Source organism: Metabacillus hrfriensis (genome assembly GCF_030127205.1).
In the GTDB taxonomy this organism is placed as follows: domain Bacteria; phylum Bacillota; class Bacilli; order Bacillales; family Bacillaceae; genus Bacillus_P; species Bacillus_P dongyingensis.
In genome coordinates, this window is the sequence record NZ_CP126116.1 from 3,038,090 (window position 1) to 3,095,760 (window position 57,671).

Consider the following 57,671-nt stretch of genomic DNA (forward strand, 5'->3'; position numbering starts at 1 on the left):
GCCAATGCCCTGGTTAACATAATCGCTGCTCCTTTAGATGCACAATATGCATTTAATCCTGGCCTGGCCCTTATTCCTGCTATCGATGCGATATTTATAATCGATCCTTTTTCCTTTCTTTTCATAATAGGAACAAGATGACGGGTTGTTAGAAAAATCGATTTCAAATTAACAGACATAATTTTATCCCATTCACTTAAGCTCATTTCTTCTATCGGGGTAAAGAATTGCGGAACGCCGGCACAATTAATCAGAATATCTATATCTTCAAATTCATTAAATGCCTCTTTGACAAGATTTTGGACACTTTCGTCATCTCCTACATCTGTGTAAACCGCCTTAACGTGCCCTGTTCGATCTATTTCTTTCGCCGTCAGGTCTGCTGCATCTTTATTTATGTCAGATAGAACCACGTTTGCCCCTTGTGCTGCAAACAATTTAGCTGCAGCTTTTCCCATACCTGAGCCCGCACCTGTAATAATGGCTGTTTTTCCTTCTAACAATCTTGCTGTCACAGGTTCATCACCACCATTCGCTCATCTGTCATTTCTTGAATCGCATAGTGCGGCCCTTCCTTCCCAAGGCCACTGTTTTTCACTCCCCCATAAGGCATAACGTCATTTCGATAAGTGGATACATCATTAATAATGACTCCACCGTATTCCAGAACTTTTGCCGCCCTCATAGCCAGCTGCAAATCACGTGTGAAAATTCCTGCCTGTAAACCATATTCTGATTGATTAGCAGAATGAAAGGCCTCTTCAATATCTTGATAAGGGATGATACAAACGATTGGGGCAAAGACTTCTTTACATACAACCTTCATGGCAGGATTCGTGTCAACGAGTACCACTGGATATAAGACCGCTCCTTCCCTCTTTAATGGAAGCAAAGATTTGGCACCTTGTTCTATGGCTTCTTTCACCCATTCCTCTGATCGAATAGCATCTTTCTCACTGATCATCGGGCCCACATCTGTTTCTGTTTTTTCAGGATCGCCGACTATCAGCTGCTGAACATGCGATAAGTAGTTTTCCGTAAACTCTTTTAATACCGATTGATGGACATATAAGCGCTGTACAGCTATACAGGCTTGTCCTGCATTATGAAAACTTCGGCTTGCTGTCAGTTTTGCAGCAAGTTCGAGATCTGCATCATTATGAACAATATTTGGAGAATTGTTTCCCAGTTCAAGCGCCACAGGCCTCAGTCCGCTTCGTTCTTTAATATGCTTGCCTACTTCACCAGAACCCGTGAACGTATACATGGCAATTCGTTCATCTTCCAATAGCCACTCTCCCACTTCACTTCCTGTTCCGGTAATGATGTTCACATATCCCTTGGGAAGACCTGCCTCTTCTAAGAGTTCTACTAGCTGAAAGGTCGCAAGAGGAGTTGAAGTTGCTGGTTTAATTACAATGGTGTTTCCAGCCGCAAGAGCTGGCGCTATTTTATGGATGCCCAATAATAAAGGATAATTGAATGGAGTAATCACTCCTATGACCCCTTTAGGAACACGTATGGTAAATCCCAGCCGGTTATCTGATCCTTCTGTCGCCTGAAGAGGAATCATTTCTCCTGCTATTCGTTTAGCTTCTTCAGCAGACAATCGAATCGTGTTAATCGTGCGATCCAGTTCCCCTGATGCATCTTTGCGTGTTTTTCCAACTTCTCTTACTAATGAAACCTCAAAATCCTCTCGTCTTTGTTCCATTAAGTCTGCTGCTTTTGATAGAATATTAGACCGTTGATAGGCAGTTAATTTGTCTGATTTAAAGATTTTTTCAGCTGCACTCACGGCTTCCTTTACATGTTGTTTTTCCGCTTTAGAGATTGATGCAATCAATTCACCTGTGTACTTGTGGTAGACAGGAATATGATGGACTGTGTGAACTTGTTCACCGTTAATATATAAATGGAAGTTTTTATGATTCAGCAGGGAAGTTTGTGCCTCAGTCATCATTTTCATCTCCTTATATAGAATTCATGCTCATTTTGGTCATTTGCTGGTGAATGGCTTCTCCAAATTCTATTGTCGTATTTTTACCGCCGAGATCAGGGGTAGATACATTTTTTTCAAGAAGAACTTCTTCAATAGAAGAAACGATCAAGTCGCCTATATCAGAAAAGCCAAGATGCTCCATCATTAAGCTAATACTCCAGATTTGTGCAATCGGATTGGCAATTCCTTTTCCTGCGATGTCAGGTGCAGAACCATGAATCGGTTCAAACATCGACGGATAGTTTTTTTCCGGATTAATGTTTCCGGAAGGCGCAAGACCAAGGCCACCGACAATGGCTGCGCCCAGATCAGTTAAAATATCGCCAAACAGGTTGCTGCCAACGACTACATCCAATTCTTCCGGTCTTGTAATAAAGTAAGCAGCCAGTGCATCAATATGATAAATATCAGTCTTGATGTTCGGATGATGCATGCCGACTTCTCTGACGATTTCATCCCAGAAAGGCATCGAGTGATTTATACCATTCGATTTTGTTGCTGCCGTCAGCCTTCTCTTAGGTCTTTTTTCAGCAAGCGAATAGGCATATTTGATGACTCTTTCGCTTCCATATCTCGTAAAAACATTATTTTGTACCGCCAGCTCAAAAGGAGTATTCTCGTGAAGACGCCCTCCCATGTTGGAATATTCGCCTTCAGTATTTTCACGGACTACAACAAAATTCAAATCATCATGAGCTTTATACCGGAGGGGACTGTTCAAACCTCTTAATAGTTTAATAGGCCTCAAATTGATATACTGCTGAAATGCTCTGCGAATGGGCAAGATCAGTTCCCATACTGAAATGTGATCAGGCACAGTTGGGGCACCAATTGCCCCAAGCAGAATGACATCGTAATCCCGCAGAATGTCCAAGCCATTTTCCGGCATCATCTTTCCGTGTTTTAAGTAGTAATCACAATTCCAATCAAATGTGTCTATGGAGAAATGAATTCCTCCGTGGAGTTCCTCAATTTTCTTTAATGTTTTTAATCCTTCTGCCATGACTTCAGGGCCAATTCCATCGCCAGGTATGGCAGCAATTGAGAAATGTTGCAAGCTATCACCTCTTTTTGTTCTGTTAATAGATTATTAATGCAAGTTCTATGCCAATTCTGTTAATTTAAAATATTCTGAATTATAAAGACGTATTAAGGTATAAATGTACTGAGTATCATTAATTAATGTTTCATTTTGCATCAAGCGTTTCAGATTAAAACACTAAAGTTTATATTCTTTGATTTTTCTCCAAAGTGTTGATCGATCAATTCCAAGTGATTTTGCTGCTTCTGCCTTACTTTCATATTGCTTTAGCGCTACTTGAATTAAATCTTTTTCTTTTTCTTTAATGGTCGCATTGCCAGCAGTTGTGTCGGATCTGTTTATTCTAATTTTAGGATAATAATACGAGGCATCTTTTGCAGATATGGCTGAATCTTGTTGAAGCAAGACAATTCGTTCCAAGACATTTCTTAACTCACGGATATTTCCCGGCCAGTGATACTCTTGTAATAGAGAAAAAAAGTCTTCATCAATCTTTTCAATTTGTTTGCGATGCTGTTCATTGAATTGCCGGATAAAATGGCGGGTAAGGAGGGGGATATCAGCAAGCCTTGTGCGTAATGGCGGCAAATCAAGTGAAAGCACATTTAAACGATAGTATAAATCATTTCTAAACCGCTTATTTTCAATTTCGGATTCAATGTTTGTATTGGTTGCTGCGATAATACGAACATTCACAGGTATTGTACGCTTGCCTCCAATCCTTCGAATTGATCTCTCCTGTAAAACTCTTAATAAGTGCGCCTGAATTTGCAATGGCATTTCACCTATTTCATCCAAAAATAAAGTTCCTCCATGCGCCAGTTCAAATAGTCCTTGTTTTCCTCCTTTTCTTGCTCCTGTAAAACTTCCTTCTTCATAGCCAAATAGTTCACTCTCTAGTAAACTTTCAGGAAATGCGGCACAATTAACGGCCACAAAAGGTCCAATTGCTCTGGTGCTTTGTAAATGAATTCCCTGGGCAAATAATTCTTTTCCTGTTCCAGACTCCCCTGTAATTAATACCGTTGCGTCCGTTTTCGCAAAAACCTTTGCCTGTTCCTTTGCTTCACAGATTTTTTTTGCTTCTCCTACAATGTCATTAAGCGTATATTTAGCCTCCAGCCCATTCTCATGCAGCTTTTTCCTTAACTTCATTTCAAGCCTTTGCAGGTCTGTAATCTCTTTAAAATTGGATACTGCTCCTACAACAGTGTTATTAAGAATAACAGGATACCGATTAATCATGAATTGACGGTCCTGAATTTTGGCTACATCCCCTATTTCCTTCTTACCTGTTTGCAGAACTCTCAGCATATCAGAATTTGGGATATAATCTGTAATATTTCGGCCAATAACTTCTGCTTCCAAACCAAGAAATACTTTCGCATTATTATTGGTCAACGTGATTTTCCCTTGCCGGTCAACTGCTATTAATCCATCATGTGCAGAATCTACAATAGCCTGTACTTGATATTTTTCTTTAAACATCTCTTTCGTTACATCGATTAATTGGATTGCCTGACGAATAGCGGAAATAACCGTATCCATTGAAGGCTGAACAAAAAAGAGATGCTTCTTAGATTGCTGTAAAAATGAAAGGTTTTTTTCCCAAGAAGAAACAAGAATGGATGTGTTTTTCTTTGCGTAACCGTAATGAACCTGTTCCCTGCTGCAAATTTCAAAACGATTTTGATGCCTTATATGATTTTCAGTATCTAACCACTTTTTTTCTTCTTCTGAGACCATAATAAGGGGATTTTTATCGTTTAGATCATGATCTTCTATTGTTTTTTCGAAATCACTTAAATGAATGGACAGTGAAACAACTGGGATGGAAAGTGAGTGAACCTCGTTTACATAAGTTAAGGGCGTAATTAGAACAAATGGGTTCATCATATGATCTATAACTGTTTTTTTTGAGTGAAAGCAGGAAGGCTGATGACCGTGTTCACTTAAGATTCGAGTGACGATTGCTTCTAGTGTTTTATTCAATTTATACAATGCGATCAATTTCTCCACTCTCCTTCTTTTTTATAATTTATCATATTTATACATAAAAAAAGAGCCCAATTCTCTTGAACTCATCAACAAAGCATTTCATTCAAGATAAAGAGCAGTCCATTCTATCCTGCATGAATCCAATGGTGGAACGGTTAGCAAATCCTTGGCTTTTTAAATGAAAAGGTGCATCTATTGCTCCCTTTAATTATTTAGAATTGGCGTTTATCTCCCTTACTAATACTCCAATAGCGTCCTTCACCTCAAGCGAGGTCATTTTCTCTTTCATTTCATCCCTTCTTTTCTTTAAACCAGCAAGATGGATAACCAATGTATCAACAGATAAATTTTCTTCCTCAAGCATCATAGCATATCCTTTTTCCTGAAATGATCTTCCGTTTAATATCTGATCTCCCCTGCTTTGATTTTTCGTAAGAGGAATGATGAGCATTGGGATTTTTAATGCAAGGAATTCGAAGATGGAATTCGACCCTCCTCTAGTTATGACAAATTCCGTTGCTGCTAAATAATGCGGCAGCTCGTCAAAAACATATTCGAATTGTTTGTAGTCCTTCAAATTTGTATAGTTCTCATCAACGTTGCCTTTTCCGCATAAATGAATAATCTGATAATCTTTCAGCAGGGGCAATGCAGCTCTAATAGTCTCGTTGATTTTTTTTGCCCCGAGGCTGCCGCCCATCACCGTTAAGACCGGACGTTTGCGGTCAAAGCCGAGCAGCTCCGTTCCTTTGTATGGAGATCCTTTTAAGATACCTCTTCGAATCGGTGAGCCGATGGCAGCTGTTTTATCCTTTGGAAAATAGTTCAGCGTTTCTTCAAACGAAGTAAATATTTTTGTAGCGAAGCGCTGTGCAATTTTATTGGCAAGGCCCGGAGTCATATCGCTTTCATGAATCAGAACAGGAATTTTCAATGATCTGGCTGCAATAATGACCGGTACGGAGACAAAACCGCCTTTTGAGAAAACTAAAGCAGGCTTCAGTTTTCTTAGTACTTTTCTTGCATCCATGCAGCCTTTTAACACACGAAAACTGTCAACAACGTTTTCAAAATCGAGATATCTTCTCATCTTTCCGCTGGAAATTCCATGATAGGGAATAGAAATTTTCTCAATCAGTTCCTTTTCAATCCCTTTTTTAGAACCTATATATTGGACGTCCCAGACGCTTTTATCGAGCTCATCAATAATCGCGATATTTGGCGTGACATGCCCTGCTGAGCCGCCACCTGTAAAAACGATCGTTTTTTTCATATAAAATGGCCTCCTTTTATATTCTGAACTGAGAAAGAAATGCTAAAAATTCTTTTTGCTTTTTATGAGTGTACTTCATGATGGCATATGTATGAGCTTCGGGCAATGAAATAGAAGGACAATCGACCTCCAGCAGTCTTCCTTCAAGCATTTCTCTCCTGACAGTTGAAGCTGGAAGAAACGAAACACCAAGTCCTTCGACAATAAACCGTTTCGTAATGTGAATTTGGGAGACCTCCATCATTCGAATGCCGGGATAGTTTGTTTTTACAGCTCTGCAAAGGGAATCCCAGTATACAGGATGATTATGAGTGAGAAGGTAATTTGATGTTAAAACCTCTTCCTCATTCAGGGGGAGTGCACTTTCAGAATCCACTCCATCGTGTGTGGCGACAAGTAATACCTTATCTTTGTACAGAAGCTGACAGTTTAAATCTGGATGCGTGCTTTCTGAACAGGACAAACCCAGATCCACCTTTTCATTCAGCACTGCCTTTTCAATCTCGCTTGACTCAATAATTTTAACGGAAATTTCTACCTCAGGATACTGGTTGCAGTATTTTTTAAGCACATAAGGAAGAATCGTGTCCGCAATCAGCGGGGAAATCGCCAGGGTAAACTGCGATGTAAATCCCTGCTGAAAGGATTGAAGCTTTACTAGCCCATTCTGATAAACTGAAAGAAGCTCCTTTGCATGCTTTAAATAAACCCTTCCCTCTTCTGTCAGCTTAATTCTCCGGCCATCCCGCTCAAATAAGGAAACCCCGAGCTCTTTTTCAAGCAGTTTGATATGAACGGAAACAGATGGCTGGGAAATGTAGAGCAGCTCTGCTGTTCTTCTGAAATTTTCGCATTCTGCAGCCGTGACAAACGTTTGAACCCAAGTGAATTCCATATACATCCTCCTAATTAAGATTCTTAATCAAATGATTTATATATATTTAATTTTCTTAATACTTATTATTTTATAGAATAGACAGTACAAAGGAAAGGAGAGATTTTCATGGTAATTAAAGGATTAAAAGGCGTTAAAGCTGCTGAAACTGTAATCAGCCATATTGACGGGGTAAATGGGCGATTGATATACAGAGGACTTGATATAGGGGAATTGACGAAAAATCATTCGTTCGAAGAAGTTTCATATTTATTGTGGCATGGAGAATGGCCAGACCATCACCAGCTCCTTCAGCTGAAAAACAAACTGAAGAAACATCGCGAGCTTCCTGAGTATTTAGAAAATCTGCTAATCAGTCTCCCGGCTGAGATGGATTTTATGAGCGTTTTGAGAACAGCGGTTTCAGCTGCTGGTCCTTTAAATAAAGATAAGCCCTCTTATTCAGACAGCATCCGGTTAACGGCTATGATGCCGACAATCATCGCATGCAGAAAAAGCCATCTAGAAGGCAGACCCTTTGTCCGCCCTTCAGCGGAGCTTGATCATGTTGAAAATTATCTTTATATGCTTAATGGAGAAAAGCCTGCTGAATCTCAGCGCAAGGCACTGGAAACCTATATGATTTTAACTTTAGAGCATGGAATGAATGCTTCTACATTCTCGGCCAGAGTTACTGTCTCTACCGAGTCTGACATCTACTCAGCGGTGACCTCCGCTATTGGCACGATGAAAGGTCCGCTTCATGGAGGAGCCCCTTCTGAAGTCATTGCCTTTTTAGATGAAGCTGCCAAAAGCGGCAATATTGAAAAACTGATTCGGGAAAAAATAAATCGCGGGGAACGATTAATGGGGTTTGGCCATCGCATATATAAAACGCATGATCCAAGAGCTTTGGCACTGAAATCAGTCTTACTTGAGATTGCTAGTAAGGATGAATGGCTTGGTCTTTCCCTAGATGTAGAAACGGCTGCTGTCAGCCTGCTTCAAGAGTTGAAACCGGGAAGAGCATTATACACAAATGTTGAATTTTATGCTGCAGCCATTATGAAATCTATTCAAATGGAATCTGAGCTTTTCACCCCGACTTTTACAGCAAGCAGAGTTGTCGGCTGGACGGCTCATATCCTGGAGCAATCTGAAAATAATACGATTTTCAGACCGGAGTCTCACTATATTGGGAGAATGCCTGTGGTTTAATCTCAGGTATTAAAGAGAAAAAAGATTGCGTTGATTTTGTGTACTGCAGAAAACGGGAAGCGTTGGCAGAGCGTATAAAAATTGTGGCTTGAGCACAGAACGATTATGTACCAATTTCAAGGTATGCCGATTAAATCCGTGTACTGTTTTTAAAGGATCACCCTTATCCAAAAAGACACAATAAGCAACGCTCATTGTGTCTCTCTTTACATTGTTACTTCAGATAGCTGCTCAGACCACTTTTTATTATCCTCGGCAACCGGATTTTTTGACCAAAAAGTTGCAAGAATTGGACCGGAAATGTTATGCCATACTGCTCCAAGTACACTTGGCAGCGCAGCTAGCGGATAAATTACGTGTAGAGTTTAGTACAGGAAATTTATAAACGAATCCATAACGCTCTAATATATCGAAAAAGTTGTTGATGATGTTCCTGGATTTATCCATCTTCATTGAAATTAATTCTAAATCAGGATAGCACCAATCCTTGTTACCATAAGCATGCCTTTTTAAATGAGCTTAAAGAGCAAGTCCCTCAGCCTTTAGGTAATATCCCCAATAATTTTAGTAAGTCCTTGGATATTTTAAAAGCCAAGCACATCGAACTTGTATCAAAACTAAATGAGTTAAATGACTCGGAGGAAAATATTCGCGAAAAAATTGGATACTTGGAGCACGCAGCAAGAGAAAAAGAACTTCAAACGGTGTTTTTCCGTGAAATAGGAAGAAGGAAGTTAATTACCCTGCATGAAAAAATAAATAATAATTTGGAACTCAAGTTATGGTGTGATCAGGTTAGAGAATATGCTCGCTGAGAAGACACCGATACTGGCCAGTAACAGACTGGGCATTATTATCTCGGAAGCGGATATTAGAGCGAAACGGTTTGAGGAACCATCAGTTATTTTTGTTGTGGCAAAAAATAAAGAAAAAACACCAAAACAGTACCAAAAGACGGTTCCCGCTGGGTTGTTTGCGTGTCTCCGTTATAACGTAGAATTATTGTGGAATCGAAGCGAAAGTTTAAGTAAAGTATTAGACTATATAAATAAAATGGGATATCGAATTACTGGCGATGCACTGCAAATAATGCATGTTGATATTACAATCACAGACAAACCAAATGAGATTACATTTGAAATTCAAGTTCCTGTTCAAAAGGTCTGACTCGTTCTAACAATTTAGTAAGCGGATTCATTTTGAAAACTAGCCGATTAGCAAGTCGATGGAAGGCTGATTGAATTTAAACAAAAGAGAGGATTTTTCAACCTTTCTTGCCTCTGCTATTCTTAACTTCATTTGAATTTTATAACAAAGAAAAAAGAGGAAGGAATGTTTTGCATTCCTCCCCTTTTATCAACAGCCCTTGTTATTGTTTCGGCTCAAGACCGACAAGACGCAGGAAGTATTCCAGCCCTTTCTTGCCAATTTTTTCTCTTGGCTGTTTATCGACAGGTGCGTCAGGTCCCTTCGTTAAGAAGTTCTTCTCCATTAAGCGAACATCCGTTTCGTCTACCACGCCATCTTGATTGAGATCTTGCGGCACGATGGAAGTATCTTTCGTACCGTATGCATCCACGACACTTTGGATATCGAGGATATCAATCATTTTGTCGCCATTCACATCCCCTGCAAGACTTCTCTGACCAATTTTTAAAAATTGCCCTCGTAGCTCTCCATTTGCATCATGATATCCAGGAATGAATTTCTTCATCACTTTAAGATGCCCCGGAACATCGAAAACAGCTGTATATACTTGATCGGAAGCCGGAATATCATTGATCGTGAAAGTTCCTTTCTTTGTAATTGTTCCTTTATACTTTTTACCGCTTCTGGAGAGAGCGTATACTTGTGCTCCTATTTTTGTATAATCCCCCGGTTTCAAAAATTCTGATCCTGATTCACCTATCAAAAATGCTTCCGGTGTGATGGATCCTAGCAACTGTGTATGCGTAGGAATTATTTTAAGATCTTCAGTGCCGTAAAAAGGAATAGCAGTACCTGCTGTTTGTCCGGATTTCTTATAAGACCCCTTCTTCACCTCAAATCCAGGAATTTCATTTTCGTAAACTTCATCATTCGATACTTTAAACGTTACATCGAGGAACGGCATATCTCCATCCAGTCCTCTGAATGCTTTTCCAGTAATGGAAGCACCGATCTTCAAACTATTATTGAATGTACCTTCTGTCACAACAGGTTTATCTAGTGATACCTGTAAGCCTTTTTCATTTGCATATTGTTTGACTGCCTTGTTCAGCTTCACGGTCGAAAACTTGAAGAAGTCTTTGTAGTACTCTACATTAAATTCTCCCGAGACAAGCTGTTTCACATTATTAAGGCTGAGTGTCATCGTAACGTTATCGCCGACTTTTAACTCTTTCTTGTCATAACTGGAAGTCGTATATTCCGTTCCTTCTTTCATGAAGTAATACTTTTGGTAACCAACTGCCGTTGCAGTATCCCACGTTCTCAACCAAAATCTCATAGGTTGTTTTGCAATATCACTTTCCTCTATTCCTAATTTCACATCACCATTCGCCTGAATCGGGAAGAACCCAGCCATATATGCAGAGGCACCTGCATAGTAAGCCATAGTGTTGGACGATTGATCCACGTCCAACCCTTTAGATTGTAATAAATCTACTGTCTCGTCCTTAGCTGTTCCATGCAGCCACACTGCTTTTTGGCCATCTTCTACTGTATACATAGAATCATTGATTTCGATTACACCCGATTTTATATCCATGTTGACTTCTGGTGCTGTATTGTCCACGATAAGTGGATTTTGGGAAACATATGATTTCCCATCCTCATCGTGTGCAATCAGTTCCAGTATATAGTCGCCTGCTGGAAGCTTTATAGGAACATCACTGATTGGCTGGGACGGATCATTTGTAAATGGTAAGACCGTACCGCTGAACGCACCCGTAAGAAATACTTCTCTATCTATTGGAAAGTTAGTGTTCGCTGTCCCTATGAACCCTACAGCTTTTCCTGTTTTACTGTCTTTTACAAGCACATCCATGGTTGTCATTGGGCTGTTCAACTTCATGACGAAATGGATCATTTTGTCATGAAGTTCCCAGAAAGCTGTTGTATTTGTCACGGATGGTCTAGTCGTTTTGACATAATCAAATCCTTTTTCCGTCGCCATAACAGCAAATGGAATTTGATAGGTTTCGTCTGGATTGTTGGCATTGGTTACATGAATATACCCTTCATATCTTCCTCCCGCAGCGCTGGTTGGGATTGTTATGGTAGGCTGGAGCTCCTGCACTTGGCCGCTTCCCACTGTAATCGATGAAGGCACATCCACTGTAACACCGTTACTCACAGCATCTTGAATCCCTTTTCGCTCACCGTGATACTCCACTTCTAGTGTAAAAGATTTTTCTTCCTGGCTGTTGTTTTGAACCGTCACCTTTTTACTTCCTTCAATTGGTTGATCATCTTTTTTAATATGTCTTCCGAATACAATGGAACCTGTTTCTTCATCAATTTCTACGACGTTTCCATTTTCTATATTTTGTGTCTTATCCCATACTTTGATGGAGGTATCTGTATGAACCGCTTGATAGGCATCGATTCGTCCCGCGCCTACTTCGTATACAGAATTATCCCCTTGTAAATCGTCCGAAGTATTCATGAGTGCCAATTTTACATCGAAAGGAGTGTATTCCGGATGCTCCTGCAATATCAATGCTGCTGTACCTGCCACGTGTGGCGTGGCCATCGATGTCCCCGACATACGTACATAGGCATTCCCGTAATTAATGCCGTCCTGTGGATCGTTGATGAATTCCGGTGTCGTAGAGAATATCGACACACCTGGAGCGACTACATCCGGCTTGATATCATAATTTCCATTTACCGGTCCGCGTGAACTGAAATCTGCTAAATGATCGCCTTCTGTTTTTGTATTACTTAACGTTTCAAATGTGAAAGTACCTTCGCCCAGCTCTTTTAACCGCTCACCATCTGCTTTTGACAGGCGGAAAGAAGGGATTAACCCGACGACCTCACCCAAGTAGGCAGGTATTTGCCCGTCGACATTGTTATACACAATCACTGATTTAGCCCCAGCGTTTTTGGCGTTATTGATTTTTTCATCAAACGCAAGTTCCCCGCGCTGAATCAACGCAATTTTCCCGCTGACATCTTTCCCGGCAAAATCAGCTGTTTTACCAAGTCCCGCAAATACAATTGGTAAGGATTTTCCTTGTAATTCTTCTAATCTATCAGAAAAATCTTTGCCTAGCAGCTGCATATTTTCAAACTTCTCGGCGGAAGCGCTTCCACTAAATGCAGGAATGGACATGGAGGCATCGCTTGCACCTACTGATATGCCAAGAGCTGCTGTTCCTGGAGAGCCAAGAGTTTTTTCGTTCGGTCCGGAGTTGCCCGCGGCAACGACGGTCACCAAGCCTGAAATCATGGCGTTATTTACTGCGACAGAAGTGGCGTATAAAGGATCGTTAGTCTGCGCGCCAAGCGACAAATTGATGACGTCCATGCCATCTTCAATCGCTTGATCGATTCCAGCAAGGATTCCTTCTGTATTTCCCCCTCCCCAAGGTCCCAATACTCTATACGCATATAAATCTACTTCAGGTGCTACCCCTTTCACAGCATAATCCACATTGTTTTTCTTTTGGGCTGCAATCGTCCCTGCGACATGTGACCCATGGTTTGTGTAATACACATAGCCGGGAACTGTTGGCTTGCCCTCTTTTATCCAATCCTCATATGTGGTTTCCATCGGATCTGCATCATTATCTACAAAATCATATCCGCCTTTATATGCTTCTTTTAAGTCTGGATGGTTGTAATCAATACCTGTGTCAAGAACGCCGACTTTAATGCCCTTGCCGGTAATGTTCTCGGCATGCAGCTTGTCCACGCCAATTTGCGGAATACTGTCTGCCATTTTCGGCTCAATGGCTTCTTTCGTTTTTACCGGCGGTTCCACTTTTACCTCGTAATCTTTAAAGACACGTTTAACTACTCCAGATTGCAGCAAATCCTGTACTGCCACACCAGGCAGTGTCATCGCTACACCGTTGATGGCGTTTTTATACTCTCTTGTGATGTTTACATCTTCCACTTTGTAATTAGTCACGTCTTTCTGTGATTTCAATGATTGCACATGCTGTTTAAAATCTTTATGAGCTTTTTCCACTTTCTCATTCGCGTCAGCAGAAGATAGTTTCTTTCCTTTCGCTGCTTGTTTCATCACTTCAATTTTCGCCGGCGCCTGTTCAAATTCGACGATGACTTTGACTAATTCCGGACTATTTGCATTAATATCCGGAGAAATCGTAAAGTTTGAATTGGTATCCAATTGCTCTAACGCCTTTCTTTGTTCCGCAGACAGGCTCGCTAAGATCTCTTCCGCATTTTCAACTGGATTCAGCTCATACGGGCTTTGCGCCAATACGTTATATGGAGCGCCTTGTGATAGTAACATGCCAACAGCTAGCGTTCCTGTAAGAATTTTACTGATTTTTTTCCTTTTCATACCGCATCCCCTTGTCCCTATATAATTGTTTTTTTCTCTCTTAAACTTGTATTTTTTACAAACAAGTTATTTAAAGAAAGATTCATGAAACTAGTTAACTCGATTCTGTCCTAATCATCCCACATTTCTACTTTTCTGAAAATTAAACATAGGAAGTAAATTTTGTAGTTATTGGTTCTATACCAATATAAAACAAAAGTACTACTACGCGACTTTTTATTTAATCATTCATCTTTTGCGTATAGAAATGGCACCATGCACCGGGCATGAAAAAACCCAAGTGAATCATCCTCACTTGGGCCGCAATCGGTTTATTGTTGGAGAACCGTTACTTGTTTAGGCGTTGTTGTTACTTTAAAACCGTCTTTTGTCACGACATCAATTGAGATAGAATACGTTCCATTTTGAAGGTCCGTATTAGGTACCCATTGTGTTTTCAGTGTATGTTCATTTTTCACTTCAAACGAATCGACTATCTTTCCACTTGCATCTTTAACATTAATCGTCCAGTCTGCTCTGGCATAAGCCCAGGCATTAATATTTGCAGGTTTGCTTTTGTTAATATTTGCAGCTGGAGTTAAACTGAACGTTTGAACGGCCATAGTATATTTAATATAGCTCGGATCTCCCCAAACTTTGTACGATTGATTTCCTGCATAATCAATGGCTAGGATAATAATACTTTTCGGTTCTGTATTAACTAAGAAAGATTTTTGCTCAAGACTTAGTGAATAATATTGTCCATTCACCCATACAACAGCAGAATTAAAGTCACTTGCATTGTCTTGCGGATTGAAGGAAATTTCATATTTTCCGTTTTTTTGCGTTACTGTAATATCTGAAACGGTCGGAGGGACAGAATCTACCGTAATTGGCATTTTAACAATCTGTGGTTTTGCGTCTGAATAATCTAATGTTGTTTTGGTAACATATTGATAAACACCATCAGGTACATATTGTCCGGATGAGTCTTTCATATCCCATTTATATCCGCCATACATTCTATCCCCATATGACATTATGTTTTTTCTGAATTTCCATGGAGTACCAGTATATTCACTAAAATCGCCTAAATTTTTTATGAGATTTCCAGATTGATCTTCAATATACATTTCAGCTTTGTCTAAATTACGTAAGGCTTGGAAGGACGGATAGATACCATCGAGTATATAGTTTTTCGAGAATGCAATATGGTTGAGACTGAACCTTCCAGTATATGGGTTATATCCCAATGGATATCTTTCTGAATTCTCATCCCAAAGGGCCGTATATCCTACAAATGCATCCTTCTCCCATGCAGGTGCGTCGATATTTCGCGGTTCATCCCATTTTCCATAGAAGCCCATATAAGGAACAGTTAAAGGTACTGCTTTATCTTGGTCCTTGGCTGCTGGAACTAGACGAACAAATCCTTCTACAAAACTATTTTTCTTTAAGGAATCTGGTAAAGTTACATTAACAGTCAGCATTTTTGTTTGACCTGGTTTAATTTTAAGTAATGCTCCAGTTTTATCTGTTACCACATTATCATTTACAGTGACTGTCGCACCATTAATTCGTTCACTAGTTAATGTTAAATACTCTTTTGAATCCAATTGCCCATCACTATCTAAATCGAATTCCTTCATTTCAGTCTTATCTTTCAATAGATCTACATAAACATTGTATTCAATATCATCACTATTATTTTTACCCTTAAGAGTGTCGAATGCTTCCATGATTAAATTAAAGCTTGTATTTTGACCGATTTCCTTTAATGCAACCGCTCCAGCTTGTTCTAAAGGCGTGTTTCTACTTGTTACAATGACTGGTGTATTAATGGCATTTTGAATTTTCATTATCCCAGACCCTTGTACACGTGGTGAATATGGAACTTCTCCATTTGTCCTTGGATCCATGGCAAAATTAGCTGTATTCATTAAAGCAATTTTTGCTTTTAAAACTGTATCTTCTGAATGGGTTAATCCTTTTTGATAAAGTGCCTGCAATAACAATGCTGAACCGCCTGCAACATGAGGTGCTGCCATCGATGTACCGCTCATCACTTCATAATCATTTCCTGGTATAGTTGAATAAATATTTCCACCAGGAGCAGAAATCTCTGGTTTAAAATCTAATCTACTTGGCGAACCAAAAGATGAAAAATAGGACATTGTGTCTTTCGCTGGATTCTCTACCCAAGTATTGCCTGCAAATTTCATGCTTAAATATTGACCACTTGGCAGACTATTCATTTTACTAAGTAATGCTTCACCTGCAGCTTTACTTGTTGACGCCGTTGGTGCTGCTGTTGGCGTTACTGGTAGTGTAGTATAATCTGACCAATTTGCAGGTGGTATGATAATAACCGCCTTTGCTCCTGATCTCTTAGCTTCCCACTGAATGGATGAAACCGTACTATATGAATTTAATAGCTTAACAACGGCAATATAGTCAGTTTTGCCTTTAGGATAATCTGATGCATTCTTTCCTTCCCCAACATATACCAAATCATAAGGTACTTCTGGTGAAAGAACCTTAGAGAATTTAAAATTATACGATGCTGGAAATTGCGTTTGATCTTTGAACGGCACCGAAAACCCACTTGCATCTGCTAATGCATTTAAATGAAGTTTACTATTTTCATAGGAAGCAACCGATAACGCATATGGACTTACACCCGGTGCACCAACCGTTCCAATATCTGGATTTTCTGCATATGGTCTTAATGAAGAGAGAATAATATTATTCTTTGTACTATAGGCTGTATTACCGGCTGCCACTACAACAAGGGTGCCTTGTTCTGTCGCAACTCGGATTGATTTTTGGATCGGATCAAAATCTTCATCTACATAGCCTGCATCAACACCTAAACTCATGTTAATTACATCTGCACCCATTGTGACTGCATGCTCAATTCCTGCGATAATATCATCCTCATAGGCACCACCGCCATTATCAGAAAATACCTTCTCGGCTAATAGTTGAACACCTGGTGCAATTCCAGCGACACCACCCTTCGTTTCGTCGCCATTTGCTCCAATTGTACCAGCCACGTGTGTACCATGCGGACTGCCTTTTGTTCCCGGAATGACATTGGTATCATTGTCTGCCCAGTCATATCCTGTTGGGACTTTATCGGAATACCAAATTTCGTTTACGTCTGTCTCAGCAAATTTTTGATTAATTTTATCTTGAGTCCATTTTTCTTTCGCTTTGGCTGTGTCAGAAAGTTTCATATCTTTGTGCGTATAATCAATCCCGGAATCTACGACCGCTACTACTAATCCTTCACCTTTATAACCATATTGTTCCCGTACTTTTTGAGCTTGTACCAATTCTTTACTTGCTGCCATATTTTCCTGGAAAGTTCTAGCGATATGGACATTCGCAACCACTGAAATAGACTGGATATCTTTTATATTTTGGAACTCTGTTTCTACACTGAATCCGTTAAACCCTTTGAAAAAACGATGCTTCACTTTAATAGGAGCATTTGATTGAGAATTTTTTTCTTTTGAGATTTGTTCGATTACTTTATCTTGTTTTTGTTTATATAAAGCTTTTTTGCTTTTGGCTGTTTGCTCAATTTCTGTTGGTTGTTCAACTTCTACGATTAAGCGAACAGTATCATTCGGTTTATATGCTGTAGCCAAACCTTCTTTTTTAACGTCTTTATATAGTGAATCTTCTTGACCTGTTTCGATCTTATCCTTATCAAAAAATAATTGTCCTCTTTGTTCCCCAATTTCTTCAGCCATTTGCGACTCAGCTGGCGTAACATCACCTTCTGCAAAAACGGTAAGTGATGAAAATAATAAGGAAGTCATCGCTGCTGTGGTCATGACTTTCCATGCCTTCATTTTTCTTTTTTTCATGAACATCTCTCCTTTTCCTTATAAAAAAATAAATAGATAAAACTAATAAACTTCAAATCTATCTTTATCATCTCTCATTTTCACTTTTCTGAAAATTGATCAAAAGGTATAATCACTGAAGCTTTTGGTTCTATACCAATATAAAACAAAAGAACTATCCGCACCTTGTGCAGGCGCAGGATAGTTCTTTAAGAAAAAGGAACAAGTTGATTTCGAACGGCATAAATGACTGCTTGGGAACGGCTTTTCACATTCAGCTTTTTGAAAATCTTATTGATGTGGATTTTAACGGTCTTGTCACTGATAAATAGGGCTTCAGCAATTTCTTTATTACTAAGACCTTTGACCAATTCAAACAGGATTTCTTTTTCACGCTTTGTCAGCATATTTTCGTTTGGTTCTGATTTCGTGTGCTGGTGATGATACGTAATCAGTTTTTTCGTCATGCGCGGATGAATAACAGAATCTCCTTGTGACACCATTCGGATGGCTGCCACCACTTGATCAGATGATGAATCCTTCAATAGATATCCGTCTGCACCCGCCCGAAGCGCTTCCATCAAATATTCATCATCCTCAAACATAGTCAATACGAGAACACGGCAGTTTGGATACTTACTTTTCACCTGTGAGGTTACCTCAATTCCATTTTTTCCAGGGAGATTGATGTCCATCAAAATACAATCAGGTCGTAACTCTTCTACTTTCTTCAACACCTCATCCCCTGAAACAGCTTCTCCTACGACTCGGATATCGAATTCTAGATCTAATATACTCCGAATTCCATCACGCAAGACAGTATGATCATCCACTAATAATATTTGAATCATGATACTCTTCCCTCTTTTCCGAATCTGGAATTAACAATGTTATTTCTGTACCTTTTCCTGCTGAACTATCAATCTGAAGGGTTGCACCCAGCTGTTCAGCTTGTTCATTCATATGCAAGATGCCATAATGGGGCTCATGCTTCGTTTTAATCATAGATTCAAAAAGGGAAAAGCCAATCCCGTTGTCCTTCACCTTTAATAGTACATGTTCACGTTGATAGCTTAAAAGAATGTCAACTTTGTCCGCCTTTGCATGCTTAACAATGTTCTGCAAGCTTTCCTGTAAAGTATCGAAAATGACTCGTTCTTTTGAAAAACTGAGTGTTCGTGAACGGCCCCTTTCATGATATTTAATGGCCAGATCATATTCTTGTTTAATGGATTGAATTTTATTGTCAATTGCTTGTTTTAGCCCTAATCTTTGGGTAGGATATGGCTTTAAAGCATAGATAGAATACCGAACTTCCCCTAAACTCTTCCGTAATTTTTTTATGCTTTTGTCTACCACTTGCTCCATGTTTCCTGATTGATCTTTGGACTGTTTCTGAGCTGATTCCAGATGAAATATGACCCCAGCTAATACTTGTGCGATTCCATCGTGGATTTCACGGGCTAATCGATTTCTTTCTTCCAGAATAATTCGTTTTTCCTGTTCGGAGACGAGCGACCGTGTTTTAAGCAAGCTGCCCAAATGATTGGCAAACGTAGCTAAAGACTGTATATCTTCGGTAATAAAACTCGCCCCCCTGCTTTTGCCTGCAACAAACATTCCAACCAACTCATGATTGACTTTTAGAGGTAAGTAGACGAGGGAGCGTATAACATCTTCAAATATTTCATCTCCTGGAGCCATCCCCGTTTTCCAATTAGTTACAACAAAGGTTTGAGCTATCTCCTCAAAATTCTGCAGATCAAACGAACTTGAAATATTGGAATGTACTTTTCCATCCTTTAATAGAAGCTGCCAGTTCCCTTCATCTTTTGCCCATAAAGCATATGCTTGTATTCCCAAGAATCCTTTAAGTGATTGTTTCATCTGATGTAAGTTTCCGGCAGACAGCCCATGGCTCAACTCCGTCGTAATAGAAAAAAGGTTATATAATCGTTCTTTTTCAATCCGTATTTGCCTGGAGAAAGAACTAATGATGCAAATGGCTACAAGCGGGAAAAAGAAGAACAGAACAGTAATTCCATCCATCTCTCCGTGATATCGATGATCTAAGATATATATAAGATAGGCGTAGAATAAACAAAAACTTGCACTCAAAAATACTAAAATATTTTTCTTGTGCCATTGTTCTCGCGTGTATGGCTGAGGAAGAAGCACCATTAAAAGATCGTAAGAAAGGGTATTGATAGAGCAAAAGAATACGGTAAATAAAAGCAAGCTTATTAAATCTTCATATAAAACAGGCAGGTTCATCTCCGTAATAAAAAAAGAAATACATTGGTTTGACAACCACTCTGCTAGAGTGATACTTAGAGCTAATTGAGTACTATTAAATAGTGTTCTTTGCATGGGCAAACGGCGAAGGGTATGAGTAAATACCATTGCACACACACAAGCAATGACAGTTATATGTATCCCAAACTCCCAATTCATTGGATAAATGAGCGTAAGGCTGAGCGTGATTCCTCCTCTCCCAATGCGGATAGGAAAATACTCAATAATCCCTATAAACACAGCCAATAGGAAAAGGATTATGGGTTCAGAAGTCTTTTCACTCATAAATATGGAAGTAATAACAGCTATTAAACCGAGAAAAGAAATAGAATAAATATAAAAACTTGCAAAATGTTCTCTCATAGAAATAGAATCTATCTTTTCCAAAGCGCCACCTACCTTTATCTCATAGAATCTATAATCACACTATTATTATCTAATAAAAAACCGGCACTGGCAAAATGGAAAATGTCCCACTAGCCAATCACCGGCTGTGCACTAACCTTAAATGGTAAGACACAATATTATTATAATACTTAATGCTTCATTTGCCTGTTCACCAAATGTTGTAATTATAAATGTTTTTTTGTCTAGACTATATAGAACAAAAGATATATACGGATTCCAGACTGCCTTTCAGACAGTTTTCCATTAAAGATTACGATGAAATAGAATATTAAATTAAAAATAATCAAAAGTTCAGCTAATGATAAATCTATATTAAAATAAAGGGCTGACTGAAAGTGATAAACTATACAGCCAGTCCCCTTTTTAAGGATCATTGCAACCTCAAAAAACACAACTGAGAATTCATACTCCTCTTTACCCTTGCATTATTCTTTTTCCGGCAAAGGAATGATTTTTAAAAATTCTCGTTTGTCTAACTAAACTTCAGATCTTCTTTTATGATTGAATACATATATAAATCATCAAATTTACCGCAAGTATACTCATAATGTCTCAGCAAGCCCTCTCTTTTAAACCTTTGCTTTTCTACTAATTTTTGTGATGGGAGATTAGCAGGTTCAATTAAAGCCTCAATTCTTTCTAGCTGAAAGTGATGATAACCATACTTCACAACAGCTTCCAATGCTTCACCGGCTATCCCATTTCCCCAGAATTCTTTGCTTAATTCAAAACCTACTTCAGTCCGGAAATGTTTGGAAGCCATATTAAGAAAACCACAGCTTCCGATAACCTTACCTGAATTTTTAAGTGTGATTCCCCATCTAATTCCTGTGCCATCTTCGTATATAGATTGATACCAATTTATTTCATCTAAAACGTCTTTAACTGTTTTGCAAGGTGCTAGTCCTATATGTTTGACAACATCATAATCAGATAGATAGTGAAACATATCGTCAGCATCCTCTGATGTTACGGCTCTTAGGATTAATCTTGCTGTTTCTATTATTGGAAATTCTTTTTCCATTGATTTCCCTCCTCAAACCATGTTCTTGATATCCCATTTAGATATTTCAATGCGATAAAGTTTCTAAATAAGAGCGGATCTCTTTCTTATTCTTCAGCATGATTATGTTTTTTTGAGAACCCGTTACTTTGAAAGCTTGAAGCCTGGTTTCCATCTTTTTCTTACGGGGATAGTAAGTGGTACAGATGAACTTAAGAAATTGGAAGTCTAATTTTTCCTTGCACCCTTCCCCCATGTCAGGTCTCGTTTTCCCAATGTTTTGAATCCAGCGCTTGAACACTCGATACAAACATACAATTAAGGGAAGCTCCAGATATATAATCGTATCTGCATTCTGCACTCTAATATCATATGTATTACTATAATTGCCCTCTATAATCCATTGATCTAGAGAGACAATTTTTTGCTGATCATCTGCAAACTCTTCTAATGAAGCTTCTTCCCATTCTGGTTTCCAATATAAAGCATCCAAATGGTAGACAGAGATTTCTAATAATTCTCCTAACCTGCGTGCAAATGTAGACTTCCCTACCCCTGCTGATACTCCCATAACCATAATGCGGTTCATTTTACAAATCAGCTCCCTTCGTTTCCTGCTTCAAGGAATGTGCCCGTTAGTTTTATGAGGATCATTGTATTTTAGTTTGATAGTCTTAAACTGTTCACTTTTTAATTCTGCCGATTTCCAATATTATAACTTTTATAAAGAGATTATATATCAAAATTTACAAATATAAGTAGATAAAGAGTGGCATCTCTCTGATTTCAATCGCACTTAGTATCTATTTTCAATCTCAAAACAGAGCTTTGTATTAAGATCAATCAACATTAACTGGCTAACCATACAATGAAATCTGCATACAAAAAGAGCACAATCCTAATTATTGGAAAGCGCCGATAATAGCATATCAATATAAAATTGTATTTCCGAAAGTAACTTTCTTATTAATAAATGCTCCCGGTACAAGAAAATTAGAATCTCCCATTTATCATAAAAAAGCTTTATTCCATATACAGTTCTTCAAGAATAATCTCCACTTATAATAGGAGGCTTTGTAATAGATTGTTTATTTAATATAATATGTTTATTACTGGGTATCCTTCTTGTGGATTAGGTCCTTGCTGGTTTTTGGTTTCATAAATACTGCTCATTTCGATCTCATTCACTCAAATTCAGTTTACCAATTTTGTTGCATTCTAACGCAACCCATACGGAACCGTCTTCCCCAAATGCAATACCATGCGGCTCTGCATTTTCTGTTTGAATTTGATATTCATGAATCGTTTGGTCACTTGTGATTCTGCCGATTTTATTTGCACCCCATTCAGTGAACCATATTTCGGAATCTTTTCCCTTGGTTATTGCGTGTGGGCGTGCGTTTGGAGTTGGAATATCATATTCGCTAATCACCCCAGAAGTAGTAATGCGACCTATTTTGTTGCCCATAATTTCGGCAAACCAGAGTGCACCATCGTTACCACTAGTAATTCCCACTGGCCCTGCTGCTTGTGTAGGCAGAGGGTATTCAGTTAACTCTCCAGTTTCAGTTATTCTTCCAATAGCATTATTTTGGTTTTCTGTGAACCATAGTGCGTTATCTGAACCTAAAGTAATATAAGAAGGAAAGGAACCCTTATTTGGAAGATCATATTCATGAATATCACCTTCAGTGGTCAATTTGCCTATACGATTCCCGCTCAATTGGGTAAACCAAATATCACCATTTGAGCCTTCAGTTATTCCATAAGGAGCTGAATCCGCCTGTGGCAGCGGGTATTCAATAAAAATACCTGATGTTGTAAGCCTTCCTATTTTATTGGCTCCATTCTCTGTAAACCATATGTCGCCCTTGGAAGATATAGTTAAACACATAACTTTAGCATCTGGAGTAGGAACTTTATACTCTTTTACCTTACCACTTTCATCTAGACAGCTGATTTTGTTTGCTTTATGTTGTGTAAACCATACCTTTCCGTCTAGTGTTGAATCTATACCGTACGGACCTGAATCGGGAATTGATAAATTAAATTCTCTAATATCAAATTTCATTTAAATCCCTCCATCAATCATTTTTTAACCAAAAAACTCCTATGCCCATTTTCTGAGATAGGAGGTAGTGCAGTTCATGTTACAGACTAAAAACAGGCTTATTTATCCAATGCCTTTTTAGACTGTATAAAGTACATTACAATAAACCTATCCCAGAAAAATAGGTGCAGCTTCGTTAATAAGTGTTACGTTTATAACACTGATGTAATAAACAAGATGAATTTATTCTCAGATGAATAATGTGAGTCATAAAGAGGCTTGAATTCTGCGTCACATCATATATTAAATGAGAATTTATACAGCTTACTGATAGCTTTTGTTTTTACTGATCAAATCTATCATTTCATTTACTCTTTCTGAATTTATTCTCAAGGCTTCAAACGGATCTATTTCAAATTCTTCTTGTTCCACGATAAACCATTCGACACCGAATTTTGTTCCAGTTTGCAGGAATTCAAGAATGTCTAATTCTCCGTTCCCAATTTCCGTACTTACCTTCTTTCCATCTGCGATTTTCATGTCTTTCAAATGCAATGTTACACACTGATTTTGATAGTCTGAAAGAATTTTAACAGGATCATATCCTGAAAAGGCTGCCCAAAAGCCGTCCAGCTCGATTTTCACGAGAGAAGGATCTACATTCTCAAATAATAGGTCAAATCCTGTTTTTCCATCAAAAACGTCAAATTCAAATTCATGGTTATGGTATCCAAAAGTAAATCCCAAGTTCTTGCACTTTTCCCCTATCTGATTAAATAATTCTGCCGCTTTCTTATAGTCATCAGCATTCTTTCTCATTTCTTCTGGAAGACCAGGACAGATAATAAGCTTATTACCAATAAATTCATGATATTCTGCAGTCTTTTCAAATTCACCATTTATTAACTGTTTAATATTGACGTGAGCACCTGCACTTTTAAGTCCATTATGATCCATCGCTCTTTTCAGATCCTGAACGGGCGTATTATAAAAACCTGCAAACTGAACGCCTTCATACCCTAACTCAGCGACCTTTGATAACGTTTGCAAAAAATCTTTTTCTGCTTCTCTCCAGACCGAAAACATTTGTAATCCTAATTTCCCCATAAAAATCCTCCATTCCAATAATCAGATTTAGTTTTTTCTCAATTTCTCATCTCAAGTCTAATGACGAGTTTAACATTCTCAATTTTCTGTTGAATCATAAAGTGCATGAATGACTTACAGTAATAAAAGAAAAAAAAATCGACTTTAAAATTCTGTGTTCGGTTCTAATGATTTAGGTCTTTCGGGTTTAAAAAACGGTAAATAATGCGTACCATTGATTGAAGAAAGATGAAATCCGTGCATGATATCAAGTACATGATAGGTTAATTGGCCGCTTGCTCTATGCTGAGTGCCGCTTTTAATAGAATCTGCCATTTCAGCTACCCCAATGCCTCTGCTATTTCCTGTATAATTGTGCGTAAGTGAATACTCTTTCCATTCTGTTTCTCCCTGTTTCTTTATTCTTACAGGGCCGCCAAACGTATTGGGATCTGGAACACTCATTGTTCCTGTTTCGCCGTATATCTCAATAAACGGCAGATTTGCTCCCCATACGTCGAAACTTGTAATAATAGTCCCCACAGCCCCATTTTCAAAATCAAGGACTCCGGATACATGTGTTGGAACCTCTACAGGTATTTTTCGTCCATCCTTTGTTTCTCTTTCCAGAAATGAAGTGCTTGTTGATCCTGTAACTCTTCTAACAGGACCAATCAATGAGACAAGCGCAGTTAAATAATAGGGACCCATATCAAACATAGGACCACCGCCTTGCTGATAATAAAAATCAGGATTCGGATGCCAGCTTTCATGGCCGTGGCACATCATAAAAGCAGTAGCTGCAACTGGTTTACCAATCTCTCCATCATCTATTAATTTTCGGCAGGTTTGCAGACCGCCCCCTAAGAATGTGTCTGGTGCGCCGCCAAGCAGTAACCCTTTTTTCTCAGCCAAATCAAGCATTTTTTTACCATCTTCAAGGGATACCGCAAGAGGTTTCTCCACATATACGTGTTTTCCTGCCTCAAGTGACGCTATACAAACCTCTGCGTGTGCCGCAGGTATGGTTAAGTTAATGATCATTTGAACTTCTGTATCTGATAATATCTCATCAACATGATACGCTCTTTTTATGTTATATAACTTTGCTTTTTGTTTCGCTTTTTCAACATCAAGATCCGCACAAGCGATAACTTCCAATGACTTATAGCTTGAGCAGTTTTTGAAATAAATATCACTAATATTTCCGCATCCGATAATACCGACTTTCACTTTTTCCATATATCTCTCCACCTTTCACTGAGATTATTTTGCTGCCCAAGCCATTCCTTGACTCATCATCTTCTTCATTTCCGGACGCTCCACAAGATTGATAGAATGCCCCAATGCACAATAGAAGACTCGTCCTTCTCCATATTGTTTCGTCCATGCAACTGGCATCTTTACCTGTTCCGTGTTTGTATAGGCTAAAACATCGATTACAGGGTCAACATGCATATAATACAGCTCGGATTTTACGGTGAAATCCTTCATTCCTTCTGTAACAGGGTGAGCCGGATCCACTTGCACGGTATACTCCTCAGCGTCCCCGCCTGGATGTGCTACAAATTGTCCTCCAACCATAAATTGATAATCTGCTGCATTTCGGAATGCATCCCCCATTCCGCCATGCAGCCCAGCTAGTCCCACACCACTTTTGATAGTGTTTAATAAAGATTGAAGCTGTTCTTGGGTAATCTCACCCATCGTCCAATTTGGAACGATAAGATTTAATTCCAGTAACTTTTCTTCATCTAAAAGAGTGTCTAAAGAAGTTGTTATTTCAACTTCAAACTCATTTTCTCTTAAATAGGCTGCAAGAATCTCTGATATTTCTTTTGGCTTGTGTCCACTCCAGCCACCGGATACAATTAGCGCTTTTTTCATTTTATCCCTCACTTCCCTTTGTATTGTTTTCAAGCAGATGTAAGGCAACAGAAAGACTGGCATAATCACCAACATTTTCACCAAGACCAGCAGGCACAATCTCGCAAACAGCTAATGATTGAGGCAATGCCTCTTTTTTAATGGTTTCAATCGTTACGGGCTCTAAGAGGGATTGTTGCCGGCCGTATATGCTGCCGATTACGATTCGCTCTGGATTTAATAGATCAACTAAAAGTGCTAATCCCTGCCCAAGCTTATAGCCAACGGTCTTAAATATCTCCAACGCAAGCGGGTCACCTTCTTGCGCTGCCTCTCCGACCATTTTTGCAGTAATGTGGGGGATGTCTTGCAATGCAGGACAAAAAAGCGGGTGGTTTCCCTCGTTGATCCATTCAACGGCTTTTGCACGAGCCAACTTCACAATTCCGCCGCCGCTGCAAAAACCCTCAAAAGATCCTGCTTTACCAAAGCCAATTGGCCCGTTCTGTTCTAAACGAAAATGACCCACCTCACCTGCCATGTCGTTCGTTCCAGTATACAGATTGCCATTTAAGATTAATCCTGCTCCCATACCTGTTCCGAAAGTGAGGAAAATCATATTTTCACATCCTTTTCCTGCACCCCACTTCCATTCCGCCAGTCCACAGGCATTGGCATCATTCTGCAAACCTACGGGTACGGAAAATCTATTTTTTATTGGACTTACAATATCAATTTCATCCCAATTCGGTAAGTTAGGAGGGGAGAGAATATATCCCCTTTTACTGTCGAGCGGACCGCCGCAGCTGATCCCAATGGCTTCAGCTGACTTCAATTTCAAAGTAATTAAAAGTTCCTCAAATTTACTGATCATAAGTTCAATTGCCGTTTTGGGATCTTGGGGTGTTGGAAATTGTTCCTTACCCAGTATTGCAATTGATTCATTGGACCATTTCCCGACCGAGACGGCACATTTTGTTCCACCAATATCAAAGCCTGCTAAAATGGTCATTTCTCAAAAAACTCCTTTTCAAGCATGATGCATAACGCATGATAAATGGGGATATGGTGCTCTTGGATTTCTGGTGTATTTTTATAGGGGACAGTAATTAATGCATCGCATAACGGAGCCATTAACCCGCCGCCTTCACCTGTAAACCCTATCGTTTTTAGCCCTTTGGCGCGTGCCACTTTTAGAGCATGAATCACATTTGTTGAATTCCCGGAAGTGCTTAACCCAATAACAACATCGCCTTCATTTCCATAGCCAAATACTTGCTGCGCAAATACCATATCTGCTGAAACATCATTAGCAAAAGCAGTTATTAAGGCAGAATGGCTAACTAGGGATACCGCAGGCAGTGCACCTTGCAGATGTTGGGACAAATATTCACTATCATCAGGGAAATATAGTTGAAGCTTCTTTTTAAACGCAGTTTCAATCGGCCTCTTCAGAAAGAACCCTTTCATTAGCTCGCCAACAATATGTTCGCAATCAGAGGCACTTCCCCCGTTTCCGCAAAGAAGCGTCTTTCCGCCATTCTTATATGACTCCTTTAAAATGGAATACGCTTTTTGAACCTCAGGGATGCAAGCAATAAGTTCTGAATGTTTATCTGCTAACCTATCAAGTGCGATTTCCATCATGTCATCCCCCATGTATTATTTTGCGATTAATGTAGATGCGATGATTACCTCGACACCAAAACTTTCAATTTCTTCTAAAATATGTTGGTCGGCCAAATCACTCGTAATCAAATAATCTACTTCCTCAAAGTTGCAAAACGACACTAGTCCAGTCTTTTGAAGCTTACTATGATCAGCCATCAAAACAATTTTTTGGCCCGCTGAAACCATAGCTTGTTTGATCTGTGCTTCATACAAATCCGAGCTCGTAAAACCTTGTCGAATCGAAATACCAGATGTTCCCAGAAAAACATAATCGGCATTATATTTTTGAATTTCACTTTGTGTTTGTGGTCCAATCATACTCTTGGAATTTCTCCTTAATTCCCCGCCTAGCATAAAAATTGAAGCACTCTGATTTACACTGCACTCCTCAATTACATTTAAAGCGTTTGTAATGACGGTCAAGTTGTTTATCTCGTGAAGATGTCTGGCCATACACCAGGTGGTAGATCCAGCATCCAGGATAATAATTTGACCCTCTTGAATGAGCTGTGCTGCTCTTTTCCCTATGGCATCTTTCTCTTTAAAGTACTGAAGTTCCCTAAGCTCAACAGGTAATATGATATCTTGTGTTTTATGCAGATCTTCCATTAAAATGGCCCCACCATAATTCTTTTGAACCAAGCCATCTTTCTCGAGCTGAATCAGGTCTCTTCGAATCGTTTCTTCAGAGACTTGAAATTCATGAACTAATTCGGTAACTTTAACACTTCTTTTCTTCATTAAAATTTCTCTAATCTTATTTCTTCGCTCGATGACAATCATTTTTCCATTCCCGCCTTTTGAACTGATATTGGACATATTATTGGCCCTTTAAATGAGCTATGGCTTGTTCAAAAAAGTTTGGTTTCCCAAAGCTCCCTGATTTAAGAACAAGAAGTAAAGGGGGCTCAGATAGAGAAATACATGATGGGAGACCTGGGCCGATCTCCTTCCATACTCTCATTCCACGGATGCCTAATTTACTGCAGACTGCAGCCGATGTATCGCCACCTGCCACAAGCAATCGGTTTTGACCTGTATTCTTTAGGATCAAATCAGTTATTTCAGCGATCGTACTTGACACAAATTGCGATATTTCCTTATTTGAAATTCCTTTATTTAACGCTAGGTCTTTCGTTTGCTGAACGGTTTTTGCATCATTTGATGTATGAAGGAATACGTCTGAACCTTCGTTTAAATTCCTGATAACTTTTGAAGCCAACTCTTGAATAACCTGTTCTCGGTTTCTTTCTAGGAGATCTAATGTATCTAATTCTAAAACTATTGAACCTTTGTTTTTCATATATTGAATCTGTTCGATCGTTTGTGGCATCAGACTTCCAGCAACACTAAACAAACCTTTATCATTTACAAACGGCGGGAGGATATCAAGATGTTTGGAAGTGTTCTTGGACTCAGATGCTATCGACAGTTCCTCTGCTAATGCTGAGCTTCCGCACAACACCCTTACATCATCAACAGCACTCGCAATCGTACGAAGATCATTTTGATCCATGACATCTAATAAGACGTATTGATATTCTTTTTTTAATGATACTAACTGTAACTTCAGAGCATCTTTTCCCTTTTTAATCACGTCATGATGAATAAGACTCACCTTTCGTTTTGTTTGACTCTGTAGAATATCTACTAAATTCGATTGGTCCATTGGATGCATGGGATCATTGCGAAACTCTGAATTCTCCAGTTTTTTTCCATGTACAAAATGAATTCCGTTAAGTGTTTTTCTTTCATTTTTCGGGAATCCGAGCACAACAACGGCAAATTCTTCTTCTAGAGCATCCAGCATGGCGTCAAATTCCACACCAATGTTTCCACGGAATACAGAGCATGTTTTGTTATAAAAACGATCCGCTCCTGCATGTTGCAGATCCTTTGTAGCCTTAAATACTTTTTCATAAGCCGCCTCTGGATGGTCAAATCGAGAGTTCGTTTCTAAAATAATGACTTCAGGCTGTTCTTCAAGCTTTTTGGCAACAGATTGAAAGTCATCATGGCTGAAAACAGCAGTTAAATAATCCAATTTGGCAAACATGATCCCTATATCATTTGCTCCTGTTATGTCATCAGCAACTACACCAATCATTCGTCCTCCCACTTCCTCCTATGTTTATAACCGGAATGATGAAGAAAATCCTTTATGGTGTTCTTCGGTAAAGGGTTTAAGGAGATTCTTTCATTCCTTGCTGTGATGAGCATTCTGCAATTCATCTCAAGAGTTTCAAGTGCCATTCTTGCTTCTTGGATACTTGTGTCAAAAATAAGAACACCATGATTTTCTAACAACAGAATGTTTGTATAAGATGCTTTTTCCCTCACAGCTTCAGCTAACTGGTCCGAACCCGGATGATGGTAAGGAACGCGTTCAATCCGTTCTAGGTAGTACATAGATTCAACGAAAAGATCGTTTGCTATTTCTATATCCGAGCAAGCAGCCAATGTACTATAAAAAGGAGAAGCATGAAGGATTGCATTTATTTCAGGCCGCTCTTCATATACAGCTCGGTGCATGGGCAATTCCTTCGAAGGTTTCCGCTCATACTGCCCGTTTCCATACAAAGAACAATCAACAAAATCTAACTCTCCTAGTTCACCAAGATAGGTTCCACTCGCTGAAATCAAGAAGGAATCTTTTGAGGACCGCGCACTAATATTTCCAGCTGTTCCCCAGGCAAGGTTATTTTCCATCATGTATCGGCCTGCTTGCTGTAATTGTTCACGTATTTGATTTGTTTTCAGCATTCCCCAGCTCCTCCCTTTCATCTCTTTGAGTTTCATCTCTTTGAGTTTCATCACATTACTCCGTCCACTCCAAGAGGTTTGTCTCAATTACAGGTTGATTCCGATCTTTTGGTATACGGAATGTTTTGATTTCACAGGGCTTAAACCCAGTTACAATGGTGCGATTCCATTTTGGCAATTCAATTTTTGCCTCTGCAGCACGATTTGTGCTCTCATAGCAGCGAATAATAATATCATCATTTTCCTCTGCCTTTTTAATAACACTAACAATGACATTATCAACATCGACAGAAAGGAATGAATCTTTTTGCGGAAGAACTCCACTATGATAGGTTTCAATAATACTTGTCGGTTTTTGATTTAATTCAGCAGCTCGCTGTACAGTTCCTGCCGTTTCCCAGTTCCCTTCATGCGGAAACAAAGAATACGTAAACTTTTGAATACCTTGGTCAATAAAAGAATAATGCCCCTCTTCTTGTGGGATCAGTGGATCATGATGTGCATAAATTGGGCTCCTGAGAACGGTAATACTCATTTCTTTATTATGAATATCAAAGCTGTATTTTCCATCATTCAATAAACTAAGACCATACATTTCACCTGTTGGCTGATGTGTACCGGAGAGATCGATCCAGCTTTGACCAGGTTCCTCTTCCCCGTTACATTCTCTTACAATGTGACCGTATGGAATTTCATACGTTCCTTTTCGAAACACCAAATTTACAGGGAATTTTAATTTCAGCATTTTAAATTGCTCCTGCCAATTTAACGTGACAGATACATCAATTTGATTCTTTTCTCGGTACATTACAAAATCTTGAATCAAAGTTGATTTCCCATATTCACTTACTACCCGAATCACAGATTTAACAGGACCATGTTCCACACGCTGTACACTTTTCGCTGTAAACACACCAATCTCCTCTTTATACTGTAGAACGTTATGTGACCACGTATCACTCTTATCATTGATCACAACCGGTCTTGCAGCTGGACCATCCAGCAGCTCCAGGTTCTTGTTCTTATCATAGAGACTTGTAACAAAACCAGTCTTGGGATCAATTTCAACTCTATAATTCTCATTTTCTAGTAAATGATCATTCGCTTTAATCGTTGGGAACGTGTGCTCAGAGTTTTGTTTCACAATCTTGTATACACGGTATCCCAATGGCGGAAGATCGGCCATAAAGCTTATACGATACCGTCCGCCAGAAGTTGCCCAAGACTGAACGGTCTGCATAGCCACCTGATTTCTTTCATCATCGACCAATATATCCGTTGGTTTTAACCCGCCAACTTCAAGTTCCACGTTTACTTTGCTGCTCCAAGAATGCGGATTAAAGACGACAATTGGTTTCATCCCTTCTTCTTCTTCAATATTAATGCGCCAGGATAGGGACTGAATGGCATAGTTTAGGCCGCGGCTGACAATGGACATTGCTTCTCCATGCATATTACGGGCATCTTCATATGCTGCTTCAAGACTTGTTCCTGCCAAAATATCGTGAAATTGATTAAAAAGGACATTTTTCCATGCGAGATTATAATCAAATGGATACTTCTGGCCTGTAGTCCAGTTTGCAATTGCAGAAAATTTTTCAGCTGAGGATAAAAGATTTTCAGCTTCACGGTTCCACTTCTTGATTCCGGAGTGTACCGCATAACAACCACTTGCATGATGTTGAAAGTCGTCATGTACGATTGGGAATGGCAAGTTTTTCTCCAATACTTCTTCGAAAAATCGATTAGGGGTGCTCAAAACAAGTTTTGGAAAATCTGAATCATCATTTAACCTGCTAATGCTTTCAATATTTTCCTTAGTAGGGCCGCCGCCGTGATTCCCAACCCCATAAAAACACATTAAATCATTAAAAGGAGCTCTTATTTCCCCTGCAGTTCGCCGAACATGCTGATCTAACTCTTTTCCCCATGTGCAGTATTCAAACGGTATCCGATACGTCAACACCCTTGATCCATCATCTGATTCCCACCAAAACAATCGATTTGGAAGACCCTTTTCTTGAGGTGACGGCCTCATAAAGATATATTGATCCATTCCGCTTTTTTTCAAAATTTGCGGCAGCATGCCATGATGACCAAAACTGTCAACGTTATACCCAACTTTTGCTGTCACACCGAACTTCTCTTTAAAATAATGCTGTCCGTATAAACCTTGACGTACAAACGATTCGCCACCAGGAATATTACAGTCAGGTTGAACCCACCAGCCGCCTACAATCTCCCATCGACCTTGTTTGATTCGTTCTTTTATCTCCTCAAACATTTCTGGTTCATTGTTTTCAATCCATTCATAGTTAGCCGCAGAACTAGAAGTAAAAACAAAATCGTCATATTCTTTCATCCGATCAAGAGCAGAACGAAAGGTTGCTTTTGTTTCTTGAAATCCCTCTTGCCATTGCCATAGCCAAACAGGATCTAAGTGGGCATTACCAATCATGTGTAAGGTTTGATCTTTTGTTTTCAACGCTTGTTTCTTTTTTTCTAATGTAAGTTCTTTCACGTTAAATACCTCCTTTATTTCTACTCTTATTACTTACTGTAACGAGCGCTTCAGCCAGCTGTCCAAAACGTGTATGTCCTATTGTTACATCTGCTGCAATCCTGGCTCTTCGTATTTCAATATCTGACGGCGGAGTGATTACGGCCGAAATAACTTTACTTTCCAAGCTGCCTAACTTAATTAAAGTATCTTGGTTTTGAACATCCCAGCTTTCCGGTACGACGACTTTTACCATGGCCTCATTTTCAGAAGAAAAAGGATTCTGAATTTCAATTTTCACATTAAACGGCTTCCCGCTTTGTGCAGCAGTTTGATATGGAGTGATTTTCGCACCAATTCCTCCCGCCCCCAAATTTACTGCATCTAGCGGCAGCAATTCTTTATGAAGCCGTTCTAGAGCCTGGCCCTTTTCTAAAATTTGATCCAAAAACACCTTTGTAACAAAAATAGGATCCGAATGACCTGAAATCAGAAGGTCTGGTTGAATGTTACGGTAAAGTTCTGCACTATGGCGATAGTCCCCTATTCGAAACCCATTCTGATAAACATAATTCAAATCATCGCCAGCATACTGATCTCCCATTGCTAATACTCGTTTTCCATCTACTTCAAAGACGATTGCAACAGCGTACAGTGTGTGGCCTGACTGCTCATAAAGGTTAAATTCGTATTCTTCCCACTCTATCGTGGTTTGAAGCGGCAGAATTTTATCCACTTTAATGGGATCATGCCAAAGACAAGGAAGATCATAGTTTTTTGGATTTTCTAAGATGGAAGAAAAGTTTTCAGGACACCAAATACTTGTCCCCTCTACATCGCGCAATACGTTCATTCCCGCAACATGATCGTCGTGATAATGGGTCGGAATGGCTGCATCTATTTTATCAATGCCGTAATCTTCCTTAAGCATTTGTATCGTATATGCCCAAGGTCTTCTTGCCGCTCGGTCACTGCCTGATGCGATTCCGCCGATAAAGTCATAGCCAAAATCAATCACTAATGCTTTTCCGCTATCCGATAAAAGAACGTAAGAATTAGCGAGGCTTGTTCGATTCTTCAGTAAGTGCGGGGTGATGTTCTCGTATGGTTTATTTCTTAACTCAAAGAGCCTTGGATTTTGCTTTCGATAGCGCAATAGTTCCCGAAATCGGTCTACGAGTTGTTCAATTGCTGTTTCAGGATGCAAAATAACATCTCCGTGAGACGGAAGTAAAACATCTGGTGCTTTGTCTTTCAGATCTAATAAAGATAAGATACTTAAAGGAACTCCCTCTGCTCCGTTATACGACCATTGAGTCGCTGCCATCGACCACACCTTTCCAGGAGCAGTGATTAAATCACCCGTAAATGCGAGCTTTGTTCCATTTATTTCGGTTAGAACACTTATCGAACCTGTCGTGTGACCAGGCGTAGGTAAAATAGTAAAATCATATCCGCCGAAATGCAGTGCAGAGTAATCCTTTAAGATTCCCGTAATAGAGACAGAGTTTAAAAGGGAGAATCGATCTTGCCTCATGTTGTAGTTGTTATCGACTTCACGAGCTTGCCAATGCTCATCTGCATTTGTAAATAAGTATTGTTCAGTTTCTGGGACCCATACTTGAATACCCATATGATTTGCCCGATGTAAGCCTTGTCCCTGATCTCGGTGATGATGAGTCATAAGAACATCGGTTACTCGGTCTACCTCAATAGAAGCTAATGAATCCAGCACATCCCCGCTGCCAAAATCAATCAATACGGCATTTCTATCATTTTTAATAACATATACATTACAGATATCCTGATAGAGGTATACGTTCTCAAATACTTTTATCAAAGAATCACCTCTTTCTACTAAAAGTAATAAAAGGGGAATTATACAATAGAACCCTTTTTTTCTTCCGCTTTTAGAAGCGTGTACGTAATCAATGGATTCAGCCATAAATTATAATCAGGTCATTTCGTTCAGGAGGTGTGTAAAACGCTTCATAAAAATCTTCGCTTACACCTCGTATTTGAAATGGAGATAGCATTCATCGATAAATTTCCTTCCTTTTTTATAAAAAATCGAGGGCTTTCTTATTGCTTCCAAGGAAGTTTTCAATTTTATCAATGACTGTTGCTTCGACTGCTTTTCTGGCGATATTTAACTCCTTATCAGAAAGTGATCTACATTCGGCATTCGTCATCCGCTCTTGCCTGCCAAGCGCCTCTAATAATGCGACTTCCAAATCGGTTGCAATATTCACTTTGCTGATCCCGCCATTCCGAAGATTTGTTGCTTTTTGAATCATTTCTGCTGGAACTCCTGATCCACCGTGCAAAACGAGATGAACCGGGGTTAATGCCCGTATTGCCTGCAGCCGGTCATAGTCAACTTTTGGCTTTCTTACCAGGTAAACACCATGGGCAGTTCCAACGGATACCGCTAATGCGTCTGCTTTCGTTTCATTAACAAAACGTTCGGCCTCAAGGGGATCGGTATACAGCTCTTCATCCGAATCTGTCTCTACGAAATCTGTTGTACCAATCTTGCCAAGTTCTGCTTCAACAGAAACCCCTTGCATATGAGCATAGTCAGCCGCTTCTTTACTGATTGCAATGTTCTCTTCAAGGGGTTTTTCTGAAGCATCAATCATAACGGATGTAAACCCTGCTTTAATGGCCTCTTTAATAATTGATAGGTCTTTTGTGTGATCTAAATGCAGAACCACTGGAACAGTGATCTTTTCAGTTTCAACCGCTTTATAAAATTCGCCAGCAAATTCAGAGGGTGAGATTCCGTATCTCTCCATTTCTTTTTGAGAAATTTGAACAATCAAAGGGGATTGTGTTTTTTCACCTGCTGACAAAACAGGTCTGATCATATCCGTATACCTAGGGGCAAACGAACCAACTGCATATCCACCCTTTTCAGCTTTCTCCAACATCTTTTTTAAGGTTAAAACATTGTTTGCATCTTTTGTTTTCACTTGTCACTCATCTCCTAAGGATATGTTTTGCGAATATGTTCTTATTAATTTTTGCAGGCTTATATATCCATTTCTATACAAGTCTTGATAGATAATATGATGTTCAACGTTTGGGGAAATTTCATTGCCGTTTTTAGGCTTACTACTTGAAACTCCTTCTTTTTCATCTGCATATATTCCACATCCAATAGCTGCTGTTAATGCAGCACCTAATAACGTTGCCTCTGTTTCTTCTGGTATGAATAGACGACATCTGGAGACATCTGATTTGATTTGCATCCAGTGAAGATTTTTAGTTCCTCCTCCGACAACAACCATTCGGTCTATCTGTAATCCTGTAACATTCGCAGCAGTTTCACGAACCCATTCCATTTCGAAAGCTGTGCCTTCTAATACCGCTTTTAATAAATCATGCCTTTTATGTTTTGCTTCAAGTCCAATAAACGCACCTTTTACATGAGGATCAGGATTAGGCGCTCCGCTTCCTGTTAAATAAGGAAAGTAAAGAATTCCTGTAGGTCCTTTTTTTGCTTTGCTTAATAACTTCTGAATTGCATTATAAGTAATGGGTTCTTCCCCAAGCTGTGATCTCACCCATTCAATCGATCCACCAGAATTGGGAAGTCCCCCCATCCAAAACATTCGATTTTTTGCTACATGACACCCAAATGATAGCCCGGATATGTATTCCCTTTCACCTAACTTCTGTTCATAAAGCGTGCCTACTATCGTTTCTGCTGTTCCAATTGAGTCAAAAACCACACCTGGCTCAACCGCTCCCACCGCTAATGCTGCACAAACATGATCGTGTCCCGATACGGCAACAGGAATTCCCTTTACTAGTCCAATGCTCTCCAGATCACTTGATTGAATTTCTCCAAGCTTTACTCCGCTTGGGCTTACGCCTGGAAATACGTTTTCATCTAAACCCAGGGAACGAACCCACGGGATATCCCAAACCTTTTGATCGATTCTAAAAGCAAACGTTCTTGCGGCTAATGTATAATCTGTTCCATATTTACCTGTCAATTTATAAGCGATATAATCGGCAGCTGAGAGCCAGACGGCGTCTTTTATTACATCGGGATCTTTGTTTTTCAACCACAATAATTTGGCTAAACCGTATTTATAACTATTATGCAAGCCAGTTGCCTGAAATCGTTCAAAGAGATCCGCCCCCTGCTCAATGAATTGAGCTTCTATCATAGACCTGCTGTCAAACCATGGAATGAAATCCGTTTTGGGCTTCCCGGTATTTCGATCAACCAACAGTCCTGTTTCAGCCATACTTGTAACGCCAATAACCATTATTTTTTCATTTGTATTTTCTGTCACTTCTTTTATCGCTGAAGCTACTGTTTCCCAAAGTTCCGCAGGTTTGTAAGCAGCTTGGCCTTCAGAATTATAGTGGGTGATGGTTTGGCGTTTTGCGATTTTGAGACTCACTCCATCAGAATTGAACAGCCCCGCTTTGCAATGTGTTGTGCCAATATCAATGCCAAGAAGACTCGCCATTTAAGCAAGCCCTTCTATGATTTTTTTAACCCGCTCCATCCCAAGCTCAGGACTCGTTAGAAACATATCTTGCTGTTTTAAAGGAAGTTTTGTGACTACCCGTGCCATTGAAGCTTGGGCTAATACAACAATATCTGCCTCAGATGCAAGTTTTGTTAAGGCCACAGCAAGAATGGCATCATGACTTTCCTTGTCGCCGCTTATTAAATGCTGGTAGGCTTCTTCAGCAAGGACGGCTTGAATTTCCACATTTTTGTTACACTCACCTGCTTTTTCTTTAATGAGCTTTACAGTAGGTTTCAATGTGGTAGAGAGGGTTGCGATAACTCCAATTCTTTTCCCGTGGTTGATTGCTTCTTCTGCCATGGCTTCATCAATTCTTACAACGGGGACCTTTACGTGTTCATTTGCTTTTGTAACGATCTCCCCGACAGATGAGCAGGCGTTTAAAATGATTGATGCCCCTGCTTGTTCAGCATACCTCGCATATTGAATCAGCCTTTCCTCTACCTCTTCAAGCATCCCTCCGTTTTTTGCTAACTGCGGGAGGATCGAATCATCAACAAAATTAATCACATCATAGCTTGGCAAAAAATCTCCGGCTAGCTTTTTTAATGGTTCCACTGTTAGAGGCGTTGTGTGAATAATTGCAAGTGTATTACCCATGTTTATTCCGACTCTCCATTCTACTGGCTTTTAAAAACAGTCCATTCTATAAAATAAGTAAAAATCCTATTATTTCAAAATCGGTTTACCCTTTAGACCCTGCGGTTAAATTCATACCTTCAATAAAGTAACGCTGGAAAATAAAGAATAAGACAATTACCGGAAGTAATACCATCAAGGACCCGGCCATTAGAAGGTTCCACTGGGTTGCATTTTGTCCTTTAAATACTTGGAGACCCAGTTGCAAGGTATACATTGTTTCGTCATTTAAAAATAAAAGCGGACCTAAGAAGTCATTCCATGCTCCATTAAAAGAAAAAATGGCAACAGTTGCGATTGCTGGCATTGCAAGAGGAATAAATATCTTCCACCAAATATATAAGTGGTTGGCACCATCGATTTTTGCTGCTTCAATCAGCTCGTTCGGTATTGTTAAAAAGAACTGCCGCAACAAAAAGATGTTAAAGGCACTTCCAAAAAAGGCTGGAACAATAAGAGGCAGGTATGTATTCAGCCAGCCTAGCTTTGCATAAAGAACATATTGCGGGACCAATGTTACAAATCCCGGAATCATCATAGTGGCAAGAACGATTGCAAACAAAACATTTCGGCCCTTAAAATGGATTCTGGCAAAACCATAGGCAATAAATGAGTTTGAAAGCACATTCCCAATTACCACAAAAAATGTAATAAATAAGGTATTAAAGGTATATCTAAGAAAAGGACCTGCCTGCAGTGCATCTATATAGTTCTCCCAATGCCATTCTTTCGGTATAAAGGTTGGCGGATATGTCATAATTTCTTCCATACTCTTTAGTGAGGTAGCAATCATCCACCAGATAGGAGATAAAATCAGGAGACTTCCCAAAATTAATATGATGGCGACAAACGTTTTGACCATTCTTCTTTTGAATGTAACACTTTTAAAATAGTTGTTTTTCTGTTGAATCACGGCACTCATTTTCGATCCTCCCCATCATAGTGCACCCAGCGCGGAGCAAGTTTTATATTGATTACAGTTAAGACTAGAATAATAAGGAACAAGATCCATGACATTGCCATGGCATATCCCATGTCGAATACTTCAAACGCTTTATTCCACATATGAAGGTTATAGAATAATAGTGAATTAGCCGGACCGCCATTTCCGCTGTCACTCATTACGTACGCCTCTTGAAAGACTTGGAAACCTCCAATGAAACTTGTCACAAGATCAAAGAAAATGATCGGTGTTATCATTGGCAGGGTAATGTGAAAAAACCTTCGAAAAGCATTGGCGCCGTCGATTTCAGCAGCTTCATATAACGATTTGGATACTCCCTGGAGACTTGCTAAATAAAGAAGCATCCCTCCGCCTAAGCTCCACAATTTCATAAAGATAAGTGCTGGTTTAGTCCATGCCGGATCTGCCAGCCATGCAGGTCCCTCAATACCAAACCACGATAGCAGGATATTAACTAATCCTGAAGAAGGGCTTAAAAGCTGCATCCATAGCAAGTACACGCCAACTCCTGATAATACTGCGGGGAGATAATAGATCGTTCTGAATAACCTTGTACCCGGTATATTCTGATTTAAAAGTACAGCCAGCAAGACCGCTCCGGCCGTTGTTAACGGTACCGAGATTGCAACGTAATACAATGTATTCCAAAGGGAAGTCCAAACGAGCCCATCATTTTTAAACATTCGAATATAATTATCCAAGCCGATGAAATTTAAATTTGATGTAATATTAAAATTCGTAAAACTGCCATATAAAGAAAATAGCAATGGACCGGCAGTCAGGAATAAAAATCCAATCAGCCAAGGGGCTATAAACATGTAACCTTGTAGACTTTCTTTTTGTTTCATCGAATATGCTCGCTTTGGCTTCTTCAAAGCTGGCTTATTTTGTAAGTTTTTTTCTGTATTTGAGTACATCTAGCTCAGCCCTTTCCTCAAGAAGGTGGTTAAACTATTAGGGGAGTGAAGAGCTCCTTCACTCCCTAGAGTCTATTTAATTATTATTTTTTACAAATTGTTCGACAGCCTTTTGTGCATCATCCAAGCCTTCTTCTGGCGTCTTTTCACCTAAGAGAACCTTCTCTAATTCAGGGTTAATCAAATTTGTATAATCTGGAGCTTCTAAAGGAACTGGTGTTATAATCGTCTGTTCCAAGTTTTTCACGGACGCCTCATATACCATCTTCCCATCCTCAGAAAACTCGGGGTTTTGCGCTGCCTTTTCTGAAGCTTCAATGTTAGCCACATTATCAAAGCCTTTTACAGCCCAATGTTCTTGAGCTTGTACATCTGTTAAGTACTTTAAGAATTCCCAGGCTTCGTCAGGGTGCTTTGCTCCTTTTGGAATTTCAGCAACAAATCCCCCTCCCCAGCTTGTCTGACCATTTCCAGGTTCCTTTTCTGGCAGAGGTGCTATACCAAAATTAATATTTTCACCATAATCTCTAATTTTTGTGTAGAAGTTTGTTTGCTCGGTTGTCATAGCAAGTTTCCCGCCAATAAATGGATCCGCTGTTTCTTCGCCAAATTCTGCCTGGAAACTATTTATCACATCAGAACCGTAGTAGTCGTAATAATCTTTAAACCATTTCAATGCTTCTATATTCGATTTATCATTAATAATGGTTTTTGATTTTTCATAATCCCAGTAACTCTTTCCATCCGCATTGACCATCCAAACTTCTGCACCCATTTTATAGTTCGGCAAGTAACCAATTCGGTCGTATTTATTTCCATTTTTCACATCAAGCTTTTTACCATATTCCTGCAGTTCTTCCCAAGTAGCAGGCGGTTTATTTGGATCAAGACCAGCTTCTTTAAACATGTCTTTGTTATAAAAAAGCATTCTCGTATCGGTATTAAATGGCAATGCGTATGGGTCACCTTTGTAAAGTGAAGCATTGTATAGTTCAGGGAAGAATCGATCTTTCACTTCTGGATCCTTCTCAATATATTCTGCAAGGTTTGTAGTCTGGTTGTTTTTAGCACGATGAGCTACTTGATTTATGTCATTGATAATTATGTCTGCTGGTTTCCCTGCAGCGATTGACGCCAAGTTTTTCGTCCAAATATCTCCAAACGGTAGATATGTATGCTTTACTTCAATATCATCTTGGGAATTATTAAAGTCTTCTATAATTTTCTCAATTACCGGCCGTCTTATTTCTGATCCCCAAAACGTCCAAAAATCAATAACTACCTTACCCTCACTATTTTTCTCACTTTTCCCCCCTGTTGCATCGCTTGAACAAGCAGACAACAATAAACTTAGGATTACAATAAACGCAATGAACATTTTTGACGTTTTTGCTGTTTTCATTCCTTACCCTCCCAATGAAATTTAATAAGTAATCATTATTAACCGCAAATCCCTGTTGCTCTGTTACCGTTTGTATGACTAAAATTTTGAATGATCATGATGTGACTTTTAGAGGAATTCATCGTTGTGTTTTTATGGAGTTTTGTTGACTTGACTCTATTATTATATGAAACCGCTTTCAGTGTCAATATAATTCTGAAAGTTTTATATATTTCGTCTATTTGTGTATTTAATTGAACAAAAAAGAGGAAAGCCATATTTATAATAGGTTTTCCTCACTCATTTCAGTTATATTTTTTGAATTCCTCTTCTAGCAGATAAAGTGAATATAACAGCGATCAAACTTCCCATTAGCAATATCCCAATTCCTGTGCCGAATAATAACAACAGAACAACCAACAACAACCCACATAGCATAAGAAGGGTTATGACGGGTTGACGCACACCGAGCATTAATGCAATGAATAACGTTTTATACCACGAAAGCCGGTATTTTAAATAAACCGGTATACTGTAACATGCCGCTATCAAATAAAACAGGGTCATGAAAATAAGGGCATAACGTAATGTTAATAATACTGTAGTATATTGATCTTTTAATATCATTAAGTCTATTGCGAAAAAGGCACCTAGGACGATAAGGGCAATCCCCAGAGGATAACTTTTGCTAAAAAAAGCTTTGAATTCACTCGTAAATGTTGAATAAATCGGAGTTTCCACCTCATCCTGAAACCATTTTCCCACAATTGAAAACATAGCAAATGTTGCAGGAATGATGGTTATTATCGGTAAGGAAAACAGGATCCAAACTATGTTCAGGTACATAAGTTTCCAGATCCACTCCATAAAAACTACCATTATCTTCACATTTATGTTCCTTCTTTCGTAAATATAAGTTATGACTCTATTATTTCAATAAGGATCTCATCCATTGGAGTGCAGTCAAGGATAAATAGATTTTCGTCCAATTCCTTCGCTATCGTTTCTTTGCCATTTATGAAAACTTGTACTGAGTCTTTGGTGAAAAATGCAAATTCCCCACCTTCTCTTAATGAAATAACAGTTTTTTTATCAAAAAAGTACTGTTCAGAGATTGTTTTTGGAACGAGGTACTTATTTATTAGTCCAAGAGGAGTTACATTTCCTTTAATCGGAACCACAATAAACAAAGATACAGCTTCTTTTTCAAGATTGAACTCTAATGAGTCATTCTGTTTCATGATGATGGTTTTTTGATTAAAATAATCATATATCAAAAACGTCTCTCCCATTAAACCAACTACATTAGAAGGACTTATGAAACCTTTTACTTCTTTTCCTTCTAAATGTACATTGAAGGTTGCTATAATCCCTGCATTCCCTGCTTTATTCCAGATCTTTAAGGGAACTGTTTCTTTATTTGGATCGTTAAACAAGCAATCTGCTGTTGGAAGACCTGGTTGATCTCCTCTTAAGATCTTTCCATCTTTAAAAATTAATGGCCAGAGTTTCTCAGCATCCGTCTCACCAACACGATCACTAAAATAGATTGGCCCTCCGCTTACCGCTCTTAACACTGAGTTTTGTACACCTTCATCATGCTCTGTCCAGAACATATCCCAATCACCCCAATAAAATTGGCTATGATAGTATGAATTATAGGCATTTTGTAAGGCATGTTCTTTGAAACTTATTTCTTCACCAGGAACAAAATCATCGCTATTTCGGGAAACAGATGAAATCGGACGATTCCAAATGTTTTCTGCACTCATTCCCATGCAATTAATTACGCATTGATCGAAATGTATGCCTGCTGAAGCTTCTAGAGCCATATGTGCTGCTCGAGCTGACTCACCGATTGATTCTTGATACATAAGAAAATTATTTACCGCGCTTTGGCTGTCAACTTTAACGAAATCAATTCCCTGTTGTTTAAGCCTGGCATGCCATGCATTCCAAAAACCAAATCCTTTCTCCGTTACAGGATATGGAACTAGTTTTCCGCTGCTTGTTCGATATAAATATTGCTCCATCTCTTTAGCCAGTTGGCTATCAGGATGTACACCACCCCAATACCCAGCAATAGTATGCCATACCCCGACCCAATTGACATTGTATTTTCCCTTCAACATTTCAGTCGTATTTCTTAAAGTTTCGGGAAACTTTTCAAGATCCGCTTCGAAAGAAGTTAAGCGGTTTTCCTCGATGGTCAGCCACCCATCATCTATCATGATCCATTTTACGGGAAGCTTCTTTTCGTGAAGTTCACCCATTTTCTCATTTAGTCCTGTTTCATTCACATTTTGGTAAAAAGCATCCCAACTGCACCATCCAAGGAAATCTAACACTTTCGGATAACGTTTATACTCGCGTCGTAAAGTTGGATACCCTAGACATTCAATCCCTTTTTGGACTGTCTGTTTTGCTAGAGAAAACGGATCCTTTGATGCTCCCAGCACAAAGGATAGTGTTTCACATTGATCAAATCCGCCTTTATAAGACGATAATGTAATGGCAAGCGCAGATCCATTGCCAGAAAGTTCTGTACGATAATCTTTATCTACTACAGGCAATAAGTAATAGAAGCTTTTTTCAGTTTTCCAAAGCAAAGACTGGGTTCTGGCCGGAAGTTGCTTAAAATCCGTATTAAAACAAGGTCTTGTCCACCAGTCTTTATGTTGATAATGTCCTAATAAGCCTTCCATTCCCGGTAAATTTCCAATTTTGATCGTAATACAATCTTCAGGAGCAAAGTAATGATGTCTATTTTGAATTCTCCCATTCTTAACCTCTGCCTTTACAGTAGCTAACAATATTTCGTCTTCCATTTTGAAACTCAAAGATAAAAGCACTTCATCCTTTTCATCAGCAAAGTAATATTCTGAAAATAACTCTTCATTACCATCGTTTATCACCGAATGTTTTAATGGCAGGTTTTCTATTTCTTTATTAGTTAATTTAACAGAAACGTTAATATCCTCAAAAATCGTCTCTTGAAGCATTTTCAGATCAATCGATTGTTTATAATTTGCAATCTGCACTCTTTTCAATCCTCCATTAGGTAAATAATTTATACTTATCTGTTTTTGAAAGGACCTTTTTTAATGTTCATTTCTATCTTCAAGAGATCCTGTTTTATTTAGACCATAATATGAAAACCATTAACACACCTTAGAACCCTGGTTCTTTACAAACAATATCCAATCCAGCTTCAAGAATCCGTGAAACCTTGCTCTTGGATGTATTCGCCAATTTTGCAGCATCTCGCATTTTATACATGCCATGGAATCCTTTCAATTGGAAGCGTTCCCATTTCAATGATGGAAGCATCTTAATGCCCGCTTTAACATTAAAGTCTTTATTTACTTGAACCGTCCCCAATAACTATCGATATAAAGGATAGTTTAATTTCACACGATTGTCAATTTTCAGAATTTTAATAGCATCAGTGTTTTCCATTTCAAAATAAAGATATATTTCTAGTTGGTTGTTTTTCGGAATCGTCCAGGCGGGAGCCCTGTTTCCTTTTGAAAAACTCTTGTAAAATAATGGACACTTCCAAATCCTGTCGCTTCTGCAATTTCTTTTATTGGAAGGTTTGTCGATTTTAATAGATAAGCAGCTTGTTTGACACGCTCCTTTCGAATAAATGTAATAAAGTTCTCATGTATTCCTGTAGAAAATAACCGGGACAGGTGTCTAGTTGAAACGTTAAGATATTGAGCAACCATTTCTAATGACAATTCTTTTTCCAAATTGTCAATTATAAAATTTTTTGCCTGCTGCAAGATAAAATGTGGAAGATTCATGTTATTTTTATAGGTATCTTTATGATTAAGAAACAAGTTAAGAAAGGAGACCAGCAGAGTATGAGCTAAGTTTGGCAATGTGTCAGACGATACTGCCCATTGCTCTTGAATGGGTACGAGGAGTGTTTTCCAAAGAGTTGCAGTAGAAGAATTATCTCCATTATGAATCAAAACATGATCCTGCTGTGCCAGTGAAAGATAATGCTTTATATATTCTCTTGATGAACGCCTCTCGTCAACCTCAAAACAAACAAATAACAAGAAAAGACCCTTTTCACTTAATATTTGATGTGTGATCCCTGGTCGTGAATAAAACAAGGTACCTGGATAGAGAGAATAGATATTCCCATCGTCTATATAAGTTCCCTCTCCATTTAGAACATAACAAACCTCAAACGATGAATGCCGATGGACCGGGTTGTATGTCAATTGTGAATCGACTCCCCAATAATTAATACGAAAAGATGCTCCCTGTCCAGTTAATACTAAATGTTGATTTAATCGGGTAACACTTTCCTTTACAAGATACATAGCTATCCCCTCATTTATTTAATAATGGCGGAATCAGACAAAAAAATGGCGGTTTTATTCAAATACAGAAAAGGATTAACATTATTATAATAATTGTGAAGATAAAGTCAATTTTTACAACTATAAAGGAGGCTGGGGAAAATGATTCAATCTAGTGATGTAGATTTTTACAAAGATCAGGGGTATTTGTTGGTAAAAGGAGTATTTAATCAGCAGGAAGTTGAAGAAATGCGTACTGGCGTCGATAATATCATCCAGCGAGCAGTACAGGCGAAAAAGGATCATAATGCCACATGGGATGGTGACTATTTGCCAAAGGAAAAATTAAAAAGACTAGTATTAAAAGGTTTTCATAATATTCACTATCATGATCATGTATTTTTAAGAGCGTTGACTCATCCGAATATGCGTGCTGTATTGGAACAAATCATCGGACCGAATGTGCAGCTTCATCATTCAAAAATGCTTGTAAAACCGCCTGAAAATGGTGCCGCTTTCCCTATGCACCAAGATTATCCCTATTTTCCGCACGAAAACCATACCATGTTAGCTGCAAGTGTCCATTTAGATAACAGCAATGAAGAAAACGGTTGTCTGCGTGTCATTCCTGAATCACATAAACAAGGGGCTCTTCCTCATATAGGAAGTCATTATTTAAATCAAAAGGAATACCCGATTTCAGAAGGAACATTATGTCCAGCTGAAGCAGGCGATGTGTTGTTTTTTAATTACTTAACCATTCACGGTTCGGATGTTAACAAAAGTAATCGCACGAGAAGAAATATCCTTTTCCAATACCGGGATGCATCCGATTTCCCGACAAGCAATGAACATTTTGACTGGGGTATGGGACTGATGGTAAATGGTGAAAATCCCCATTTTGAAAGGGTAACCCCAAAATATAAAATTGTGTAAATGTGATTTTATTTAACTATAATATAGACCGTTCGGATATACGGACGGTTTTTATGTTCTGTTTTCTTATAATATGTACGAACCTATGTGTAAGTATATAGTTTATAACAGCACAAACAACTTATTGAGGCGACCTTTTGCAAAAAATAAACAATCTCTTCCATACCAAGTTTAACGCAGCCTGTTCATTCATCCTAATCGTTTTACTGATTATTTCAAAATCAAACGATTTCTTCACTATTTTATTCCATCAAAAAAGCGCAATCCTTGCTTTGGATAAGCGCCTAATTGTTGAAAAAATATAGAAACTTGATGATCAGATTCCATAAATTGTTTCATCTTAAAATTCCATGCCTATTCTTGATGTCAAGTACCGCAAAAAGTTTTGTAGGGACTTGATGATTCCGGCGGAAGTGTGCAGTAATCGGCCTGTTCAGGAGAGTGCGCGTACGGGCTGGAAAGTACACCTAGAAGCCTCTCCATCACACTGTAGTCTCCTTGTTTTACAGCAGCATCTAATGCCTCTTCTACTCGATGGTTGCGGGGGATCACTGCAGGATTGCTTCTGCGCATTAATTGCTGCGAGATGGTTTTTGGTTCCTCCTGCCTTCCAAGTCTATCCTGCCACTGCTTATGCCAATCAGCAAATTCTTCAGTGCCAAACAGCATCGTACCCTCCGCATTATCAAAAGTTAATGCAAGGAATGTATTGGTATAGTCAGCGCGATGCTTCTGCATCAGCTTCAGGAGGTCGTTTATAAGGGCTTCATCCTGAATCTCTTCATTAAATAATCCCAGTTTCCTTCTCATTCCTGCAAGCCAATTTCGTTGGTACAGCTCAATAAAATTTGAAATTTCGTCCTGCGCAAGCTGTACGGCTTCCTCCTGATCGGCATGCAGCAGCGGCAATAAGGTTTCCGCAAATCTAGCAAGATTCCACCCGGCAATATACGGCTGATTTCCATAGGCATACCTGCCTTGAATGTCAATCGAACTGAATACCGTTTCCGGGTCATAGGCATCCATGAATGCGCAAGGACCATAATCAATGGTTTCTCCGCTTATGGTCATGTTGTCTGTGTTCATCACTCCGTGAATAAAGCCAGCCAGCTGCCACTTGGCAATCAGCATGGCATGACGCTTAATTACTTCCCGAAGCAGAGAAAGATATCTGCTCTCATCCTCATCAACTTCTGGAAAATGACGCTTAAGTGCATAATCAGCAAGACCCCGGAGTTCCTCGACTGATCCCCATTTTGCAATATATTGAAAAGTTCCGAAGCGCAAGTGACTGGCAGCCACTCGGGTCAAAATCGCACCAGGCAACTCAGTTTCGCGAATTACCGGTTCACCGGTTGTCACCACTGCCAGGCTGCGAGTGGTAGGAATATCCAGCGCATGCATGGCTTCGCTTATGATGTATTCTCGCAGCATAGGTCCAAGTGAAGCCCTTCCATCGCCACCGCGGGAATATGGTGTTCTGCCTGACCCCTTTAACTGAATATCAACCCGCTCACCATGGGGAGTGATTTGCTCACCAAGCAGCATGGCCCGTCCGTCCCCTAACATGGTAAAGTGGCCGAATTGATGCCCTGCATAAGCTTGAGCCAGAGGCAAAGCACCTTCAGGAATCTCGTTGCCGGCAAGCGTCGCTACTCCATCTTCGCTTTTTTGCGCCTGTATGTTTAACCCAAGCGATGCTGCCAAAGGTTCATTAAAAATAATCAATTTCGGTGAACTTACAGGGTTAAGATTTACGCTGGCAAAAAATGATTTCGGCAGATTGGCGTAACTGTTGTCGAAGTTCCATCCTGTTTTTTTTTCTTTTTTATTTGTCATAGTATCTCCTTCTCTTCTTTTTGTCTTTTATGTAATATCAAGAGTTTTCACTCACAAATCTATCGAAAATTTATAATTAACATGCTTGTTCAACTGATTCAGGATCATTTGAAGGGAAAATACATTCCAATAAATAACATCTTAAAATTATACTTTCACTTACACTTGTTCCAGTTCTTATCATCTGTTTATCTGTACCATTAAATTCATAGGAAGTTTATGTGGCAAACGCTGTATTCCTCTCCATAGTATCTTATAAATGATGGATAATAAAGTAAGGTCTTATTGTGCCGCATTCAAATAATAAGAAGTTTTTGATAACACCATATTCATCCATCAAGGTTACACGAAGGAATTGAATAATAAATGCTCAGAGAATTTCCTCTCTGAGCATTTAGATTTATTGAAAATGCTGTTCAATATTTTTCAAACCATTTATGCCAATCTTGGTAAATCAAAAATCAAAAACGCAACAGCTGACATTAAAATTGCCTTGTATAACCCGACATGTTACCCGTGGTGATACCAGCAATTTTTGTCCAGTTGCACTTTGAAAAAACATGAGTAATAATTTAACGATTTTGATTAGAATTTCGATAATAATGATTTTTTATCCTATCCATCACTTCTGATATTTTCCCATTCACTTAAATACATGACATCTCGTTCCACATTCTTCTTTTTGGGAAGTAAACAAAGAAATTCTAAAGAATTTCCGTCTGGATCATAAAAGTAGAGGTTAGCAGAAGGTGTCCAAGTATGAACCATGGGTTCAGAGGGTTCAAGCCCAAAAGCTGGCCTTGGACTAATACCTTTTTCAAGAAGCCATTCTCTGGCAAGTATGATATCCTCATAGCTAATCTTAAATGCAAAGTGGCTTTTATGAAAATTTTCTTCTGAAACCTCCCAAACGCCAAGCATCTGTTCTCTCTTTTTATTTTTATCAAACCAAAAGAATGCTGCACGGCGCTCTTCAATATAATGGGCTAGATCTAATCCTAGTTTTTTATAGAATTCTATTGCTGTTTCTAAATTTTTTGTTTGAACATGTGTTTCATATAGAGTTCCTGGAAACATTCATAAGTCCCTCCTTATGTTCTATAGGTTTGTTATTTTTCCACATTGTAACAAATAAGAAATAAAGAGGAATCGTATATTTGGCTGAACATATGTACATTTTAAGTCGTACGACTTTGGACTTTACCCGCACATTGGTAAACAGAAACTGAGCCATTTCATTTCAAATCATAAACATTCACTTTAACTTTCCATTAAATAAGACACTATCCCGATTTGGATAAGTGCCCAATTATAGAATAAAATTCACTTTAATAATTGCCCATTCAGCTTAATCAAACTTGTTTCTAATCTTTTTCAACTAAAGAGTAATTGATAAACGAACCTCATATGTCACTTGTATTTTATTTGGCTATTCCATTATACTGCTTAGTAAAAAAAACACCTCCTTACTTAAGAAGAGTGTCCGATTGTTGAAGATTAACCATTCACAAATGAGATTAGAAACTAAATACTTCAAAAATTTCTTTCTTATTCATCATCTCAATAGATATTAATTAACACTTACAAATCATCAGATGATTTCCATCAGGGTCTTTAAAATTAAAATAGTGATTATGTTCAATTTCAGTAATCACATCAATGTTCTTTTTCTTCATAAAAGTATATGCTTCCTCAATATTTTCTGCATTGAAATGGAATAAGGGGGTTTTTATTATGTTATGTTCTGTATAAATCTTGCTGTCTAAAACAATCCCCGTACCATTCAGAGGTATTACATAAATATGACCAAATTGAATGTCTCCATCTGCTTGTAAACCTAAAATATCACAATACCAATCTCGTGATTGTTCTATGTTGCTCACTGGAATAAAGACTGTTCCGATTTTATTTAAAATAGGGCTAAGCAAATAACCACCTCCATAATTATTTATTAGTTGCCTATCTATTTACATTCGCTTTTTTGCTTAACTAACCTCCCTCTATAGGTCAACATATTAAAAGGAGATATTAAATAATTTTATTACCGTTTTACGAAGCAGAAAGAGACTGATTCAACTATCTGTTAAATCAGCCTCTGCTTCATTGATAAGCTCCCTCACATGCCTAAGAAAGTTGATATAAAACTTATCATTTTAATTTGGTGCATACCACTCTTTTTAAGATTCTTAATGTAGCTGACCTAATTTTCTCATCGATTTATTTTTAGCCAAAGCTAAAATTCCAGCAGAAAGATATAGAACAGCTCCTGGAATGTCCATCAACAAATAAGATACAAGTCCTACAAAGATAAACCATACTGGCAGTTTCACTTCTATTTTTTGCTCATCAAGCTTATTCATGAGATACAAATTTATAAATCCAAGCGTGATGAATATCATCCCGAATGTTACCGCAAACATGTACATGCTTCCAAAAAGAGACTGTATGGCTTCCATTTTTCCAAAGGAAGTTTCTCTGACGCTAAGCCCTTGCTTTTTTATGGCGGATGCATAAAAGAGCATGGTCACCGTTCCTGTGAAAATCTCCCATATCGCCCCTATTAAAACAAGTCTTCTCTCAAGTTTTCTATTCACAGTTCATTATCTCCTTTTTGGATAGGATGAAAATGTTCCAGTTCCATGAAATCTACCCTTTGACACCCGAAGACAATGACAGGGACTCGACAAAATATTTTTGCGTAAATAAATACAGGATAAAAGTCGGGATAATCGCTATTAATGCGGCAGTTAACGCATGGGCTATATCCAATTGATACATTCCCTGAATCAGCTGCAATCCTGGAGTTATCGGCATTTTTTCAACATCGTTGAAGACAATGGATGGCCATAAGAAGTCATTCCAAGCTCCAGTAAACGTAAATAATGCTACTACTGTCAAAACGGGTCTAAGCAAGGGCAAAATGATTTTCAAAAATATTTGAAAATCAGAGGCTCCATCGACTCTCGCCGACTCATCAAATTCCCTGGGAATGCCATTTAAAAACTGACGAACCAGGAAAATATTGAATACACCCGCTGCACCAGGGACAATTGCGGCAAGATAGCTATTTACCCACCCTAAAGAATCAATCATTTTATAAAGCGGAATTAAGTTTACGACACTAGGAAACATCATGGTAGCCATTAAAAAGAGAAAAAGGGCGTTTCTTCCTCTAAATTTTAGTCTGGAATAACCAAATGCAGCCAATGAAACCACTACTACCACTAAAATAGTCTGAGAGGCTGATATAATAAGAGAGTTCATAAACCATTTAGCCAGGGGCGCACTTGTATTATTAAAAAGAACATCCTGATAGTTTGTCATCACCCAGTTGATCGGCAAAATGGTGAAGCCATTTGCCTGAAGATCCGCTTCATTTTTAAATGATGTTAAAAAGGTATAAACTAATGGGACAATCCAGATAAATGCCATAACCAGCAAAAAGAAAAACGATATCAGCTTTGCGGCCCGATTATTAATAGATAACACCTCCTAATCACGCTGTCTTAAAAAGAAGAATTGAATGGCTGAAACAATCATAATACAGACTCCTAAGACTACAGCCATAGCTGAAGCGATGCCGGCAATAGATTGGCCGGAACCGAACGCATTCTGCTGAATATACATAAGCAGCACAGTTGTTGAACTGTCAGGTCCTCCTTTTGTCAGCATTAACGGCTGGCCATAAACATTGAATTGGGCAATCGTCGTAATGACAACTGTATACATAAGCTGTCCTTTAATACTCGGCAATGTAATTTTGAAAAAGCGCTGCACACTGCCTGCACCATCGATTGACGCAGCTTCAAAATATTCCTTTGGAATTCCGCCTAGAGCTGCCTGGTAGATTATCATATTCGCTCCAATACACCACCAGACAGTTACGATTACAAGCGCTACCCAGGCATAAGGCTGAACAGAGACCCAGTTTGTATCCAGCTTAAAATAATGGTTGATGGGTCCAAAAGTTACATGAAAAAGCATTGCCCATATAATCATGACTGCTGATACAGAAAAAAGTGTCGGCACATAAAATAAAGCTTGAAAAAACCCCATCCCCTTAGGCTTTGCATGCAAACCTGCTGCAAGCAAAAGCGGAACGGCGATACATGCTGGAACCGTAAACAGGACAAATTGAAAGGTATTACCAAGCCCTGTATACAGCTGTGTATGAAACGTTGATTCTTTATTAAATAAAATTTCCTGATAGTTAGCCAAACCTACAAATTCCGGCTGATTAATCAAATCCCAATTTGTAAAAGAGATATAAATACCAAATAACGTTGGAATGAAAAAGAATACAAGAAACAATATCAGGTGGGGTCCGATATAAATGAGCGGGGAAAGGTTCATTTTCTTTTTAGGAACCTTGATCTCCTGTAAAGCAGGTACAAGTCGGGTTTGCTGCTTTATCGCTGGACGATTCATATAGCATGTCTCCTATTCTTTTTTGATCGAATAGAGAGAGACAATCATGAAAGGGTAAAACCATGCAAAAACAAGTGGTTGATCCTTTCATGATTGACAGCCTCTTTTACTCTTCATCACGCGTTGAATGAAATTCGCTCTATGTTAGTTTTTATTCTGACTGATCTTATCCTCAACCGATTTTTGCGCTTTCTTAAGAGCATCTTCGATTTTCACTTTTCCAAAAATGGCATCTCCGGCCATTTTATCAATCTCGTCAACGACAAAACCATTATATTGATAGTCAAAAATTTTAAGCGTTTCCTGCTGTTTTTCATCCTTTACCAGGAAGGATTGAGGCAGTTCCAAATATTTTGGGTCTTCTAAGGTAGCCAGTGCAGCCGGATTTTGTCCTGCCTCAGCCCAGGGAAGAGAATTTTGTCTCAAATAATCGAGGAATTTCATAACCCCTTTTGTTTTCTCTTGATTTCGATCCTTGCTGTTTAGCATGACAAACTGATGGGATGAGCTCCAGTTAACAACTTTATCGGTTGAAATTTGAGGAAAGTTTGTCATTCCCCATTCCAAAGATTTCACTTCGTTTAAGCCATTTTGCATCCAGATTCCTTCAGGATAAAAAATCTGCTTCCCTGATTTAAACAGCTGCCCTGGGTCTTCTCCATCCTTGTTTGTCAGCTTTTCATCAACAAGTGATTTCAATAGATTTAAAGCCTCTGCGGCTTCGGGTGTATTAAGCGTTGGTTTTTCGCCATCACTTGTTATATCCCCGCCAAATTGGTGATAAAGAGACAGGAAGATTGGTCTCGTCCATGTGATCCCTACTGCTTTAATGTTATCTTTTTTAGCTTTTTCACCTGCTGCTTTTATTTCATCAAATGTGACAATATTATCTTCTAAAACCCCTGGAGCATATTTTTCAACAAGCTTTTTATTGTAATACATAACAAAACTATGAACATCTAAAGGCAAGCTGTATCTTTTCCCTTCTAAGTTTCCTATATCCCAGCCAGACTTAACATAATTCTCTTCCTTTATTTCCGGAAAATCTGTTAATGCTTCATCAAAAGGGGTTAGCATCTCATTTGCAGTGAACCCTTTAATTCTCTCTGCATGAACGATTGTCATATCAGGAATGTTTTTTCCCGAGTTAACTACTGTAGGAATTTTGGTATACATATCCTGTTCTTTTAAAGATACGTTTTTAACCTTATATTCTGGATTTGTTTTATTGTAATTATTAATGATCTGCTGCATATTCTTCCCATCAGGCCCTGTAAAAGGGTTCCAAAATACAAGTTCTTTACTGTTGGCACCTGATGTGCTGTTTGAGCTGCATCCAACGAGCGTAAACACGAGACTTACTAAAACGAATAAACTGAACATTGATTTCATAGTGATTTTCATAGTATTCCCCCTGAAATTTTTGATTACCATTTATCACTTAAAAACAAAATGAATAGCCTCCGCCCATAGTACAGCGCTTACATTTCCCTGTAAGCTTTGAAAGTTATTCGACTGTGTCAATATGCCACAGATTGTTAATCCTCTTGATTTCTTTCAGATCGCATTTCGGCTTGCGGTCATAGGTTAGAATTCCATTAATCTCCTGTTCCACATCTGTTAATTGTGTATAACAAAATCCATGAAGGGTTCTTGAGGCATAAACGCCTTTTATAACCCTTTCGTAATCGCTTACAAAATCTTCTTCGCTTGATACAGAAGTATATCCCCAGCCAGCGGCATCCCCAATTTTAAAGCCGATACCGCCAAATTCAGTTAATAGAATTGGCTCACCCTGGTAATCAAAGCCCTCTGTATATATCTTTTTTCCTGCTGGACGGGACATCAGCAGCTTTTCCTTTGTAGAAAGTGAGTGCTTGAAATGCTCATATTTTTCTAGCTCTTCCTTGTGTCCATGGTTGTAATTATGGACGGCGCATATATCTGTCGTGGTCATTTCCCACCCATCATTTGAAATGACAATCCTAGTAGGATCAAGCGAATGAATGAGATGATACATGGCTAATGAATGATGTTTCTGCTGTTCATTATTGCAGATGTTTGGGACTCCCCAGCTTTCATTTATTGGAACCCACGTTACAATCGAAGGATGATTATAATCACGCTCGATAATTTCAATCCATTCCCTAGTTAACCGCGCTACTGCATCCTCGCTGTAAATAGGAGATGCAGCACACTCACCCCATACGAGGAACCCCAGATGATCTGCCCAATACAGAAACCGCGGATCCTCAACCTTCTGATGTTTTCTGCATCCGTTAAATCCCATTTCTTTTGAAAGTTCAATATCCTTTTTAAAATCCAGATCATCTGGTGCTGTCAGCAGCCCTTGAGGCCAGTACCCTTGGTCCAGCACTAGTTTCTGATAATAGGGTTTATTATTTAGATAGACCATTCCATTTTCGGTATGTATTTTTCTCATTCCGAAGTAAGAAGTAATTTCGTCTATTACGATCTCAGCATCTATAATTTTAATGACAACATCAAACAAATTTGGTGTTTCCGGAGACCAGTTCCATCCTTCGTGATGATAGCCGGCCTTAAATATCTGACGATTATACAGATTGATTGATCTCTTTGTAAATGAATCAAAAATTTCTATTCTTTCTTCTGCAATCTTTGAGCCTTTAAATGATATTTCTATTAATGCCTTTTTCCCTTTATACTCCCCAGCCACCTCGAATTCAATTTGAATATCCCCGGAATCTATATTGGGGGTAAACCGAAGTTTTGAGAGATGAGTGGTGTGAACTGCCTCTAGCCAAACGGTTTGCCAAATTCCTGTTGTCCGTGTATACCAGATACCAGCTGATTCTTCCAGCCAAAATTGTTTGCCCCTGGGAATTGTTTCATCTGTTGAAGGGTCTTCTACTCTTATAACGATGGATTCCTTTTCTCCAGTTAAATAGTCTGTAATATTAAAAGAAAAGGAAACGTGTCCGCCTTCATGAGTTCCTGCTAACTGTTCATTCACATAAACGGCAGCACGGTAGTCAACCGCTCCAAAATGCAGAAAAATTTGCTTTCCTAACATATCTTTTGGAATTTCCACTTCTCTTCTATACCAAACCCAATCGTGGAAAGTGCTCTCATTAATACCACTAAGCTCTGCCTGAAAAGCAAAAGGAACCTCAATTTTTCTGCCAAACTTTTTTTCTTTCTTAAACCATTTTTCTTTTAAGCCAGCATTCTCATCGTCAAATTCAAATTGCCAAGCGCCATTTAAATTCAGCCATTCCTTTCTGACAAGCTGTGGACGGGGATATTCTTTACGGTACACCATTTATTTTTCTCCTTTGCTATCATAGTTAATTAATTTACTTAACTATAATATGCAAAAAAATAAATGTAAATATCTATTATTTAAATTTTCTGATAATGATACTTTTTTCCTAGAACACATTTAATGAGTCAAAAGTATTCAGTTTCTGCTGTCTTTGACACTATTTAAAATAACACATTGCTTGCTCATGATTCTGACTATGGGTATATGTCAAAGATGGTGACTGAACATTAAGTATTCAGTCCCCCAGCTTCAAACATTTTCTTGACTACTACAGAAACAGCGCCAAGGATCATTCCTTTTTTTCCGAGTGCAGAACAGACAATGTCCACTTCTTCTTCCAAACTTCTTATTGTATATTTGCCTGCCATTTCCTTAACACAAGAAATAACTAGATCGCCTTGCTCAAAAATACGGCCTTCAAGAATAATTTTGGACGGCTTCAGAATATTAATTAAGTTAGCTGTTGCCAATCCTAAAGATTTAGCACTTTGTTCAACAATAAGACTGGCCAGGGGATCTCCTTTTTCTGCAGCTTTGAATATCAATTCAATCGAAAGGTTACTCCTATCCGCCTTTACCCACTCTTTTAAAATAGAATCTTCAGCAGAATCCAATCCTTTATGAACTTTTTTAAGAATGGCCGCTTCCGATGCATAAGCCTCAAGACAGCCATTGTTTCCGCACTCACACATAGGGCCATTTACGTCAAGAACAGTGTGGCCTATTTCACCGGCAGTATGAAAAGAGCTTTTGTAGATTTCGCTGTTCATTACAATGCCAGAACCAATACCTCTGCCAACACTAATACAAATAAAATCTGAAACTCCCTTTCCTTGTCCAAACCAGCTTTCTGCCATTGCCAAGGCACGAACATCATTTTCTAAGGTTACAGGGAGGTGGAATTCCTGTTCAAGAATCTCTTTGATCGGCATATTTTCAAGATGCAGGTGCGGAGAAAAGATGGCAAGTCCTTTGTCCG

46 protein-coding genes and 1 pseudogene (2 of these 47 running past the window's edge) are annotated in these 57,671 nt (G+C 38.8%); 4 read left to right on the plus strand and 43 right to left on the minus strand.

Annotation, left to right across the window (positions count from 1 at the left end; genetic code table 11):
- The 6 genes from QLQ22_RS14995 to QLQ22_RS15020 form a co-directional block, all read right to left on the minus strand.
- Window positions 1–515: the 5' portion of an SDR family oxidoreductase gene (locus tag QLQ22_RS14995; protein ID WP_284015082.1), read on the minus strand. The gene continues 259 nt to the left of window position 1, outside the view; only the first 515 of its 774 coding nucleotides appear in the window; the start codon lies at window positions 513–515; its stop codon lies off the left edge, out of view.
- Window positions 512–1,960 carry an aldehyde dehydrogenase family protein gene (locus QLQ22_RS15000; protein WP_423246206.1) on the minus strand — a complete coding sequence of 483 codons (1,449 nt, stop codon included), beginning with the start codon at window positions 1,958–1,960 and terminating at the stop codon, window positions 512–514. The genes QLQ22_RS14995 and QLQ22_RS15000 overlap by 4 nt, the downstream gene beginning before the upstream one ends.
- A gap of 13 nt (window positions 1,961–1,973) precedes the next feature.
- Window positions 1,974–3,059, minus strand: coding sequence for a tartrate dehydrogenase (locus QLQ22_RS15005; protein ID WP_284015083.1), 1,086 nt, complete (start codon window positions 3,057–3,059; stop codon window positions 1,974–1,976).
- A 162-nt stretch (window positions 3,060–3,221) separates the two neighbouring features.
- The gene (locus QLQ22_RS15010) at window positions 3,222–5,063 is read right to left on the minus strand and encodes a sigma-54 interaction domain-containing protein (RefSeq protein WP_284015084.1); all 1,842 of its coding nucleotides are present in this window, start codon (window positions 5,061–5,063) and stop codon (window positions 3,222–3,224) included.
- Between the two features lie 187 nt (window positions 5,064–5,250).
- A complete protein-coding gene (locus QLQ22_RS15015) occupies window positions 5,251–6,315 on the minus strand; it encodes an undecaprenyldiphospho-muramoylpentapeptide beta-N-acetylglucosaminyltransferase (RefSeq protein ID WP_284015085.1) in 1,065 nt (354 codons plus the stop codon).
- Window positions 6,316–6,331: 16 nt separating this feature from the next.
- Entirely contained in the window at window positions 6,332–7,210 is an 879-nt protein-coding gene (locus tag QLQ22_RS15020; protein WP_284015086.1) for a LysR family transcriptional regulator, read from the minus strand.
- 108 nt (window positions 7,211–7,318) lie between these two features.
- Here QLQ22_RS15020 and QLQ22_RS15025 point away from each other — a divergent pair, with 108 nt between their 5' ends.
- Window positions 7,319–8,407 carry a citrate synthase/methylcitrate synthase gene (locus QLQ22_RS15025; RefSeq protein ID WP_284015087.1) on the plus strand — a complete coding sequence of 363 codons (1,089 nt, stop codon included), beginning with the start codon at window positions 7,319–7,321 and terminating at the stop codon, window positions 8,405–8,407.
- A gap of 206 nt (window positions 8,408–8,613) precedes the next feature.
- On the opposite strand, the pseudogene QLQ22_RS15030 reads toward QLQ22_RS15025, so the two are convergent.
- Window positions 8,614–8,754, minus strand: a pseudogene (locus QLQ22_RS15030) (bile acid:sodium symporter family protein); the annotation flags it as partial.
- A 105-nt stretch (window positions 8,755–8,859) separates the two neighbouring features.
- On the opposite strand from QLQ22_RS15030, the gene QLQ22_RS15035 reads away from it, so the two are divergent.
- Window positions 8,860–9,222, plus strand: a complete 363-nt coding sequence (locus QLQ22_RS15035; RefSeq protein ID WP_284015088.1) for a hypothetical protein — start codon at window positions 8,860–8,862, stop codon at window positions 9,220–9,222.
- Window positions 9,212–9,574: a hypothetical protein gene (locus tag QLQ22_RS15040; protein ID WP_284015089.1), complete on the plus strand. Its 363-nt coding sequence runs from the start codon at window positions 9,212–9,214 to the stop codon at window positions 9,572–9,574. The genes QLQ22_RS15035 and QLQ22_RS15040 overlap by 11 nt, the downstream gene beginning before the upstream one ends.
- A 202-nt stretch (window positions 9,575–9,776) precedes the next feature.
- Here QLQ22_RS15040 and QLQ22_RS15045 read toward each other — a convergent pair whose 3' ends face one another.
- The 27 genes from QLQ22_RS15045 to QLQ22_RS15175 all read right to left on the minus strand — a co-directional run bounded on the left by QLQ22_RS15045 (window position 9,777) and on the right by QLQ22_RS15175 (window position 46,203).
- On the minus strand, window positions 9,777–13,928 hold the full coding sequence (locus QLQ22_RS15045) for a S8 family serine peptidase (protein WP_284015090.1): 4,152 nt from the start codon (window positions 13,926–13,928) through the stop codon (window positions 9,777–9,779).
- A 311-nt stretch (window positions 13,929–14,239) separates the two neighbouring features.
- Window positions 14,240–17,785: a S8 family serine peptidase gene (locus tag QLQ22_RS15050; RefSeq protein WP_284015091.1), complete on the minus strand. Its 3,546-nt coding sequence runs from the start codon at window positions 17,783–17,785 to the stop codon at window positions 14,240–14,242.
- Window positions 17,786–17,973: 188 nt separating this feature from the next.
- Window positions 17,974–18,615, minus strand: coding sequence for a response regulator (locus tag QLQ22_RS15055; RefSeq protein ID WP_284015092.1), 642 nt, complete (start codon window positions 18,613–18,615; stop codon window positions 17,974–17,976).
- Window positions 18,590–20,446: a GAF domain-containing sensor histidine kinase gene (locus QLQ22_RS15060; RefSeq protein WP_284015093.1), complete on the minus strand. Its 1,857-nt coding sequence runs from the start codon at window positions 20,444–20,446 to the stop codon at window positions 18,590–18,592. Before QLQ22_RS15060 ends, QLQ22_RS15055 begins: the two co-directional genes overlap by 26 nt.
- Window positions 20,447–20,939: 493 nt before the next feature.
- The gene (locus tag QLQ22_RS15065) at window positions 20,940–21,491 is read right to left on the minus strand and encodes a GNAT family N-acetyltransferase (protein ID WP_223435801.1); all 552 of its coding nucleotides are present in this window, start codon (window positions 21,489–21,491) and stop codon (window positions 20,940–20,942) included.
- A gap of 46 nt (window positions 21,492–21,537) precedes the next feature.
- The gene (locus tag QLQ22_RS15070; RefSeq protein ID WP_284015094.1) at window positions 21,538–22,059 is read right to left on the minus strand and encodes a P-loop NTPase family protein; all 522 of its coding nucleotides are present in this window, start codon (window positions 22,057–22,059) and stop codon (window positions 21,538–21,540) included.
- A gap of 591 nt (window positions 22,060–22,650) precedes the next feature.
- Complete coding sequence (locus QLQ22_RS15075) at window positions 22,651–23,541, minus strand: Vgb family protein (protein WP_284015095.1); 891 nt, start codon at window positions 23,539–23,541, stop codon at window positions 22,651–22,653.
- Window positions 23,542–23,844: 303 nt separating this feature from the next.
- Entirely contained in the window at window positions 23,845–24,627 is a 783-nt protein-coding gene (locus tag QLQ22_RS15080; protein ID WP_284015096.1) for a sugar phosphate isomerase/epimerase family protein, read from the minus strand.
- A 144-nt stretch (window positions 24,628–24,771) separates the two neighbouring features.
- Window positions 24,772–25,848 (minus strand): Gfo/Idh/MocA family protein, encoded by a 1,077-nt coding sequence (locus tag QLQ22_RS15085; RefSeq protein WP_284015097.1) that lies wholly within the window; start codon window positions 25,846–25,848, stop codon window positions 24,772–24,774.
- Window positions 25,849–25,872: 24 nt separating this feature from the next.
- Window positions 25,873–26,493, minus strand: coding sequence for a ThuA domain-containing protein (locus QLQ22_RS15090; RefSeq protein WP_284015098.1), 621 nt, complete (start codon window positions 26,491–26,493; stop codon window positions 25,873–25,875).
- 1 nt (window position 26,494) lies between these two features.
- Window positions 26,495–27,484: an ROK family protein gene (locus QLQ22_RS15095; protein WP_284015099.1), complete on the minus strand. Its 990-nt coding sequence runs from the start codon at window positions 27,482–27,484 to the stop codon at window positions 26,495–26,497.
- On the minus strand, window positions 27,481–28,119 hold the full coding sequence (locus tag QLQ22_RS15100; protein ID WP_284015100.1) for a D-sedoheptulose-7-phosphate isomerase: 639 nt from the start codon (window positions 28,117–28,119) through the stop codon (window positions 27,481–27,483). The genes QLQ22_RS15095 and QLQ22_RS15100 overlap by 4 nt, the downstream gene beginning before the upstream one ends.
- Window positions 28,120–28,134: 15 nt before the next feature.
- A complete protein-coding gene (locus tag QLQ22_RS15105) occupies window positions 28,135–28,926 on the minus strand; it encodes a DeoR/GlpR family DNA-binding transcription regulator (RefSeq protein WP_284015101.1) in 792 nt (263 codons plus the stop codon).
- A 37-nt stretch (window positions 28,927–28,963) separates the two neighbouring features.
- Window positions 28,964–30,250 (minus strand): four-carbon acid sugar kinase family protein, encoded by a 1,287-nt coding sequence (locus tag QLQ22_RS15110; protein ID WP_284015102.1) that lies wholly within the window; start codon window positions 30,248–30,250, stop codon window positions 28,964–28,966.
- A complete protein-coding gene (locus QLQ22_RS15115) occupies window positions 30,247–30,906 on the minus strand; it encodes a class II aldolase/adducin family protein (protein WP_284015103.1) in 660 nt (219 codons plus the stop codon). The genes QLQ22_RS15110 and QLQ22_RS15115 overlap by 4 nt, the downstream gene beginning before the upstream one ends.
- A gap of 55 nt (window positions 30,907–30,961) precedes the next feature.
- The gene (locus QLQ22_RS15120) at window positions 30,962–33,427 is read right to left on the minus strand and encodes an alpha-mannosidase (protein WP_284015104.1); all 2,466 of its coding nucleotides are present in this window, start codon (window positions 33,425–33,427) and stop codon (window positions 30,962–30,964) included.
- 1 nt (window position 33,428) lies between these two features.
- Window positions 33,429–35,246: an MBL fold metallo-hydrolase gene (locus tag QLQ22_RS15125; protein WP_284015105.1), complete on the minus strand. Its 1,818-nt coding sequence runs from the start codon at window positions 35,244–35,246 to the stop codon at window positions 33,429–33,431.
- A 220-nt stretch (window positions 35,247–35,466) separates the two neighbouring features.
- Window positions 35,467–36,381, minus strand: coding sequence for a class II fructose-bisphosphate aldolase (locus QLQ22_RS15130; RefSeq protein WP_284015106.1), 915 nt, complete (start codon window positions 36,379–36,381; stop codon window positions 35,467–35,469).
- Window positions 36,382–36,384: 3 nt separating this feature from the next.
- Complete coding sequence (locus QLQ22_RS15135) at window positions 36,385–37,896, minus strand: FGGY-family carbohydrate kinase (protein WP_284015107.1); 1,512 nt, start codon at window positions 37,894–37,896, stop codon at window positions 36,385–36,387.
- Window positions 37,897–38,562: an aspartate/glutamate racemase family protein gene (locus QLQ22_RS15140; protein WP_284015108.1), complete on the minus strand. Its 666-nt coding sequence runs from the start codon at window positions 38,560–38,562 to the stop codon at window positions 37,897–37,899.
- An 85-nt stretch (window positions 38,563–38,647) separates the two neighbouring features.
- Window positions 38,648–39,523 carry a carbohydrate ABC transporter permease gene (locus tag QLQ22_RS15145; RefSeq protein WP_284015109.1) on the minus strand — a complete coding sequence of 292 codons (876 nt, stop codon included), beginning with the start codon at window positions 39,521–39,523 and terminating at the stop codon, window positions 38,648–38,650.
- Window positions 39,520–40,413: a carbohydrate ABC transporter permease gene (locus QLQ22_RS15150; RefSeq protein ID WP_284015110.1), complete on the minus strand. Its 894-nt coding sequence runs from the start codon at window positions 40,411–40,413 to the stop codon at window positions 39,520–39,522. The genes QLQ22_RS15145 and QLQ22_RS15150 overlap by 4 nt, the downstream gene beginning before the upstream one ends.
- Window positions 40,414–40,558: 145 nt before the next feature.
- A complete protein-coding gene (locus QLQ22_RS15155) occupies window positions 40,559–41,884 on the minus strand; it encodes an ABC transporter substrate-binding protein (protein ID WP_284015111.1) in 1,326 nt (441 codons plus the stop codon).
- Window positions 41,885–42,172: 288 nt separating this feature from the next.
- Window positions 42,173–42,742 carry a YesL family protein gene (locus QLQ22_RS15160; protein WP_284016845.1) on the minus strand — a complete coding sequence of 190 codons (570 nt, stop codon included), beginning with the start codon at window positions 42,740–42,742 and terminating at the stop codon, window positions 42,173–42,175.
- 38 nt (window positions 42,743–42,780) lie between these two features.
- Entirely contained in the window at window positions 42,781–44,904 is a 2,124-nt protein-coding gene (locus tag QLQ22_RS15165) for a Sip1-related alpha-galactosidase (RefSeq protein ID WP_284015112.1), read from the minus strand.
- A 130-nt stretch (window positions 44,905–45,034) separates the two neighbouring features.
- Window positions 45,035–45,193, minus strand: coding sequence for a helix-turn-helix domain-containing protein (locus tag QLQ22_RS15170; protein ID WP_284015113.1), 159 nt, complete (start codon window positions 45,191–45,193; stop codon window positions 45,035–45,037).
- Between the two features lie 149 nt (window positions 45,194–45,342).
- Window positions 45,343–46,203, minus strand: coding sequence for an AraC family transcriptional regulator (locus QLQ22_RS15175; RefSeq protein WP_284015114.1), 861 nt, complete (start codon window positions 46,201–46,203; stop codon window positions 45,343–45,345).
- Between the two features lie 141 nt (window positions 46,204–46,344).
- On the opposite strand from QLQ22_RS15175, the gene QLQ22_RS15180 reads away from it, so the two are divergent.
- Complete coding sequence (locus QLQ22_RS15180; protein WP_284015115.1) at window positions 46,345–47,118, plus strand: phytanoyl-CoA dioxygenase family protein; 774 nt, start codon at window positions 46,345–46,347, stop codon at window positions 47,116–47,118.
- A gap of 366 nt (window positions 47,119–47,484) precedes the next feature.
- Here QLQ22_RS15180 and QLQ22_RS15185 read toward each other — a convergent pair whose 3' ends face one another.
- From QLQ22_RS15185 to QLQ22_RS15225, 9 genes are all read right to left on the minus strand, one after another.
- The gene (locus QLQ22_RS15185; RefSeq protein ID WP_284015116.1) at window positions 47,485–48,957 is read right to left on the minus strand and encodes a protein adenylyltransferase SelO; all 1,473 of its coding nucleotides are present in this window, start codon (window positions 48,955–48,957) and stop codon (window positions 47,485–47,487) included.
- 615 nt (window positions 48,958–49,572) lie between these two features.
- Window positions 49,573–50,034, minus strand: coding sequence for a VOC family protein (locus QLQ22_RS15190; RefSeq protein ID WP_252207094.1), 462 nt, complete (start codon window positions 50,032–50,034; stop codon window positions 49,573–49,575).
- 497 nt (window positions 50,035–50,531) lie between these two features.
- Entirely contained in the window at window positions 50,532–50,885 is a 354-nt protein-coding gene (locus QLQ22_RS15195) for a VOC family protein (RefSeq protein WP_284015117.1), read from the minus strand.
- 258 nt (window positions 50,886–51,143) lie between these two features.
- Window positions 51,144–51,551 (minus strand): hypothetical protein, encoded by a 408-nt coding sequence (locus QLQ22_RS15200; RefSeq protein ID WP_284015118.1) that lies wholly within the window; start codon window positions 51,549–51,551, stop codon window positions 51,144–51,146.
- Window positions 51,552–51,603: 52 nt separating this feature from the next.
- Window positions 51,604–52,446, minus strand: a complete 843-nt coding sequence (locus tag QLQ22_RS15205) for a carbohydrate ABC transporter permease (RefSeq protein WP_349654958.1) — start codon at window positions 52,444–52,446, stop codon at window positions 51,604–51,606.
- A gap of 3 nt (window positions 52,447–52,449) precedes the next feature.
- A complete protein-coding gene (locus tag QLQ22_RS15210) occupies window positions 52,450–53,310 on the minus strand; it encodes a carbohydrate ABC transporter permease (protein ID WP_223443473.1) in 861 nt (286 codons plus the stop codon).
- A 219-nt stretch (window positions 53,311–53,529) separates the two neighbouring features.
- A complete protein-coding gene (locus tag QLQ22_RS15215) occupies window positions 53,530–54,789 on the minus strand; it encodes an extracellular solute-binding protein (protein WP_284015119.1) in 1,260 nt (419 codons plus the stop codon).
- Window positions 54,790–54,892: 103 nt separating this feature from the next.
- Window positions 54,893–56,689: a glycoside hydrolase family 2 protein gene (locus tag QLQ22_RS15220; protein ID WP_284015120.1), complete on the minus strand. Its 1,797-nt coding sequence runs from the start codon at window positions 56,687–56,689 to the stop codon at window positions 54,893–54,895.
- A 230-nt stretch (window positions 56,690–56,919) separates the two neighbouring features.
- Window positions 56,920–57,671: the 3' portion of an ROK family transcriptional regulator gene (locus QLQ22_RS15225; protein ID WP_338036979.1), read on the minus strand. The gene runs 487 nt beyond the window's last position; 752 of the gene's 1,239 nt are visible here — the last part of the coding sequence; its start codon lies beyond the right edge, outside the window; its stop codon occupies window positions 56,920–56,922.

Bases quoted from the DNA above. Each gene is read 5' to 3' on its own strand.
- QLQ22_RS15000 (WP_423246206.1), bottom strand. From the start codon at position 1,960: ATGACTGAGGCACAAACTTCCCTGCTGAATCATAAAAACTTCCATTTA.
- QLQ22_RS15015 (WP_284015085.1), bottom strand. From the start codon at position 6,315: ATGAAAAAAACGATCGTTTTTACAGGTGGCGGCTCAGCAGGGCATGTC.
- QLQ22_RS15020 (WP_284015086.1), bottom strand. From the start codon at position 7,210: ATGGAATTCACTTGGGTTCAAACGTTTGTCACGGCTGCAGAATGCGAA.
- QLQ22_RS15025 (WP_284015087.1), top strand. From the start codon at position 7,319: ATGGTAATTAAAGGATTAAAAGGCGTTAAAGCTGCTGAAACTGTAATC.
- QLQ22_RS15040 (WP_284015089.1), top strand. From the start codon at position 9,212: ATGCTCGCTGAGAAGACACCGATACTGGCCAGTAACAGACTGGGCATT.
- QLQ22_RS15045 (WP_284015090.1), bottom strand. From the start codon at position 13,928: ATGAAAAGGAAAAAAATCAGTAAAATTCTTACAGGAACGCTAGCTGTT.
- QLQ22_RS15050 (WP_284015091.1), bottom strand. From the start codon at position 17,785: ATGAAAAAAAGAAAAATGAAGGCATGGAAAGTCATGACCACAGCAGCG.
- QLQ22_RS15055 (WP_284015092.1), bottom strand. From the start codon at position 18,615: ATGATTCAAATATTATTAGTGGATGATCATACTGTCTTGCGTGATGGA.
- QLQ22_RS15065 (WP_223435801.1), bottom strand. From the start codon at position 21,491: ATGGAAAAAGAATTTCCAATAATAGAAACAGCAAGATTAATCCTAAGA.
- QLQ22_RS15070 (WP_284015094.1), bottom strand. From the start codon at position 22,059: ATGAACCGCATTATGGTTATGGGAGTATCAGCAGGGGTAGGGAAGTCT.
- QLQ22_RS15075 (WP_284015095.1), bottom strand. From the start codon at position 23,541: ATGAAATTTGATATTAGAGAATTTAATTTATCAATTCCCGATTCAGGT.
- QLQ22_RS15080 (WP_284015096.1), bottom strand. From the start codon at position 24,627: ATGGGGAAATTAGGATTACAAATGTTTTCGGTCTGGAGAGAAGCAGAA.
- QLQ22_RS15085 (WP_284015097.1), bottom strand. From the start codon at position 25,848: ATGGAAAAAGTGAAAGTCGGTATTATCGGATGCGGAAATATTAGTGAT.
- QLQ22_RS15090 (WP_284015098.1), bottom strand. From the start codon at position 26,493: ATGAAAAAAGCGCTAATTGTATCCGGTGGCTGGAGTGGACACAAGCCA.
- QLQ22_RS15095 (WP_284015099.1), bottom strand. From the start codon at position 27,484: ATGACCATTTTAGCAGGCTTTGATATTGGTGGAACAAAATGTGCCGTC.
- QLQ22_RS15100 (WP_284015100.1), bottom strand. From the start codon at position 28,119: ATGATGGAAATCGCACTTGATAGGTTAGCAGATAAACATTCAGAACTT.
- QLQ22_RS15105 (WP_284015101.1), bottom strand. From the start codon at position 28,926: ATGATTGTCATCGAGCGAAGAAATAAGATTAGAGAAATTTTAATGAAG.
- QLQ22_RS15110 (WP_284015102.1), bottom strand. From the start codon at position 30,250: ATGATTGGTGTAGTTGCTGATGACATAACAGGAGCAAATGATATAGGG.
- QLQ22_RS15115 (WP_284015103.1), bottom strand. From the start codon at position 30,906: ATGCTGAAAACAAATCAAATACGTGAACAATTACAGCAAGCAGGCCGA.
- QLQ22_RS15135 (WP_284015107.1), bottom strand. From the start codon at position 37,896: ATGGCGAGTCTTCTTGGCATTGATATTGGCACAACACATTGCAAAGCG.
- QLQ22_RS15140 (WP_284015108.1), bottom strand. From the start codon at position 38,562: ATGGGTAATACACTTGCAATTATTCACACAACGCCTCTAACAGTGGAA.
- QLQ22_RS15145 (WP_284015109.1), bottom strand. From the start codon at position 39,523: ATGAGTGCCGTGATTCAACAGAAAAACAACTATTTTAAAAGTGTTACA.
- QLQ22_RS15150 (WP_284015110.1), bottom strand. From the start codon at position 40,413: ATGAAACAAAAAGAAAGTCTACAAGGTTACATGTTTATAGCCCCTTGG.
- QLQ22_RS15155 (WP_284015111.1), bottom strand. From the start codon at position 41,884: ATGAAAACAGCAAAAACGTCAAAAATGTTCATTGCGTTTATTGTAATC.
- QLQ22_RS15160 (WP_284016845.1), bottom strand. From the start codon at position 42,742: ATGGTAGTTTTTATGGAGTGGATCTGGAAACTTATGTACCTGAACATA.
- QLQ22_RS15170 (WP_284015113.1), bottom strand. From the start codon at position 45,193: ATGCTTCCATCATTGAAATGGGAACGCTTCCAATTGAAAGGATTCCAT.
- QLQ22_RS15175 (WP_284015114.1), bottom strand. From the start codon at position 46,203: ATGTATCTTGTAAAGGAAAGTGTTACCCGATTAAATCAACATTTAGTA.
- QLQ22_RS15180 (WP_284015115.1), top strand. From the start codon at position 46,345: ATGATTCAATCTAGTGATGTAGATTTTTACAAAGATCAGGGGTATTTG.
- QLQ22_RS15185 (WP_284015116.1), bottom strand. From the start codon at position 48,957: ATGACAAATAAAAAAGAAAAAAAAACAGGATGGAACTTCGACAACAGT.
- QLQ22_RS15190 (WP_252207094.1), bottom strand. From the start codon at position 50,034: ATGTTTCCAGGAACTCTATATGAAACACATGTTCAAACAAAAAATTTA.
- QLQ22_RS15210 (WP_223443473.1), bottom strand. From the start codon at position 53,310: ATGAACCTTTCCCCGCTCATTTATATCGGACCCCACCTGATATTGTTT.
- QLQ22_RS15215 (WP_284015119.1), bottom strand. From the start codon at position 54,789: ATGAAAATCACTATGAAATCAATGTTCAGTTTATTCGTTTTAGTAAGT.
- QLQ22_RS15220 (WP_284015120.1), bottom strand. From the start codon at position 56,689: ATGGTGTACCGTAAAGAATATCCCCGTCCACAGCTTGTCAGAAAGGAA.